The organism is Corynebacterium humireducens NBRC 106098 = DSM 45392 (assembly GCF_000819445.1).
Taxonomy (GTDB): domain Bacteria; phylum Actinomycetota; class Actinomycetes; order Mycobacteriales; family Mycobacteriaceae; genus Corynebacterium; species Corynebacterium humireducens.
On record NZ_CP005286.1, the window covers coordinates 2148051 to 2204356 of the forward strand.

The 56306-nt window shown below is 68.2% G+C and carries 53 protein-coding genes, 3 tRNA genes, 2 rRNA genes and 1 pseudogene (2 of these 59 cut by a window edge); 21 read left to right on the plus strand and 38 right to left on the minus strand.

Annotated features, from left to right (window positions below; genetic code table 11):
- The 3 genes in view from B842_RS10595 to B842_RS10605 are tightly spaced (at most 48 nt apart) and all read right to left on the minus strand, a layout consistent with a single transcriptional unit that may run on beyond the window.
- Nucleotides 1-292: the start of a membrane protein gene (locus B842_RS10595; protein ID WP_040086594.1), read on the minus strand. Its footprint begins 371 nt before the window's first position; 292 of the gene's 663 nt are visible here — the first part of the coding sequence; it begins with the start codon at nucleotides 290-292; its stop codon lies beyond the left edge, outside the window.
- 41 nt (nucleotides 293-333) lie between these two features.
- A complete protein-coding gene (locus B842_RS10600; RefSeq protein ID WP_156119507.1) occupies nucleotides 334-975 on the minus strand; it encodes a hypothetical protein in 642 nt (213 codons plus the stop codon).
- A gap of 48 nt (nucleotides 976-1023) precedes the next feature.
- Complete coding sequence (locus B842_RS10605; RefSeq protein ID WP_040086596.1) at nucleotides 1024-2274, minus strand: glutaminase; 1251 nt, start codon at nucleotides 2272-2274, stop codon at nucleotides 1024-1026.
- A 66-nt stretch (nucleotides 2275-2340) separates the two neighbouring features.
- On the opposite strand from B842_RS10605, the pseudogene B842_RS13500 reads away from it, so the two are divergent.
- The 4 genes and pseudogenes from B842_RS13500 to B842_RS10620 form a co-directional block, all read left to right on the plus strand.
- Nucleotides 2341-2784, plus strand: a pseudogene (locus B842_RS13500) (gluconokinase); the annotation flags it as partial.
- A gap of 18 nt (nucleotides 2785-2802) precedes the next feature.
- The gene (locus B842_RS10610; protein WP_040087619.1) at nucleotides 2803-3366 is read left to right on the plus strand and encodes a nicotinamidase; all 564 of its coding nucleotides are present in this window, start codon (nucleotides 2803-2805) and stop codon (nucleotides 3364-3366) included.
- 4 nt (nucleotides 3367-3370) lie between these two features.
- Nucleotides 3371-3877, plus strand: a complete 507-nt coding sequence (locus tag B842_RS10615; protein WP_040086597.1) for a SixA phosphatase family protein — start codon at nucleotides 3371-3373, stop codon at nucleotides 3875-3877.
- 110 nt (nucleotides 3878-3987) lie between these two features.
- The gene (locus tag B842_RS10620) at nucleotides 3988-5112 is read left to right on the plus strand and encodes an HNH endonuclease signature motif containing protein (RefSeq protein WP_156119508.1); all 1125 of its coding nucleotides are present in this window, start codon (nucleotides 3988-3990) and stop codon (nucleotides 5110-5112) included.
- Here the strand turns inward: B842_RS10620 and B842_RS10625 are convergent.
- On the minus strand, nucleotides 5109-5702 hold the full coding sequence (locus tag B842_RS10625) for a DUF305 domain-containing protein (protein ID WP_040086598.1): 594 nt from the start codon (nucleotides 5700-5702) through the stop codon (nucleotides 5109-5111). The two genes, B842_RS10620 and B842_RS10625, sit on opposite strands and share 4 nt — an antisense overlap.
- A 42-nt stretch (nucleotides 5703-5744) precedes the next feature.
- Entirely contained in the window at nucleotides 5745-6023 is a 279-nt protein-coding gene (locus B842_RS10630) for a DUF3618 domain-containing protein (protein ID WP_040086599.1), read from the minus strand.
- 91 nt (nucleotides 6024-6114) lie between these two features.
- On the opposite strand from B842_RS10630, the gene bcp reads away from it, so the two are divergent.
- The 5 genes from bcp (at nucleotide 6115) to B842_RS13755 (ending at nucleotide 8248) form a co-directional block, all read left to right on the plus strand.
- Nucleotides 6115-6591, plus strand: coding sequence for a thioredoxin-dependent thiol peroxidase (gene bcp / locus B842_RS10635; protein WP_040086600.1), 477 nt, complete (start codon nucleotides 6115-6117; stop codon nucleotides 6589-6591).
- Nucleotides 6591-7238: a TetR/AcrR family transcriptional regulator gene (locus B842_RS10640; protein ID WP_040086602.1), complete on the plus strand. Its 648-nt coding sequence runs from the start codon at nucleotides 6591-6593 to the stop codon at nucleotides 7236-7238. Before bcp ends, B842_RS10640 begins: the two co-directional genes overlap by 1 nt.
- 76 nt (nucleotides 7239-7314) lie before the next feature.
- A complete protein-coding gene (locus B842_RS10645; protein WP_040086604.1) occupies nucleotides 7315-7752 on the plus strand; it encodes a hypothetical protein in 438 nt (145 codons plus the stop codon).
- A gap of 2 nt (nucleotides 7753-7754) precedes the next feature.
- Nucleotides 7755-8072, plus strand: a complete 318-nt coding sequence (locus B842_RS10650; protein ID WP_052438008.1) for a winged helix-turn-helix domain-containing protein — start codon at nucleotides 7755-7757, stop codon at nucleotides 8070-8072.
- Between the two features lie 32 nt (nucleotides 8073-8104).
- Entirely contained in the window at nucleotides 8105-8248 is a 144-nt protein-coding gene (locus B842_RS13755; RefSeq protein ID WP_156119509.1) for a hypothetical protein, read from the plus strand.
- Here the strand turns inward: B842_RS13755 and acpS are convergent.
- The 3 genes from acpS to B842_RS10665 all read right to left on the minus strand — a co-directional run bounded on the left by acpS (nucleotide 8221) and on the right by B842_RS10665 (nucleotide 18338).
- Nucleotides 8221-8637: a holo-ACP synthase AcpS gene (gene acpS / locus B842_RS10655; RefSeq protein WP_040087622.1), complete on the minus strand. Its 417-nt coding sequence runs from the start codon at nucleotides 8635-8637 to the stop codon at nucleotides 8221-8223. The two genes, B842_RS13755 and acpS, sit on opposite strands and share 28 nt — an antisense overlap.
- 77 nt (nucleotides 8638-8714) lie before the next feature.
- Nucleotides 8715-17801 (minus strand): type I polyketide synthase, encoded by a 9087-nt coding sequence (locus B842_RS10660; RefSeq protein ID WP_040086606.1) that lies wholly within the window; start codon nucleotides 17799-17801, stop codon nucleotides 8715-8717.
- Between the two features lie 452 nt (nucleotides 17802-18253).
- Nucleotides 18254-18338 (minus strand) — tRNA-Leu (locus B842_RS10665).
- Nucleotides 18339-18427: 89 nt separating this feature from the next.
- On the opposite strand from B842_RS10665, the gene B842_RS10670 reads away from it, so the two are divergent.
- Entirely contained in the window at nucleotides 18428-18859 is a 432-nt protein-coding gene (locus B842_RS10670) for a membrane protein (protein ID WP_040086608.1), read from the plus strand.
- A complete protein-coding gene (locus tag B842_RS10675) occupies nucleotides 18856-19209 on the plus strand; it encodes a DUF3817 domain-containing protein (RefSeq protein WP_040086610.1) in 354 nt (117 codons plus the stop codon). Before B842_RS10670 ends, B842_RS10675 begins: the two co-directional genes overlap by 4 nt.
- 54 nt (nucleotides 19210-19263) lie before the next feature.
- On the opposite strand, the gene purU is transcribed toward B842_RS10675, so the two are convergent.
- The 10 genes from purU to clpS all read right to left on the minus strand — a co-directional run bounded on the left by purU (nucleotide 19264) and on the right by clpS (nucleotide 26402).
- Nucleotides 19264-20181 (minus strand): formyltetrahydrofolate deformylase, encoded by a 918-nt coding sequence (gene purU, locus B842_RS10680; RefSeq protein ID WP_040086611.1) that lies wholly within the window; start codon nucleotides 20179-20181, stop codon nucleotides 19264-19266.
- 10 nt (nucleotides 20182-20191) lie between these two features.
- A complete protein-coding gene (gene rdgB / locus B842_RS10685) occupies nucleotides 20192-20836 on the minus strand; it encodes an RdgB/HAM1 family non-canonical purine NTP pyrophosphatase (RefSeq protein WP_040086613.1) in 645 nt (214 codons plus the stop codon).
- 1 nt (nucleotide 20837) lies between these two features.
- Nucleotides 20838-21569 (minus strand): ribonuclease PH, encoded by a 732-nt coding sequence (gene rph, locus B842_RS10690; RefSeq protein WP_040086614.1) that lies wholly within the window; start codon nucleotides 21567-21569, stop codon nucleotides 20838-20840.
- A gap of 24 nt (nucleotides 21570-21593) precedes the next feature.
- Nucleotides 21594-22361 carry an MBL fold metallo-hydrolase gene (locus tag B842_RS10695; RefSeq protein WP_040086616.1) on the minus strand — a complete coding sequence of 256 codons (768 nt, stop codon included), beginning with the start codon at nucleotides 22359-22361 and terminating at the stop codon, nucleotides 21594-21596.
- A gap of 82 nt (nucleotides 22362-22443) precedes the next feature.
- On the minus strand, nucleotides 22444-23268 hold the full coding sequence (gene murI / locus B842_RS10700; RefSeq protein ID WP_040086617.1) for a glutamate racemase: 825 nt from the start codon (nucleotides 23266-23268) through the stop codon (nucleotides 22444-22446).
- Nucleotide 23269: 1 nt separating this feature from the next.
- Nucleotides 23270-23752 (minus strand): MarR family winged helix-turn-helix transcriptional regulator, encoded by a 483-nt coding sequence (locus tag B842_RS10705; protein ID WP_040086619.1) that lies wholly within the window; start codon nucleotides 23750-23752, stop codon nucleotides 23270-23272.
- A 69-nt stretch (nucleotides 23753-23821) separates the two neighbouring features.
- Nucleotides 23822-24511, minus strand: a complete 690-nt coding sequence (locus B842_RS10710) for a rhomboid family intramembrane serine protease (protein ID WP_052437893.1) — start codon at nucleotides 24509-24511, stop codon at nucleotides 23822-23824.
- 15 nt (nucleotides 24512-24526) lie between these two features.
- Nucleotides 24527-25486: a P1 family peptidase gene (locus B842_RS10715; RefSeq protein ID WP_040086621.1), complete on the minus strand. Its 960-nt coding sequence runs from the start codon at nucleotides 25484-25486 to the stop codon at nucleotides 24527-24529.
- Nucleotides 25486-26061, minus strand: a complete 576-nt coding sequence (locus tag B842_RS10720; protein ID WP_040086622.1) for a DUF2017 domain-containing protein — start codon at nucleotides 26059-26061, stop codon at nucleotides 25486-25488. The genes B842_RS10715 and B842_RS10720 overlap by 1 nt, the downstream gene beginning before the upstream one ends.
- A gap of 8 nt (nucleotides 26062-26069) precedes the next feature.
- Nucleotides 26070-26402: an ATP-dependent Clp protease adapter ClpS gene (gene clpS / locus B842_RS10725; protein ID WP_174520256.1), complete on the minus strand. Its 333-nt coding sequence runs from the start codon at nucleotides 26400-26402 to the stop codon at nucleotides 26070-26072.
- Nucleotides 26403-26601: 199 nt separating this feature from the next.
- Here clpS and B842_RS10730 point away from each other — a divergent pair, with 199 nt between their 5' ends.
- The 3 genes from B842_RS10730 (at nucleotide 26602) to B842_RS10740 (ending at nucleotide 30564) form a co-directional block, all read left to right on the plus strand.
- Nucleotides 26602-27147 carry a CAP domain-containing protein gene (locus B842_RS10730; RefSeq protein WP_082028440.1) on the plus strand — a complete coding sequence of 182 codons (546 nt, stop codon included), beginning with the start codon at nucleotides 26602-26604 and terminating at the stop codon, nucleotides 27145-27147.
- A gap of 26 nt (nucleotides 27148-27173) precedes the next feature.
- Entirely contained in the window at nucleotides 27174-28523 is a 1350-nt protein-coding gene (locus B842_RS10735) for a nicotinate phosphoribosyltransferase (RefSeq protein ID WP_373277283.1), read from the plus strand.
- An 85-nt stretch (nucleotides 28524-28608) separates the two neighbouring features.
- Complete coding sequence (locus B842_RS10740; RefSeq protein ID WP_040086627.1) at nucleotides 28609-30564, plus strand: ATP-dependent DNA helicase; 1956 nt, start codon at nucleotides 28609-28611, stop codon at nucleotides 30562-30564.
- Here the strand turns inward: B842_RS10740 and B842_RS10745 are convergent.
- The 4 genes from B842_RS10745 to ctaD form a co-directional block, all read right to left on the minus strand.
- Nucleotides 30552-31310 (minus strand): hypothetical protein, encoded by a 759-nt coding sequence (locus B842_RS10745; RefSeq protein WP_040086629.1) that lies wholly within the window; start codon nucleotides 31308-31310, stop codon nucleotides 30552-30554. The genes B842_RS10740 and B842_RS10745 overlap by 13 nt on opposite strands.
- 39 nt (nucleotides 31311-31349) lie before the next feature.
- Nucleotides 31350-32117: an aminoacyl-tRNA hydrolase gene (locus tag B842_RS10750; RefSeq protein WP_040086630.1), complete on the minus strand. Its 768-nt coding sequence runs from the start codon at nucleotides 32115-32117 to the stop codon at nucleotides 31350-31352.
- Nucleotides 32117-33424 (minus strand): phosphoserine phosphatase SerB, encoded by a 1308-nt coding sequence (gene serB / locus B842_RS10755; RefSeq protein WP_052437894.1) that lies wholly within the window; start codon nucleotides 33422-33424, stop codon nucleotides 32117-32119. The genes B842_RS10750 and serB overlap by 1 nt, the downstream gene beginning before the upstream one ends.
- A 102-nt stretch (nucleotides 33425-33526) precedes the next feature.
- The gene (ctaD, locus tag B842_RS10760; RefSeq protein ID WP_040086631.1) at nucleotides 33527-35269 is read right to left on the minus strand and encodes an aa3-type cytochrome oxidase subunit I; all 1743 of its coding nucleotides are present in this window, start codon (nucleotides 35267-35269) and stop codon (nucleotides 33527-33529) included.
- Between the two features lie 576 nt (nucleotides 35270-35845).
- Here ctaD and B842_RS10765 point away from each other — a divergent pair.
- On the plus strand, nucleotides 35846-36565 hold the full coding sequence (locus B842_RS10765; protein ID WP_040086632.1) for a FadR/GntR family transcriptional regulator: 720 nt from the start codon (nucleotides 35846-35848) through the stop codon (nucleotides 36563-36565).
- An 86-nt stretch (nucleotides 36566-36651) separates the two neighbouring features.
- Here B842_RS10765 and nrdE read toward each other — a convergent pair whose 3' ends face one another.
- From nrdE to ykgO, 4 genes are all read right to left on the minus strand, one after another.
- Nucleotides 36652-38802 (minus strand): class 1b ribonucleoside-diphosphate reductase subunit alpha, encoded by a 2151-nt coding sequence (gene nrdE, locus B842_RS10770; RefSeq protein ID WP_040086633.1) that lies wholly within the window; start codon nucleotides 38800-38802, stop codon nucleotides 36652-36654.
- Nucleotides 38803-38839: 37 nt separating this feature from the next.
- On the minus strand, nucleotides 38840-39286 hold the full coding sequence (gene nrdI / locus B842_RS10775; protein ID WP_040086634.1) for a class Ib ribonucleoside-diphosphate reductase assembly flavoprotein NrdI: 447 nt from the start codon (nucleotides 39284-39286) through the stop codon (nucleotides 38840-38842).
- Nucleotides 39287-39399: 113 nt separating this feature from the next.
- Nucleotides 39400-39633: a glutaredoxin-like protein NrdH gene (gene nrdH / locus B842_RS10780; RefSeq protein WP_040086635.1), complete on the minus strand. Its 234-nt coding sequence runs from the start codon at nucleotides 39631-39633 to the stop codon at nucleotides 39400-39402.
- 448 nt (nucleotides 39634-40081) lie between these two features.
- Nucleotides 40082-40204 carry a type B 50S ribosomal protein L36 gene (gene ykgO / locus B842_RS10785; protein WP_005511141.1) on the minus strand — a complete coding sequence of 41 codons (123 nt, stop codon included), beginning with the start codon at nucleotides 40202-40204 and terminating at the stop codon, nucleotides 40082-40084.
- A 159-nt stretch (nucleotides 40205-40363) separates the two neighbouring features.
- Here ykgO and B842_RS10790 point away from each other — a divergent pair, with 159 nt between their 5' ends.
- Both B842_RS10790 and nadE read left to right on the plus strand, forming a co-directional pair.
- Nucleotides 40364-40888 (plus strand): CbrC family protein, encoded by a 525-nt coding sequence (locus B842_RS10790; RefSeq protein WP_040086638.1) that lies wholly within the window; start codon nucleotides 40364-40366, stop codon nucleotides 40886-40888.
- A gap of 29 nt (nucleotides 40889-40917) precedes the next feature.
- Nucleotides 40918-41754 carry an NAD(+) synthase gene (gene nadE / locus B842_RS10795; RefSeq protein WP_040086639.1) on the plus strand — a complete coding sequence of 279 codons (837 nt, stop codon included), beginning with the start codon at nucleotides 40918-40920 and terminating at the stop codon, nucleotides 41752-41754.
- Here nadE and B842_RS10800 read toward each other — a convergent pair.
- From B842_RS10800 to B842_RS10810, 3 genes are all read right to left on the minus strand, one after another.
- Nucleotides 41751-42509, minus strand: a complete 759-nt coding sequence (locus B842_RS10800) for a fructosamine kinase family protein (RefSeq protein WP_040086641.1) — start codon at nucleotides 42507-42509, stop codon at nucleotides 41751-41753. The two genes, nadE and B842_RS10800, sit on opposite strands and share 4 nt — an antisense overlap.
- Nucleotides 42510-42519: 10 nt before the next feature.
- Nucleotides 42520-42942: a pyridoxamine 5'-phosphate oxidase family protein gene (locus tag B842_RS10805; RefSeq protein WP_040086643.1), complete on the minus strand. Its 423-nt coding sequence runs from the start codon at nucleotides 42940-42942 to the stop codon at nucleotides 42520-42522.
- A gap of 148 nt (nucleotides 42943-43090) precedes the next feature.
- Nucleotides 43091-43163: transfer RNA gene (locus tag B842_RS10810), tRNA-Ala, on the minus strand.
- Nucleotides 43164-43399: 236 nt separating this feature from the next.
- On the opposite strand from B842_RS10810, the gene B842_RS10815 reads away from it, so the two are divergent.
- Entirely contained in the window at nucleotides 43400-44590 is a 1191-nt protein-coding gene (locus tag B842_RS10815) for an IS1249 family transposase (RefSeq protein ID WP_040084484.1), read from the plus strand.
- Between the two features lie 118 nt (nucleotides 44591-44708).
- Here the strand turns inward: B842_RS10815 and B842_RS10820 are convergent.
- The 4 genes from B842_RS10820 to pgm form a co-directional block, all read right to left on the minus strand.
- Nucleotides 44709-44781 (minus strand) — tRNA-Ala (locus B842_RS10820).
- 119 nt (nucleotides 44782-44900) lie between these two features.
- Nucleotides 44901-45632 carry a DsbA family protein gene (locus tag B842_RS10825; protein WP_040086644.1) on the minus strand — a complete coding sequence of 244 codons (732 nt, stop codon included), beginning with the start codon at nucleotides 45630-45632 and terminating at the stop codon, nucleotides 44901-44903.
- Between the two features lie 26 nt (nucleotides 45633-45658).
- Nucleotides 45659-46099 (minus strand): MauE/DoxX family redox-associated membrane protein, encoded by a 441-nt coding sequence (locus tag B842_RS10830; protein ID WP_040087627.1) that lies wholly within the window; start codon nucleotides 46097-46099, stop codon nucleotides 45659-45661.
- A gap of 178 nt (nucleotides 46100-46277) precedes the next feature.
- Nucleotides 46278-47936 carry a phosphoglucomutase (alpha-D-glucose-1,6-bisphosphate-dependent) gene (pgm, locus tag B842_RS10835; protein WP_040086646.1) on the minus strand — a complete coding sequence of 553 codons (1659 nt, stop codon included), beginning with the start codon at nucleotides 47934-47936 and terminating at the stop codon, nucleotides 46278-46280.
- A 160-nt stretch (nucleotides 47937-48096) separates the two neighbouring features.
- Here pgm and B842_RS10840 point away from each other — a divergent pair, with 160 nt between their 5' ends.
- The 3 genes from B842_RS10840 to B842_RS10850 are packed head-to-tail and all read left to right on the plus strand — an operon-like array spanning nucleotide 48097 to nucleotide 50151.
- Nucleotides 48097-49515, plus strand: coding sequence for an alanine/glycine:cation symporter family protein (locus B842_RS10840; protein ID WP_040086647.1), 1419 nt, complete (start codon nucleotides 48097-48099; stop codon nucleotides 49513-49515).
- A gap of 1 nt (nucleotide 49516) precedes the next feature.
- Nucleotides 49517-49822 (plus strand): fluoride efflux transporter family protein, encoded by a 306-nt coding sequence (locus tag B842_RS10845; protein ID WP_040086649.1) that lies wholly within the window; start codon nucleotides 49517-49519, stop codon nucleotides 49820-49822.
- On the plus strand, nucleotides 49819-50151 hold the full coding sequence (locus B842_RS10850) for a FluC/FEX family fluoride channel (RefSeq protein ID WP_040086651.1): 333 nt from the start codon (nucleotides 49819-49821) through the stop codon (nucleotides 50149-50151). Before B842_RS10845 ends, B842_RS10850 begins: the two co-directional genes overlap by 4 nt.
- Nucleotides 50152-50175: 24 nt before the next feature.
- Here B842_RS10850 and B842_RS10855 read toward each other — a convergent pair whose 3' ends face one another.
- The 5 genes from B842_RS10855 to B842_RS10880 all read right to left on the minus strand — a co-directional run.
- The gene (locus B842_RS10855) at nucleotides 50176-50763 is read right to left on the minus strand and encodes a hypothetical protein (RefSeq protein WP_156119510.1); all 588 of its coding nucleotides are present in this window, start codon (nucleotides 50761-50763) and stop codon (nucleotides 50176-50178) included.
- A 103-nt stretch (nucleotides 50764-50866) separates the two neighbouring features.
- Entirely contained in the window at nucleotides 50867-53413 is a 2547-nt protein-coding gene (locus B842_RS10865; protein ID WP_174520296.1) for an ABC transporter permease, read from the minus strand.
- Between the two features lie 26 nt (nucleotides 53414-53439).
- Complete coding sequence (locus B842_RS10870; protein ID WP_040086652.1) at nucleotides 53440-54213, minus strand: ABC transporter ATP-binding protein; 774 nt, start codon at nucleotides 54211-54213, stop codon at nucleotides 53440-53442.
- Nucleotides 54214-54460: 247 nt separating this feature from the next.
- Nucleotides 54461-54578 (minus strand): 5S ribosomal RNA (rrf, locus tag B842_RS10875).
- Between the two features lie 146 nt (nucleotides 54579-54724).
- Nucleotides 54725-56306 (minus strand): 23S ribosomal RNA (locus B842_RS10880) (it continues 1494 nt past the right edge of the window).

Below are 56306 nucleotides of genomic sequence, written 5' to 3' on the forward strand. Positions count from 1 at the left end.
CGTCGCCGGAGCTGCGGAGGGTGAGCAAGAAGGTGAGCACGCCGGTGGCGATGAGCAGGATGCCGAACACCGGGGACTCCAGGGCCCGTTGCACCAGGTCGCCCAGCCCGTCGAAGACCAGCATGGTGACGAGGGAGAGGACGAAGACGCCGAACCAGTCGCCGGCGACGAGGAGGGTGACGATGCGTCGGTAGGCGGCGTTGCGGGGCAGCATGACGCCGAGGGCGACGATGACGCCGATGAGGAGGGCGTTGAGGGAGTCCAGCAGCCCGAAGGACACGGCCTGGAACACTAGATTCTCACCTCGTGGTGGTTGTTGCGCATAGGACGACCCTACAGTCCGGTGGCGGTGCGGACCTTCTCCAGCTGTGCCTCGAAGGCCCGGTGCACGAGGTCCTCGCTGAGCTGGCGGCCGGCGGCCAGGACGCCGTTGTTGCCGACGAAGTCCTGGAGGATGACGGCGTCGAGGGTCCGGCCGTCGTCGCCGGTGGCGGTGACGTGCATGCCGGGACGGGCCCCCTGCACGGCGGTGACGTCGTAGGTGACGTGGTGGGCGTCGTCACGCACGGGCCGGTCGCAGTGGGTGACGATGTCCCCGTAGATGCGCGCGGCGTCGACGACGGTGTCGGTGGAGAAGAGGCCGATCTCGAGGCTGCCGGCGTCGGCGGTGAACAGTCGGCTGGAGGAGGCGTGCGGGAGGAAGCGGGCGTGCAGGCCGGCGCGGATCGCCTCGGCGCAGGGGCCCTCCGTCTGGATGTCGGGTATGACGGTGCTCAGGCTCATGGTCCCCTCCCCGGCCTCGACGGGCTCCCCGGCGACGGCCTGCGGGAGGCCGGTCTCGGCGGCGGTGAGGAGCAGGGCGGTGAGTTCCCCGGCCTCGAGGAGGCCGGAGGCGGGTTCGGTGGTGCATGCCGCGAGGAGGGTGCAGGCTGCAGCCGCCGTCAGCACCGCGGCGAGCCGGCCTCCTCGTAACATGAAAACCCCCTGAGAAAATTAGTCTCCCTCAGTATAGTCCTCACAGACTCAGAGAACGTCAACCGTGTCGACGAGGGTGCCGTCCGAGAACTCGAGGTTCGTCACCACTCCGTCGGGGTCGAAGATCGAGCACCGGAAACCGTCCTCCCGGAGCCGGCGCAGCCCCTCCTTCACCATGCGCCGTCCCATCCGGTTGAAGGAGGTGACGCGGGAGACGTCGAGCACCAGGCGGGTGCCGCCCAGGTTGTGGGCGGACAGTTCGTGGAGGATGTTCTCCGCGGCGGTGAAGTTGATGGTGCCCTGCAGGCGGATGACCGTGTCGTCGCCGTCGCGGGTGATCGACCGCACCCCGGGTACGGACTGCTGGTCGGCGGACATGAGGTGCAGCCCCATGTCGTGGGAGAGGAGCTCGAACATCCGCACGCCGCGCACGGAGTTGCCCTGCGAGTCCAGGCGGGGAGAGAAGGACGCGATCCCCAGCTGGCCGGGCAGCGTCCCGATGAGTCCGCCGGACACCCCGGACTTGGCGGGGATGCCCACGCCGGCCATCCAACGTCCGGCGCCGTCGTACATGCCGGCGGAGCTCATCACGGCGAGGGTGAGGCGGCAGGCCTCGGGGCTGAGGAGCCTCTCACCGGTGACGGGCTGGACGCCTCCGGTGGCCAGCGTCGCGGACATGACGGCGAGGTCGCGCGTGGTGACCAGGATCGAGCACTGGTCCGTGTAGCTGCGGACCGCGTCGTGGGCGCTGTCGCGGATGATGCCGTAGCTGCGGAGCATGTGCGCGATGGAGAGGTTGCGGTCGGCGCCGTCGAGTTCGGAGGCGGAGAGGCCACCGTCGATACGCAGTTCCCGTCCGGCGAGGCGGGAGAACAGGTCCCGGATCTTCTCGACGCGCTCCTCCACCGACGAGTCCACCCCGTTGATCAGCTGGTTCACCGCGATGGCCCCGGCGTTGATCATCGGGTTGACGGGCCGGTTGTCGTTGTCGTCGAGGGAGAGTTCGTTGAAGGCCTCGCCGGAGGGTTCCAGTCCGACGACCTCCATCACCGCGTCGGTCCCGAGTTCCTGCAGCGCCAGGGCGAAGACGAAGGGCTTGGAGATCGACTGGATCGTGAACTCCACGTCGGCATGCTCACCGGCGGAGTACACGTGCCCGCTGGTGGTGCACAGGGCGAGGGCGAGGCGATCGGGGTCGGCCCCGGCCAGCTCGGGGATGTAGTCGGCGACCTCACCGCCGTCCGAGTCGCGGACGTGGTCGAGGATCTCCGTGAGGTAGTCGGGGATCGGCATCTTCATGCTTCCCGACACTACCGACCGGGGCCGCTAGTGTCGGGAAGCATGAGGAGCAGGCACATCGTCGTCATGGGGGTCTCCGGCGCGGGCAAGAGCACCGTCGGGGAACTCCTCGCCGCCCGCCTGGGCGTGCCCTACCGGGACGGCGATGACCTGCACCTGCCCGGGAGCATCACGAAGATGTCCGCCGGCGTCCCGCTTCTCGACGCCGACCGCCTCCCCTGGCTCCACCGCGTCGGCGGGTGGCTGGCCGCCCGCCCCGACGGCGGGGTCATCGCCTGCTCCGCGCTGCGCCGTTCCTACCGGGACCTCATCCGCGAGGCCTGCCCCGACGCGGTGTTCGTCCACGTCCACGGCCCGCGGGAGCTCCTGGCCTCCCGCGTGAGGGGACGGGAGGGGCATTTCATGCCGTCGAGCCTGCTCGACTCGCAGCTCGCCCTCCTCGAGCCGCTCGCCCCGGACGAGGCGGGTACGGAGTTCGACGCCGCCCACTCCCCCACCGTGCTCGTCGAGCGGATCTATGCTGGGCTCATGAGCACCCCGAAGACTGCCCTCGTCATCGTCGACGTCCAGAACGACTTCTGCCCCGGCGGTTCCCTCGCCACCGACCGCGGCGACGAGGTCGCCCGCCTCATCGGTGAGTACCAGGACTCCCACGGCGACCGCTACGCGCACGTCGTGGCCACGCAGGACTGGCACATCGACCCGGGCGCGCACTTCTCCGACAACCCCGACTACGTCGACTCCTGGCCCGTCCACTGCGTCGCCGACTCGGAGGGCGCGGCCATGCACCGCGACGTCCGCACAGACGCCATCGAGGCCTACTTCCGCAAGGGCGCCTACACCGCCGCCTACTCGGGTTTCGAGGGCGACGCCGACGGCGTGAGCATGCGGGACTGGCTGCGGGAGAGGGGCGTCGAGAAGCTCGACATCGTGGGCATCGCCACCGACCACTGCGTGCGGGCGACCGCCCTGGACGCGCTGGAGGCCGACTTCGAGGTACGCGTGCTCACCGACATGTGCTCCCCCGTCGACGAGGCCCGCGGGGAGGCGGCGCTTCAGGAGCTGGTGAAGGCCGGTGCGCAGCTAAGCTGAGACCATGACCCACCGCCTCGTCATCATGCGCCACGCGAAATCGTCGTGGAAGGAACCGCTGCCGGACCACCAGCGCCCGTTGAACAAGCGCGGCCGCCGCGACGGCCGGGCCGCCGGCGAGTGGCTGGCCGCCCACGTCGGCACCGTCGACCGTGTCCTCAGCTCCACCTCCACCCGCACGCGCCTGACCTGGGAACGCGTCGAGGCCGGCGGCGGCAGCGCCGCGCAGGTCACCTTCCACGACGCGCTCTACGGCGGCAGCACCGAGGACTTCCTCCGCCTTCTGCACACGCTCCCCGAGAGCGTCGGCACCGCCCTCGTCCTGGCCCACTGGCCGGGCGTCGAGGAGGCCGTCCGCGAACTCGCTCCGCGTGACGACAACCCCGGCTGGACCGGCATCGACACCAAGTTCCCCACCAGCGCCATCGCGCTTCTCGACGTCCCCGGCACCTGGGCCGACCTCACCCCCGGGGGCGCGCGCCTGCTCGACTACGTGGTGCCGCGGGGTTAGTCAACTGGGGTTCGTTGTCGGTCGCGGTTTCTGTGGATAACCGGGGGTTGTCCACAGGCCTTGCGGTCGGCGTGTCGACGTGTGCCTGTCGGGCGTTTAGCGTGCGGGGCATGAACCTGATGACGGCGTTTGAGGCCCTGCGCGCCATGCCGGTGCTGGAGGCACTGACGGCCGGCACGGTGGATGCCGCTGCGCTGTCCGAGTTGGGGTTCAGGGATGCGGGTGCCTGGCAGAAACTCGCCGGGGTGTACTTCGGTCCCACCCGCCACCGGAAGCTACAGGCTGCGGCCCGGGACGCTGCGGTGGGGTTGTCCCTGGATGCTCTGGGGGTGGTGGAGAAGAACACCCGCCGCCTCCTGTCGGGTGCTGCCGTCACCCCCTGGGAGCTCCGCGTCGAGTTGTGCGCCCTGCGAGGCACGGTTGCCGAGATTGATCAGGCGGCCGCGGCCCGCGTGCGTGACTACAACCGGGGTGTGGAGGATGCGGAGAAGAAGGCCTACGGGGGCAGGTCCCTCAAGGGTGGGAAGAACACCGACGCCCGGGGCCTGCGCACTGCCACGTTCACCGGCCCGGAACACCTTATGGCCGCCTTCCTCGGGGACCTGCACACCAAAGCCCAGGAACTACGACGAGCCGATCCACGCTTGTCGTATGAGCAGGCGATGTTCGACGCCCTGCTGGCCGGCGGGGCCGGGGTGTCCGGTCCGGTCACCCCGGTCCCGCACGTGGTCATCGGGTTACCGGATTATGCGAAGCTGTTGCGGCAGGAGGGGGATGAGACGATCTTCGCCCTCACCGACGGCACCACCATTACCGGGGCGGAGTTGGTGGCCCGGGAGATGGCCACCGTGGGGGTGGTGGGCCTGTACGACCCGATCTCTGGTGGGGTGAACATGTACCGGGAGGAGCGTTTCGCCACCTGGAAGCAGCGGATGCTGCTGGCGGCGGAGACGATCCTGTGCCCGCACCCGGGGTGTACGACCCCGGCGAGTCAGTGCCAGGTACATCATCTGATCGCCTGGGAGCAGGGTGGGGAGACCAACATCGAGAACCTGTCGATGGCGTGCGCGGTGCACAACGCGCGCAATGACGATGATCCGAATGCCCCACCCCGGAATGGGCGCCTGGAGCGCCGGCCTGGTGGGGTGGTGCATCTGCCTCCGGATGGTGGGCCACCACGGGAGAACATCCACCCGATACGGAAACTCTCCGCCATGGCGTTGATCAACAACTAGGGAGTCGGCACCCCGCCGTACATCTTCTCCATCTCGGCCATCTCCGCGGTCTGGACCGTGATCATCTCCGCTGCCATCTCCCGCAGCGGAGCGTATCCGCCGTTGTCCACCTGGTCCTGGGTCATCGCGATGACCTCCTGGTGGTGGAAGTGCATGAGCTCGAGGAAGCGGGTGTGCAGCGCCTCCCCCTCGAGCGTCGTGAAGGACTCGTAGACACCCGGGCTGACCATGCCGTTGGCGATGTGCCGCGAGTGCAGCTCCATGTCCGCGTCGATCCCCCACTCGTCGGCCCAGGCGTTCATCTGCTCGTTCTCCCGCTGCTGGCCGTCGCGGATGCGCTGCGCCAGGTCACGCAGCGCCGGATCGTCGACGTCGGAGGCCAGCAGCACGTCGGACATGTCAATGGCCTGCTGGTGGTGCGGGACCATCATGCCGAGGAAGTGGACGTCGGTGTCGTTTGCCTCCGCCGGCATGGCGTCGGTGCGCTCGGAGAGCATCGTCTCCGTCGCGGCGGTCTCCGTCGGGGAGCAGCCCGCCAGGAGCACGGCGGCGGCGAGCAGCGGGGCAGCAAAAAAAGGCAGGGTGCGCATGGTCGAAGACCCTAGCGACACCCTGCCCGGAGACAAACTGATTTATGCGCGGCCTGCGAGGAGGCGCTGGATCTCCTTGAGGTCCTTGCTGCGCTTGCGGCTGCGCAGCACGCTGATGACCACCAGGCCGACGACGGCCGCACCGACTCCTGCGAGAATCTTCTGGATCTGCGGATCCTGCATCTTGGCCTTGGCCTCACGCTGGGCGTCGGCGGCGAGGTTCTGCGGCTTGGTGCGGGTGGCCAGCTCATCGAGGGTGCTGGCGAGCTGGCGACGGGTGCGCTCGATGTCTCGCTGGATATCGTTGATGTCTCGTGCCACGTGGTTCTCCCGGGGTCATAAATGAAGGTCGACTGTCGTACTCAGAGTAGTGTAACGCGATCCGTGGGGGTGGAGCGGTATGGTGTAGGACATGACTGTTTCCTCACGTCTTGCCGAAGGCGACACCGCTCCCGACTTCACCCTGCCCGACGACCGGGGCAACGAGGTCTCGTTGAAGGATTTCGCCGGCGAGCGCGTGCTCGTCTACTTCTACCCACGCGCCAACACCCCGGGCTGCACGACACAGGCCTGTGACTTCCGGGATGCCATCGAGGAGCTCAACGACCTCGACGTCAAGGTCATCGGCATCTCCCCCGACAAGCCGGAGAAGCTCGCCCAGTTCCGCGAGGATCATGGTCTGAACTTCACGCTGCTGTCGGACGTCGACAAGCAGGTCATGACCGAGTGGGGGGCGTTCGGCGAGAAGAAGAACTACGGGAAGATCGTCCAGGGAGTCATCCGTTCGACCCTGCTCGTCGAGCCAGACGGCACGATCGGCCTGGCCCGCTACAACGTGCGCGCGTCCGGCCACGTGGCCCGCATCCTGCGAGAGGTCGCCGCCGCCTGATGAGCGACGTGGAAACAGGGACGGACGACGGTCTGCTCGTCCCCCGCCGTCGGCCTGCGCAGGCCCGCAGCCGCGAGCGCTTCAACCGCATTCTCGCGGCCGCGCGCAGCGTGCTTGTCGACGTCGGCTTCGAGTCCTTCACCTTCGACGAGGTCGCCCGCCGGGCGGAGGTGCCCATCGGCACGCTCTACCAGTTCTTCGCGAACAAGTACGTGCTGATCTGCGAGCTCGACCGCGTCGACACGGCGGAGAACGTGTCGGAGCTGCAGAAGTTCTCCGGCCGGGTGCCCGCCCCGCAGTGGCCGGACATCCTCGACGAGTTCATCGACCACCTCGCCCGCCTGTGGCGGGAGGATCCTTCACGACGTGCCGTGTGGCACGCCGTCCAGTCCACCCCGGCGACGCGCGCCACGGCGGCCGCGACGGAGAAGCAGATGCTGGACATCATCTCCGACGTCGTGGCCCCGCTGTCCCCCGGGGCGACGCACGCGGAGCGTTACCGTCTGGCGGCGCTGCTGGTGCATACGGTGTCATCGCTGCTCAACTTCGCCATCCGTGACGCGGAGCATGAGGACCACTTCGAGACGATCGTCAACGAAATCAAGCGCATGCTCGTCGCCTACCTCTTCGCGGTGGCCACAAGTTAGTTCATGGAAACCACTTGCCAAAGTGGAAAGTAGTTTCTAGACTCCTGGGTAAGACGCCATCCACCCAGGAGCCATCATGAACCTCTCCCCCGCCAACGCCCGCGAACTCCTCGACCGCGCCGAGTCCACCACCCGCGGCGCAGCCCATTTCTCCTTCGCCTGGCTCTGCTACATCGCCCTCTGCTCCGGCGGCGCCGTCGCCGCAGTGGGCCTGGCCTACGCCAACGTCACCGGCGTCTCCCCCCTCCCCGCCTGGCTCGCCGCCGGGCTGTGGATCACCGTCGGAGTGGCCTTCATCGCCGGAGCCACCTCCCTGTCCCCGCCCACCCGCCGCGGATTCAACTCACGGTGGACACTCTTCATCATCCTGTGGGTGGCCCTGTGGTCGGTGGTCTCTTTCCTCAACAGCCACTTCACCCTCGGCCACGGCACCGCGCTGGCCGCCGGCTTCATGGTCCTGGCCGTGCTGGGACCACTGTGGGAGATCATCGCGCTGCGCAGGGTGGCGAAGTGACCGTGAGCCATCCCCGCACGCAACTCAACCCCGCGTTCCAGAATCCGCTGCGCTTCTCGCTCATGGCAACCCTCGCCGGCGTCACGGACATCACCTTCCGTCAGGCCCGCGATTACCTGCAGACCACCGACTCCACCCTGTCCAAGCATGCCTCCGCCCTCGAGGAGCTGGGGTTGGTGCAGGTGAAGAAGTCCTTCGTCGGCAAGCGGCCTCTGACCCGGCTGGCGCTGACGAAGGAGGGCGGGCAGGCGTGGCGGGAGCACCTCGCCGCGCTGCGCGCCATCGCCGAGGGACCGGGAGTTTTCCCCGCCGACGAGTGACCGGTGCCACATCAGTCGCGTAGAATAAGACCATGACCACTCCCAACACAGACCCCCGAGACCCCACACCCATCTCCGACCCGGACGCCCCGAAGCAGCGCGCCCAGGACGACCACAAGGTCGCCAAGAATCCACCCGCCGACGAGCGTTACCGGCCGGATGAGTCCGACGAGTAGACCAGACACGTGGCCACGGCGGTGTCGCCGTCGTGGCTGATGGACAGGCTCGTCGTCACCGGCCCCAGGCTGGCGGCGACGGCCTTCTCCACTTCCCCGTGCGTCACCACGGCCACCCTCCCCCACCGGTCGGGCTGCACCTCGATCTCCCGGAAGTCCACCAGGTCGGGGCTGAGCACCGGCGGACGCCCGTAGATGGCCTGTGACCACGCCTTGATGAACGCCTCCTTCGCCGCCCACCGGCCGGCGAGGTGCAGCGCGCGGTCCGGTCTCTGCGCCGCGACGCGCAGCTCGAGGACGGTGAACACCTCCTCGAAGCGGGAGCCCGGCCTGTCGAGCTGCTCGCGGAAGCCGGGCACGTGGACGATGTCGACGCCGATGTGGTGCATGCCCGCCATTGTGCCCCACGGCGTCGGAAAGCAGGAAGGCCCGCACTCCGGGGAGTGCGGGCCTTCAGCGTTGCGGGCTAGCCGATCTCGGCGCCGGTGCGCAGGACACCGTCGACGAGGCGGGCGTCGTGATCCAGGAGGATCGCGGCCTCACGCTGCTTCACGGCCTCACCGGTGCCACCGAGGTTGCGGTCGGTCGGGCGCTCGTAGAGAGCGGCACCGCCGTACATGGCCTCGGTGATGCGGCGCAGGCCGGCCTCCTCGCGGGCGGTGGACACGCGGACCCACTCGGCGGCGGCGTCCTGGCCACGCTCCTGACGGAGGGCCTCCAGGAACGCACCCGGGTGGACGACCGCGACCAGCGCGGACACGTGGCCGAAGCCGAGGGAGGTGACCAGGCCGGCCTTCGGGGCACGCTCGGCCAGGTTGAGCGGCTTCCGCAGCCACACCAGGTGCTGGTGGCGGGCCAGGACCGGGTCGACGGAGTCGAGCGACATGTTCGCCGGGACGATGCCGGAACGCAGGACCTGCGTCAGGCCGATCATCTGGAAGGCGGCGGCACCGCCCTTGGCGTGGCCGGTGAGCGTCTTCTGGGAGATGACGTACAGCGGGTTGCCGTCGCTGCGGCCCACGGAGGCGGCGATGCGCTCGTGCAGGTCCGACTCGTTCGGGTCGTTGGCGTTGGTGGAGGTGTCGTGCTTGGAGATGATGGCCACCTCGTCGGCGGAGACACCCACCGCGGCGAGCTGCGTCGCCAGGCGGGACTCGGCGCCACCGCGGGCCGCACCCAGGGCACCCAGGCCCGGGGCCGGGATGGAGGTGTGTGCACCGTCGGCGAAGGACTCGGCGAAGGCGACGACACCCAGGACCGGCAGGCCGAGGTCGGCGGCGACGGAGCCGCGGGCCAGCAGCACGGTGCCGCCACCCTCGGACTCGATGAAGCCGCCACGACGACGGTCGTTGGCGCGGGAGAAGTAGCGGTGCTCGATGCCCTTGTTCTCCATCTCGGTGGAGTCGGCGGTGGCCGCCATGTCACCGAAGCCGGTGATGCCCTCGATGGAGAGGTCGTCGAGGCCGCCGGCGACGACGAAGTCGGCCTTGCCGAGGGCGATCTTGTCGTAGCCCTCCTCCACGGAGACGGCGGCGGTGGCGCAGGCGGCGACCGGGTGGATCATCTGGCCGTAGCCACCGACGTAGGACTGCATGACGTGCGCGGCGACGACGTTCGGCAGGGCCTCCTGCAGGATGTCGTTCGCGCGCGGCTCGGCGAGCAGGCCGTCGATGTAGAGGGAGCGCATCGACTCGACGCCGCCCATGCCGGTGCCCTGGGTGGAGGACACGCGGGCCGGGTGGACCTCACGCAGCAGTTCCGCCGGGGTGAAGCCGGAGGAGAGGAACGCGTCGACGGTGCAGACGAGGTTCCACAGTGCGAGGCGGTCGAGGTTGTCGATCATGTCGGCGGGGATGCCGTACACGGACGGGTCGAAGCCCTCGGGGATCTGGCCGCCGACGAAGCGCGACATGGTGGTGCGGCGCGGGACGCGGACGGCGGAGCCGGCGTGGCGGACGACGGTCCACTCGCCGGACTCCTCGTCGTAGAACGCGGAGGTGTGGTCCGGCTCGGAGTCGACGAAGGTCTTGGCCTCCTCCTTGGAGGCGACGGAGAAGGACAGGTCCTTGTCCAGGTAGACGGTGGTCAGCTCCGGCGCCAGGTTGTCGACCATGAAGAAGTCGTCGTGGTAGCGGCGGACGCCGACCTTGCCCAGGACCTCGTCGTGGAAGCGGTCGTGGATGTCCTCCTCGGCGATCTCGTTCTCGTCGTTGTCGTACCAGGCGCCGTTGTCCCAGCGGATGAGGCCCATGGTCCAGGCGAGCTCGATGACGCCGGCGGCGGTGAGGTCGCCGGTGAGCTCGGCGTCGAAACGCGTGCGTGCGGAGCCGTAGGGGCCCAGCTCGCCGGCGCCGACGATGACGATCATGTCCTCGAGCTTCTGGGTCACGCCGGTGAAGTCCGGCGCGGTCCACTCGAAGCGGCGGTACGGGGTCGGCAGGGCGGTGAGGGTGCGCGGCTCCTCGACGTCCTGCTTGTCGACGCCCGCCGCCTCCGCCTCCGCGGCGGCCTCGGCGGCCAGCTGGGAGATGTTGACGTCGGACTCACCGAGACCACCCGTGTAGTCCACGGTGACCGGGGACTGGGCGGCGGCGGCGCGGACCTCGTCGGTGATCTGGGAGACGAGCAGCTCGGCCATCTCCTCGTTGGAGAAGGTGCGCACGCCCTTGGACTCGATGGTCTCGACGAGCGGGTCGTTGCCGCCCATGAGGCCGGTGCCGCGGACCCAGCCGATGAAGGCGTGGACGAGGCTGGTGCGGTCGCCCCAGACCGGCTCGGCGTGCCAGCGGGTGACCAGTGCGTCGAGGGAGGCCTTGGACTCGCCGTAGGCGCCGTCGCCGCCGAAGCGGCCACGGTTCGGGGAGCCCGGGAGGACGACGTGGAGTCGCTTGCCGACGTGCGTGTCGGCGCCGATCTCGGACAGGCCGGCGATGAGCCGCTCGACGGCCCACAGCAGCAGGCGCATCTGGGACTCGGCGGTCGGGCCGGCGTCGGCGAGGGAACCCATGACGCGCGGTGCGGCGAACGGGAAGAGCAGGGTCGGGATGAGGGCCTTCTTGAGGACCTTCTTCTGACCGTTGACCGTGGCGGTCTGCTCGTTGCCGATCCACTCGATGACGGCGTCGAGGTCCGCGTAGGAGCTCAGGTTCGCCGGGACGACCCACAGTGCGGCGGTGCCGCGGGCGGTGGTGGCGTACAGGTTCTTGTAGTACGTCAGGCGCGAGTGCGACAGGTTCGAGGTGGTGACCACGACGGTGGCGCCACCCTGCAGCAGCTCGGCGACGACGCCGGCGGCGATGGAGTTCGGGGACGCACCGGTGACGACGGCGACGTCGCTGCTGAACTGCAGCGCGTCGGTGTCGCGGGCCTGGGCGGCCAGCTCGGTGAGGCCGAGGTACTCCGCCTGCTTGGCGACGTTCTCGCCCGCGCCCGTCACGTCCACGTCGGCGGCGTCGAGCTCGCCGAGGGACACGCGGGTGAGGTCCTCGCGGGCGGAGGCCCAGCGGTCGTCGAGAAGCACGGCCTTGTCGGCGCTGAAGCTCGGGGCGACCTGGCGCGGCCAGTCGGAGCCCAGCTCGCGGGAGACCAGGTCGAACAGGGCGGCGTACTCGTCGCCCTCGTCCTCGAGGTTCTCGGACTCGATCTCGGAGATTCCCAGCTGGGACAGGATGGTGCGGGCGGTCTCCGCCAGGACACCTTCCCTGCCGGTGACCTGCTCGGCGAACTCGCCGAGTGCGGCGGAGTCGACGACGCCACCGGCGCCACCACCCGCGGACGGCAGGCCCACGGCGACGCCGCGGCGGGCGGCGACGGCCTGGACGGCGGCGTCGATGAGCGCGTCGAGGTCACCCGCGTTGGACGGGGAGGCCGGGGACAGGGTGGCCAGGTCGCCACCACGCAGGGAGGCACCCTCGCGGGCACCGATGACCACCTCGGCGACGACGTGGTCGGCCCAGCCCTGACCCAGCTGCCAGGTGCCGGTGACGCGCTCGGAGATGTAGTTCGGCTTCTTGCCGGACGGGCCGGTGATGCGGCGCAGGGCGTCGGCGGCGGCGTCACCGAGGACCGGGCCGAAGGCCTTGTAACCCTTGGCCATCTTGGTGACGGTCTGCTTCAGGGCGGACAGCTCGGCGTCGGCGGCACCGTCGATGGCGCCGAGGCCGAACTCCACGCCGAGGTCCAGCAGCAGCTGGTTACGGCGGGACGAGACGCCCTCGACGAGGGTCTCGATGGAGTCGGTGGCACCCATCTGGTCCGGGCGGACCTTGGTCCAGATGGCGATGAGCATCTCGGTGGCGTCGGACGGGGTGAACTCGATGTCGTCCGGGGTGCCGGCACCTGCGGCGGGCGCCGGGGCGGGGGCCGCCGTGACGGGGACGGTGTCCCCGGTCGGGGCGTTGGCGACGACCGGGGCCGGGCCCGCGGTGGACTTCTTCGCCGGTGCGGCCTCCTCGGCCTCCGGGACGACGTCCGCGGCGACCTCGCGCACGATCTCGTCGGTGGCGAACACGACCGGGCGGTCACGCTCGACGTTGAGCACCTCGATCGGGGTGCCGGCGTACTGCGGCAGGCGCAGGGTCTGGCCCATCATGTTGGCCAGGGTCGGGGCGGAACCGACGCCGACCTCGACGAAGCGGTCGACGCCCAGGTCACGCAGGATGAGGTCCTGCGTCTCGATCCAGCGGACCGGGGAGGCGAACTGCCAGGCCAGGAGCTCGATGAGCAGGGTGCGGCCCAGCTTCTGCGGGTCGGCGGCGGCGGCGTCGAAGTCGGCGAGGATCTCGTCGATGTACGGGGAGGAGACGACCTCGGTGATGGACTCCACGAAGTCGCGGGTCAGCTCGAACGGGCGGGCCACGAGGTTCGGGATGTACCGGTCGACCAGGATGTCCAGGTTGATGGTCTCCGGGATGAGCGAGTCGAGGTGCTCGCGGAAGTCGCCCACGCCGTCACGCAGGTGGCTGGAGTGGAACGGGACGTCGATACCCGGGATCATGATGAACGCGCGCTGGCCCGGTGCCTTCTCCTCGGCGTCCGCCTTGAGGGCGGCGAGGCCGGCACGGGTACCGGCGACGGCGTACTGGACGCCGGCGATGTTGTAGTTCACGATCTCCAGGAACTCGCCGGTCTTCTCCGACATCTCCTGGACGTAGCCGAAGACGTTGTCGGCGGTCAGCCGCATCTTGTTCGGACGCAGGGCGGCGAGGCCGTAGTTGGAGTTGCCCTCCGCGTCGCGCTCGACCAGGCGGTGCATGGTGAGGCCGCGGCGGTAGACGATCTCCACGACGGACTCCAGCGAGAGGACGCCGGAGTAGGCGGCCAGGGCGTTGTACTCACCGACGGAGTGGCCGGCGAAGTAGGCGCGCTGGTTGAGGGCGTCGGCCTCGCGCATCTCGGCGATCTGGGCGCAGCCCAGGGTGGCCATGGCGACCTGGGTGAACTGGGTGAGGAAGAGCACGCCGTCCGGGTGGTGGAAGCGCTCCCCACCGACGACGACCTCGGTCGGGTTGTTCTTGACGATCTCCAGGACGGAGAAGCCCAGCTTGCCACGGGTGTGGCGGTCGGCGCGGTCCCAGACCTCACGCGCGGCGGCGGAGGAGGCACGGGAGTCCATGCCCATGCCCTGGGACTGGATGCCCTGGCCCGGGAAGCCGTAGAACGTGGTCGGGGCGGCCATGACGGCGGTCGCGGTGAGGACCATGTTGCCGCCGACGGTGGCGGTGACGGAACGGACCTCGCCGTGGCCCGGACGGTTGTCCACGCCGGAGCGCTCGACGGTGAACTCGATGACCTCGCCCGGCAGGACCGGGGCGAGCATCGTGGCGGTGTACTCCACGACGCGGCCCGGGGTGGTGGACGCGCTGTCGTCGGAGTAGCCCGCACCGGCGACGAGCTCGCCGATGGCGGAGGTCCACATGCCGTGGACGATGACGCCCGGCAGGCCGGCGAGGCCGGCGGCGGTGTCGGACACGTGGATCGGGTTGCGGTCGCCGGAGACGACGGCGAAGGGGTGCATGGACTCCGGCGCCACGACGCGCGCGTAGGCGCGGAAGGAACGCGGAGTGTCCACGACGGAGGGCAGCACCGAGGTGTTGGTGCGGGCGGTCATCTTGCCGTTGCGGCCGCGGATGGCGAAGCGCTCGGAGAGCTTGGCCAGCGGCTCGCCGTCGGCGGAGATCTGCGCGCGGACGACGACGAGGCGACCCATGTCGGTGTCGGAAACCTCGTCGGCGGTGGCGGTGATCTGCAGGTCGACGGCACCGTCGGTGAGCTCCGGCAGCTCGTCGAGCATGGTCAGGTGGTGCTCGAGGTGGACCAGCGACAGCATGCCCTCGACCACGGAGGCGGAGTCGGTGCCGGGGACGACCGCGGAGCGGACGGCGGCGAAGACGGCGGGCCAGGCGCGGCCGACGAGGACGTCGGGGGCGGTGCCCTGGGTGACCAGGTCGGACGGCAGGTAGCCGGCGGTGACGTTGTTGTAGTCGGCCAGGTGGCCGGCGTCGAGGGTCGTCGTCCAGGAGGCGACGCCGTCGGCGGCGACCGGGGCGAGCTCGCCACCGGCGGCGACGCGGGTGAGCTCGGCCATGGCGGCCTCGGCGTCCTCCACGGTGACCTGCGGGTTGGCGGACAGCGGGGCGTCGGCCGGGACGGTGAAGCGGATGGTCAGGTCCGTGGTGGTGCCGGCGGCGGTGGAGCCGGCCAGCGGGACGGTGAGCACGGCGTGCTCGGCGTCCTCGGCGACGAGGCGGGCGCCGGTGGCGGCGTGGGCGGCGGACTGGCGGTCCTCGGCGAGGGTCCACTGGTCGGTGTCGCCGAGGCGCTCGATGTAGGAGGGCTGCTGGCGGCCGGCCCAGTAGGTGCCCGGCGCGGTGAGGACGCGCTCGACGACGGAGTCGGTGACCTCGACGGCGGTCTCGCCGGCGTCGAGAAGCGCGTCGATGGAGGCCTGGTTGAAGCGGCCCAGCAGCTCGGCGACCGGCTCGTTGGCGCGGGTGATGCCCGCGACGGCGGCGGTGCCCGGGATGATGCAGACCTGGTCGGCGTCGTAACGCTCGTCGTGGGCCTGCCACAGGGAGTCGGAGCGCCACCAGCGGCGGACGTCACCGTCGATGACGGGGACGAAGTTGGCCGGCTTGCCCGGGTTGAGCAGCAGCTTGTTGAACCAGGCGCGGTCCGCCGGGTGCAGCAGGTCGCGCTCGGCGAAGGGGTAGAGCTCGACGAGCTTCTCGACGGCCGCCGTCGGGTTGTCCGCGTCGACGTCGATCTGGGCCTCGAACTGGCCGTGGTCGGTGTCGGTGAGGCGGGCCTCGGCGCGGCCGACCATGTCGGCGAAGCGGTTGAACCAGGACACGTCGGTCCACTCGCCCTGGTAGGGGCCGGAGACCTCGAGGTAGCGGTTGAGCCACTCGGCGTAGGTCATGGTCTCGACGTCGCCGAAGTAGGGCTTACAGGTCTTGTTGATGGCCTCGATGATCTCCTCACGACGGGCGACCGCGGCCTCGTCGTCACCGGCGACCTCGTCGAGGAGGCGGCCGGCCTTGGCGAAGGAGTTCTCGATCTCGTAGAGGTCGGCACCCAGCTGGGAGCGGCCGGAGGCGACGCCACCGGCCTCGCGGCCGGCGCCGGCCCACTCGTCGGTGCCGGGGGCGTCGACGAGCGCCTGCTTGACGGACTCGGAGGCGGTGGACTCGAGGGTCGCCATGGCGGCGGTGCCGATGAGGATGCCGTCGGTCGGCATGGCCGGCAGGTCGTACTTCTGCGCCCAGGTGCCGGTGATGTACTCGGCGGCGCGCTCCGGGGTGCCGATGCCGCCACCGACGATGAGGATGACGTTGTCGCGGTCGCGGATCTCGGCGTAGGTGGCGATGAGGAGCTCGTCGAGGTCCTCCCAGGAGTGGTGGCCACCGGCCTTGCCGCCCTCGACCTGGATGATGATCGGGATGCCGTCGACGTCGTCGGCGATCTTCAGCACGGCGCGGATGTGCTTGGCGGCACCCGGCTTGAACACGATCCACGGGAAGTTGGCGTCACGCAGCTCGCGGACGAGGGCGACGGCCTCGTCGTGGGGCGGCATGCCGGCGGTGATGATGACGCCGTCGATCGGGGCACCGTTGGCGCGGGCGCGCGGGACGAGGCGCTTGCCCTCGATCTGCATGCGCCACAGGTACGGGTTGAGGAACATGGAGTTGAACTGGGCGTTGACGCCCGGCAGCAGCATGTCCTGCAGCTGCTCGAGGTGCTCGTGGAGCACGTCCTCGGTGACCTGGCCGCCACCGGCGAGCTCGGCCCAGTGGCCGGCGTTCGCCGCGGCGGCGACGATCTTCGGGTCGACGGTGGTGGGGGTCATGCCCGGCAGGGTCATCGGGGTGTAGCCGGTGACCTCGGTGAACTTCGTGACCAGGCGGACCTGGCCGTTGCGCTTCTCCAGGCGGGGGGCGAACTCGGACCAGTCACGCGGCAGCTCGGGGGCGAGGCCGGCGTCGAAGAGCTCGGCCTGGCCCTCGGTGTCGGAGACGGTGAGGACGCCGACGCCGCGGCCGGCGACGACGCGACGGGTCAGCGGGGTCATGCCGGCCTCGGGGCCGACCTCGAGGAGCCAGCGGGTGCCGGCGTTGACGGCGGCGTCCAGCTCGGCCGGGAAGTCGACCGGGGTGGTGAGCACGAGCTCGGCGGCGACGCGCGCGATGGCGGTGTCCAGGCCGGCCTTCTCCGCCCAGGCGACGGTCTGCTCGACGGCGGCCTCCATGGCCGGGTGGTGGAACGCGGTCTGGATCGGCAGCGGGTTGAAGCGCGGGTTGAAGGGCTCGCCGCCGCGCTCCTTGTTCTCGATGGCCTTGGCGTCGCGGGCGGCGAACTTGCCCAGCAGCTCCTGCACGGCGAGGAGGTCCTGCGGGCGGCCGACCATGACGTAGGTGTCGCGGGTGTTGCGCAGACCGATGACGGGGCGGATCTCCTCCGGCACGTCGGCGGTGGCGTGGTCGATGGCCTGCTGCAGCTGCTCACGGGTCACGCCGATGACGGACACCATCGGGGAGTTCTCGCCCTGCTGGATGAGGCCGGTGATGCGGGCGGTGCGGGTCATGGCGGCGCCGATGAGCTGCGCGATGGCGAGCAGGTCATCGGACTCGGCCTGTCCGTCGAGAAGCAGGGTGGCGAGCTTGCCCTGGGAGTGACCGACGGAGGCGACGGCCTTGTCCAGCTCGAGGCCCTGGCGGTCGAGGGACTCCAGGACGGCGAGCTGGGCGGTGAATACACCGGGGACGCTGACGGCGGCCTGCGCGGTGTCGAAGGTCGGGTTCTCCTCGCTGCGTGCCCAGGCGACGGGGTCGAAGCCGTGGGGACGGGTGCCGGCGAGCTCGTCGGCGACAGGCGCGAGCCTGGCCGCAGCGCCGTCGACAAGGGAGGTGACGGCGTTGCCGACACCGGCGGCGACGGCCGCGCGGAGGGTCTTCAACCAGTCGAATCCCTGGCCGGAGAAGGCCAGGGCAAACGGCTCGCGGTCGAAGCGGTTGATCAGTCGATCCGTCCCGAAGGAGGTGCTGTATTCGGTCACGTGGACTTCGCTCCTGTGTTTCCTACTTTGTGCATGACGAAACTCGGGACACACTGGTGCCCACAAGTTTTGATAGCCAAATATGCCATAAAAACCTGAGGAAAGCGTCATCTTTATGAGGGGTGTCGCGACACGCCGCACCTATGACCGGCTACGGTGCAGTAAGTTCCGGTTGCGTCGGTTCGCGGGCAAAACCACCTGTGGGCTGTGCACTTTTTGCTTTTCGACACCCCACCGGCCACCCGTCCGCCCTGCCATTATGTGATCATCGACACTGCCTGGCAGCGGGGGGATGATTATCACATATCCGTCCCCCGGGGGTCGGAATCGGGGAAGAACCTCCCGCCGGCGTCCGTTTCGTGTGACGCCGGAGCCCCGGACGAGTCCTCTCGAACTTGGGTGTCACACGGAATGGACAGGGGCCTCCCACCACAACCGGCGGGAGGCCCCTATGGTGCGCCCGGTGGGACTTGAACCCACACATCCGAAGACACTGGAACCTAAATCCAGCGCGTCTGCCAATTCCGCCACGAGCGCATGCGGGAATCATGATACCCGTTGACCCCTCACCACCCGAAACGCCCCGAACTCCACCTTTCGGACGATGCCGGGTATCGTGGTGTTCCGTGAGCGACAACAGCAGGCAGAAGAGAGAGCGGAAGAAAGTACGCGTCTCGCACGTCATCTTCCTCATCATCGCCGTCGCCTGCACCATCGCTCTGGCCTGGTGGCAGTGGACGCGGTTCCAGTCCGGAACGGGCACGTTCCAGAATCTCGGCTACGCGTTCCAGTGGCCCCTGTTCGGCGTGTTCTTCGTCTACGCGTACCGCAAGTTCCTCGCCTACGAGAACGAGATGATCGACGCGGAGAACGCCTCGGACGACCCGGACTTCCGTTACGAGGCCGCCGACGTGAGGAAGGACCGGGTCACCGCCATCGACGAGACCTTCCTGCCGTCCCGCCCCACCATCGACATCGACACCTTCAACGAGCTCAACAGGCCGACACGGAGGCGTCGTGAAGCAGACACCGACCACACTGGAGACAGCCACCCATGACCACCACCCAGACGATCCATCCTGAGCGCCAGAAGCGCGTCGACACCGCACTGAAGATCTTCTCGGTCACCGCCTGGATCACGGGTTTGTTCCTCATCTTCCTCGTGGTGCGCATGATCATGCAGTACATCCTCAAGGTGGAGATCCCGGACTGGGCCACGATCGTCGCCATCGCCCACGGCTGGGCCTACATGGGCTACGTCCTGGCGGTGCTCAACCTCGGGCTCAAGGCCCGCTGGAAGCCGGTCGTGTGGTTCACCACCGCGCTCGCCGGCGTCGTGCCGTTCCTCTCCTTCTTCGTGGAGGCGAACCGCCGCCGCGAGGTCAAGGAGCGCTTCCAGCTCGCCTGACCCCAGACACAGGAACGGGGCCCCTGCAGGTGCAGGGGCCCCGTTCCTTTTCCGTCAGTCGAAGACGACGGTGCGGTTGCCGTAGACGAGGACCCGGTCCTCGAGGTGGTAGCGCAGGCCGCGGGCCAGGACCGACTTCTCGGCGTCACGGCCGAGGCGCTGCATCTCCTCCGGGGTGTCCTTGTGGGTGACGCGGATGACGTCCTGCTCGATGATCGGGCCGTCGTCGAGGTCGGAGGTGGCGAAGTGGCACGTCGCGCCGATGAGCTTCACGCCCCGCTTGTGCGCCTGGTGGTACGGGCGGGCGCCCATGAAGGACGGCAGGAAGCTGTGGTGGATGTTGAGCACGCGGCCGGCCCACATCTCGCAGAAGTCCGGCGGCAGGATCTGCATGAAGCGGGCCATGACGATGGCGTCCGGTTCGTAGGAGTTGACGATCTCGCCGAGCTCCTCGAAGGCCCTCCGCTTGCCGACGGCGTCCTTCGGGAACGGCACGTGGTAGAACGGCACCCCGTGGTTGTCCGCGATGTAGGAGAGGTTGTCGTGGTTGCCGACGACCGCCACGACCTCCATCGGGTAGTCGTTCTCCGCCACCCGGCCGAGCAGGTCGTGCAGGCAGTGGCCCTCCCGGGAGACGAGGATGACGACCTTCTTCAGGTCCGCCGTGTCCCACAGGCGCCACTGCGCCTTCGGGCCGAACTCCTCCGCCACGGGGCGGAACTTCTCGCGCAGCTCGGCGATGCTCATGTCGACGGAGTCCGCGCGGACCGCCTGCCGGGTGAAGAACCAGTTGTTCTCCGGGTCCGTGAAGTAGGCGGCCTCGGTGATCCAACCACCCTGCTCAGCCAGGAACGTCGACAGCTTCGCGACGATACCGGTCGAGTCGGGGCAACCGAGGGTGAGGACGTACTGCCGCTCCGCCGTCGGTCCACTCGGGCGGTTGCGGGGATCATCGATGTTCTGCGGGGTCATTCGTCGAATATTAGTCCACCGTGCCGGGTCCTTCAGCGGACGGGTCGGAGGTCAGGCCACGGATGACCTCGACCAGCTGGGCCAGGGCCTTCCCGCGGTGGGACAGGGCGTTCTTCTCCTCCGGGGTCAGCTGCGCCGAGGAGCGCCCGGCGGCGACGGCGTCGGCGGGCAGGAACAGCGGGTCGTACCCGAAACCGTTCTCCCCCACCGGCTCCCGCAGGAGGGTGCCCTCCCAGCGGCCCTCGGCGACGTGCTCCGCGCCGTCCGGGGTGACCAGCGCGCACACGGACACGAAGGCGCAGGCGCGTCGCCCGTCGGGGACGTGCGCCATCTGCCCGAGGAGCAGGGCGTTGTTGGCGTCATCGTCGCCGTGTCGGCCTGCCCAGCGTGCGGAGAGCACGCCCGGCATCCCGTTGAGCTCCTCCACCGCGAGGCCGGAGTCGTCGGCGATGCACACCAGGCCGGTCTCCCGGGCCCCCGCCCGCGCCTTGATGAGGGCGTTGTCGGCGAAGGTGCGGCCGTCCTCGACGGGCTCCTCGTAGGCCGGGGCCTGGCTGAGCGGGATGACCTCCACGCCCTGCACGTCGGCGGCGCGGAGGATGCGCTCGAGTTCGGCGAGCTTCTTGGCGTTGTTCGACGCGACGAGCAGCTGCATGTCAGATCCCCAGGGCGCTGCGCTGGGCGGCGATGAGCTCGCGGCAGCCCTTCTCCGCGGAGTCGAGCATGGCGTCGAGCTGCTCACGGCTGAAGTCGCCGTGCTCGCCGGTGCCCTGGATCTCGACGAAGTTGCCGGCCTCCGTCATCACGACGTTGAGGTCGACCTCGGCGCGGGCGTCCTCCTCGTAGGGCAGGTCGAGACAGACGTGGCCGTCGACCAGGCCGACGGAGACGGCGGCGACCGGCGGGAGCAGCGGCTCGCCGGGGACGACGCCCTCGGACTTGAGCACGGCGATGGCGTCGGCGAGCGCCACGTAGGCGCCGGTGATGGAGGCGGTGCGGGTGCCGCCGTCGGCCTGCAGGACGTCGCAGTCGATGTTGATGGTGTTCTCGCCGAGCTGGGAGAGGTCGACGGCGGCGCGCAGCGCGCGGCCCACCAGGCGGGAGATCTCGTGGGTGCGGCCCTTGACCTTGCCGCGCATGGACTCACGCGGCATGCGGTCGTGGGTGGCGGCCGGGAGCATGGAGTACTCGGCGGTCAGCCAGCCCTCGCCGGAGTCCTTCTTGAAGCGGGGGACGCCGTGCTCGACGCTGGCGGTGCACATGACCCGGGTGTTGCCGTACTCGATGAGGACGGAGCCGGCCGGGTTGGAGGTGAAGCCGCGGGTGATGCGGACGGTGCGGAGCTGGTCGAGGTCGCGGCCGTCGGCACGCTGGAAGTCAGAAGTCATGTCCCCCAGGCTACCTCCGGGGTGTCAGAACTCGATGACCTGGCCCGGGCGGCCGACCTCGATGGGGCCGTCGTACTCCGCGCGCGCCGCGGCGAGGGTCGCCTCCTCGTCGCCCCACGGCGGGATGTGCACGATGATGAGGCGTTTGGCGCCGGCCAGACGGGCAGCCCGCCCGGCCTCCGCTCCGGTGAGGTGCATGTCCGGCGGGAAGTCCCCCTCCCCGGCGCACCAGGTGGCCTCGCAGAGGAAGACGTCGGCGTCACGGGCGCACTCGACGAGCTGGTCGGTCCATCCGGTGTCGCCCGAGTAGGCGATCGTCTTGCGCGAGGTGTGCTCGGTGATGCGCAGGCAGTAGGCCTCGACCGGGTGGACGGCCTCGAAGGGGACGACGCTGAGGCGGTCGATGATGTGGGCCTCGCCAGCCCGCCAGGGGGCGAAGGCGAAGGTGTCGGACATGTCGTCCACCTCGCCGGGGCTGTCGGCGGACAGGGGGCCCAGGTGGGAGAGCGTCCCGGAGGGGCCGAAGCAGAGGTTGCGTCCCTTGGCCGGGGAGTGCGGATGGTAGCGGCGCCACACCATCAGCGAGGGGAAGTCGAGGCAGTGGTCCGCGTGCAGGTGGGAGAACACCACGTGGGCGTCGCACGGGTCGTGGAACCTCTGGAGGCTGCCGAGCACGCCGGGTCCGATGTCCACGAGCAGGGCCGGGGAGTTGTCGACGGTCACCAGGTAGCCCGAGGCCGGGTTGGTGGGCGCGCCGACGCTGCCGGAACTTCCGAGGATCGTCAACTTCATGTCGCTACTGTGCCACGTCAGAGCGGTTTTCTCGAACGCAACGCACAGAACGTCATCAGATTGTGAGGGGAATTCCCAGGTCCTACAGGCCGGTCACCTGGTGGACCTGACCGACGCCGGGCCCGAGGAAACGCTCCGAGAGCGCCGCGAACTTCGCCGGGTCACCCGTCGACTCGAAGAGGCGGACCGGCTGCCGGTCGGCGTCCCCCACCGGGTCGGCGAGCAGGTTCTCCCGGGTGAGCACGCGCAGCACGTCCTTCGCCGTCTCCTCCGCGGAGGAGACCAGCGTGACGTGGTCGCCGATCGCCAGCTGGATGACGCCCGACAGCAGCGGGTAGTGGGTGCACCCCAGCACGAGCGTATCGACGCCCGCCGCCTGCAGCGGCTCCACGTAGGCCTCGGCGACGCCGAGGATCTGGCGTCCCGAGGTGATGCCGCGCTCGACGAAGTCGACGAAGCTGGGACAGGCCTGGGCGTGTGCCTCCACGCCGGGGTTGATGGCGAACAGGTCCTGGTAGGCGCCCGAGTTGATGGTGCCGACCGTGCCGATCACGCCCACCCTGCCGTTGCGCGTCGTGGCCAGGGCGCGGCGCACCGCGGGCTGGATGACCTCGACCACGGGGACGTCGTAACGCTCGCGGGCGTCGTGGAGGAAGGCGGCGGAGGCGGTGTTGCAGGCGATGACGAGCATCTTGCAGCCGCGTTCGACGAGGTCGTCGGCGATCCGGGTCGCGTGGGCGCGGACCTCGGCGATGGGCAGCGGTCCGTAGGGGCCGTGCGCGGTGTCACCGATGTAGATGATCGACTCGTGCGGCAGCTGGTCCATGATCGTGCGGGCGACCGTCAGGCCGCCGACGCCGGAGTCGAAGATGCCGATGGGGGCTTCGGGAGTGCTCACGCCGACCATGCTAGCGCTGGGGACGACGCTCCCCGCTGTCCATGGCCGCGACGATCTTGCTCATGGCATCCGAGAAGTGACGCTGCTCTTCCGGCTCGAGGTTGTCGAAGATGAGGCGACGAACCTCGGAGACGTGGCCGGGGGCCGCCTGCTCGAAGAGTGCCAGGCCGTCGGTGGTGAGCTCCGCGAGGGTGGAACGGCCGTCGCCGGGATCCGGCAGACGGCGCACGAGGTCCTGCTTCTCCAGGCGGGTGATCACGCGGGACAGGTGGGAGAGGGTCATGTCGGAGGCCGCGGCCAGCTCACTCATGCGGAGAGTGTGCTGGGGGGCCTTCCACAGCTGCATCAGTGTGAAGTAGTCGTAGTGGCTGATGCCGGCGTCCCTCTTCAGCTGCGCCTCCAGCCGGGAGGGCAGCCACACATGAAAGGACCACACATTCATCCAGGTCTCTGATTCCTGATCAGACAACCATTCCACGTCATTGCTGTTCATAGAAACTAATGCTACTAGGAACTTTCCGAACTATCACCATCGAACCTGTGTGACTCCTAAATAATCATCTCAGTTCCCACCCGAGACCGGGGGTAAACCGCCCCCGGACGAGCGCCGTTCCAGCCTCCGGAGACGCCTCCGCTCCCGCAGCGCGGGTGGGTCATCGGACGTGATGAACACTCCCGCCGCCACACCGCCGACGGCGCCGAAGAGATGGGCCTGCCAGGACACCCCGGGCACTCCCGGCAGGATGCCCCACACCAGTCCCGAGTACAGAATTCCCAGGCCAACACCCACCATGATCTGCATGACGCTGCGGTTGAACAGGCCCCTGACCAACAGATACCCGAGCCAGCCGTACACCAGGCCGGAGGCCCCGATGTGGTTCGTGCCCACCCCTCCCAGCAGCCAGACGCCGGCCCCTCCGAGGAGCACCACGATGGCCGTGACCTCCCACCAGACCCGCGCCCGCGACATACCTATGAGAAAGCTGAAGACAGCACCGGGAATCGTATTCGATATGAGGTGTTCCACGTTGGCGTGCAGCAACGGGGAGGTCAAAATATGCCACAGGGATGATACGTCCAGCGGGTGGATGCCGAAGTACAGCAGCTGCCGGCCGAAGACCAGGACGTTGACGATGTGCACCGCCCAGATGACGAGCACGTAACCGGCGGCGAACAGGAATCCGGAACGGAGCGAGGAACCTCCGCGGGAGGCGGGCGGCGGGGCGGTGGGGTACGGGACTGGCTGGTACATTGCCCACCACTCTAATCAGTCGCGGAGGATCTCCGCCCAGCATGCGACGCCGTGGCCGGGGACGGCGGACACGACGGCGTCGACAAGCGCCTGCTGCACCACATCCGCCGCCGCGGCCGACAGGGCGTGCAGCGTCTCCACGTCCACCCCGGACGCCTCCGCCGCGGTACCGACCGCGAACAGCGTGTCCCCGTCCAGCGGGGAGTGCGCCGGCCGCACGGCCCGCGCGATGCCGTCGTGCCCGACCATCGCCAGCCGGGTGACCTGGGCGGTGGTGACCGGCGCGTCAGTGGCGACCACCCCGATCGTCGTGTTCAACCGCGCCGCCGGATGCTCCAGCGCCCCGAACCTCTCCGTGTCCACCGCCGGCCGCCCGGGGTCACCCCACAGGAGACCAGTCTCCGGGTCGATGACCGACCCCACCGGGTTGGCCACCACCAGGGCGGACACCGTGTACTCCCCCACCGGCGCCGACGCCTGACCGACGCCCCCACGCAGGACCCCGGCCGTCGCCCCGCACCCGGCACCGACGCTGCCCCGCGCCGTGGCCCCCGCCGGATCCCCGGCGAGCGCCGCCGCCACCGCCGCCGCGCCATCTGCGGCGGTCGGCCGGTGGTCGGCGTCCCCGACGAACAGGTCGAAGATCACCGCGGCCGGCACGATGGGCACACGCGGACCGGGCCGCCCCTCCCCGAGGACCGGGAAACCCCGCCCGGCGCGCTCCAGCTCACGCATCGCCCCGTCGGCGGCGGCCAGCCCGAAGGCCGACCCGCCGGCAAGCACGATCGCATGGACACGCTCCACGGTGTTGTGGGGCTCCAGCAGGTCCGTCTCCCGGGTACCGGGACCGCCGCCGCGGACGTCGACGCCGGCCACCATGCCCGCCGGGGACTCCGCGACGACGGCCGTGACGCCGGTGTCCCCCAGGGAGGCGTGCCCGACGAGGAGTCCGGGGACGTCGACAAGCGCGGACATCAGTCCATCATCGCCGTGAGCAGGCTGTCCTGGTTGTAGCCGAGCCACTCGATGAGCGCGGTGGTCTCCTCGTCGGCGGGGGCCGGCGCCTGCCCCTCAAAACCCTCAACCGCGTCTCCCCCGGCCGCGCCCACGCTGGCCGCCAGGTAGAGCCGCAGATCGTTGAGGCCCGCGATGAAGGCCCTGGCCTCCTCCTCGCTCAACGTGATGTTCACTCCCCCGTCGGGCCCGACCTTCTCCGCCAGGACCTGCAGGTTCTGCAGCTTCGCACGGCAGATGTCGTTCTCGTGGAGGCTGCGGAGCAGGGAGTTGTCGCCCTCGTACTCCTCGTCGCCCTCCCGCTCGAAGTCGGGGAGCAGCCGGGCCATGGCGGGGTCCTGCGGCGCCTCCTTGTGGCCGGAGGGGATGCCGGTGAGCTCGGCCAGCTCATCCTTCGGGGCCGACTGGGCACGCTGGATGATGGCCTCACTCACGGTCGCCACCAGGTTGCCCAGCACCTCCCGCTCCAGGGGCTCAAGCACCGTCTGATACCGCGCCGCCCGCATGAGTCCCTTCTTCCGCCGCCATGCCTGCATCCTGTCTCCTATCCGGCCTGCTGCATCGTGGCCCACAGGCCCGCGGTGTGCAGCTTCTTGACGTCACCCTCGACCTTGTCCTTCTCACCTGTCGAGACGACGGCCTTGCCCTCGGTGTGGACCTGCATCATCAGCTCGGTGGCGCGCTTGCGTCCGTAGCCGAGGACGGTCTGGAAGACATAGGTCACGTAGCTCATGAGGTTGACCGGATCATCCCATACGATGCACATCCACGGCAGATTCTCCGAGGTGGCGACGTCGACCTCGATCGCCTCGTCGAGCTCCGGGGTCGCCATCGGGGACCCCATTCCGGGCGCACTCATCAGTACTGGACCTGTCATGTGACTCAGCCTACTCAACGCACCCGGAGGTTGGCAGAGCCACCGTGCCTGTCGTTCCGCCACCCCCTCCCCGACGCCGGAACCGGCCCGGTCGGTCAGGTGGTGTATCCCCCCGCGGGCGGGTACGTTCTTTCTCAGTACTTCCGACTACACTGTTTCCCTTTCAACCACGCCTATTCTTCCGAGGACCCCCACCGCCATGTTCCCGTTGTCGTCAGCCCCCTGGACGTCCCCGCAGGGGATGAAGGACCTGCTGTCGAACGCGGGCGTCCTCCTCACCGTGGGCAGCCTCATCATGTCGCTGCTGCTGGCCTTCACGCCCGGTGGCCCGGCGTCGGATGATCCGGGGGACGCGGGCGAGGACATCGGCTACGTCGTCCCGGACGCGGAGACGCAGGCGAAGCTCACCACGATCCACGACGAACTCGTCTTTGCGGTGAACGCCCTGCGGATGAAGGAACACGTCCCGCCGCTGGCGCTCGACTCCCACATGGAGCGCACCGCCCAGCGCCACGCCCAGAAGGTCGCGGTCCTGGGGACGCACGTCGACTCCCCGAACAACGTCACCCTGCTGCAGCACAGCCTGCCGCTGGAGGAGGCCTCCGGCCACGCCTTCATGGAGGCCTGGCTGCACTCCGCGCCGCACACCGCGGTGCTCATCGACGCCCGCTACTCCTTCCACGGCACCGGCGTCGCCGTGGGTCACGGCCGCGTGTGGGTGACGCTGCAACTCTCCGCCAGGTGAGCACCGACCGATATACAGTGGGCGGTGTGAACGAGACCACACCCACCACCCAGGCCGCCTCGCTGCCGCCGAACCGCTCGACGTCGCTGCTGACGGACATGTACGAGCTCACCATGCTGCAGGCCGCGCTGCGCGACGGCACGGCACACCGCAGCTGCACCTTCGAGGTCTTCGCTCGCCGGCTGCCCAATGAGCGTCGTTACGGCGTCGTCGCGGGCACCGCCCGCGTGCTGCGTGCGATACGGGACTTCGTCTTCACGGAGGACCAGCTCACGCACCTGAGCTTCCTCGACGACCGGACCCGCGAGTTCCTCCGGGACTACCGCTTCACCGGGCAGATCGACGGCTACCGGGAGGGCGAGCTCTACTTCCCGTACTCCCCGCTGCTCACCGTCCGCGGCACCTTCGCCGAGTGCGTGATCCTCGAGACGGTCATCCTGTCGATCATGAACGCGGACTCCGCGATTGCCTCGGCCGCCGCCCGCATGGTCACGGCCGCCGACGGCCGCCCCATCATCGAGATGGGTTCACGCCGCACCCACGAGTACGCGGCGGTCACCGCCTCCCGGGCGGCCTACCTGGCCGGTTTCACCGCCACCTCGAACCTGGAGGCCTCCCACCGCTACGGCATCCCCGCCTCCGGCACCGCCGCGCACGCGTGGACGCTGCTGCACATCAACGAGGACGGCACCCCGAACGAGGAGCTGGCCTTCCGCTCCCAGGTCGAGGCCCTCGGCCCGGACACGACGCTGCTGGTGGACACCTACGACATCACCAAGGGCGTCGAGACGGCCGTCCGGGTCGCCGGCCCCGAGCTCGGGGGCGTCCGCATCGACTCCGGTGACCTCGGCGCCGTCACCCGGCGCGTCCGCCGGCAGCTCGACGAGCTCGGCGCACACAACACCCGGATCGTCGTGTCCTCGGACCTCGACGAGTTCGCCATCGCCGGTCTGCGCGGCGACCCGGTCGACGTCTACGGTGTCGGCACCTCGGTGGTCACGGGTTCAGGTGCCCCGACCGCCAGCATGGTGTACAAGCTGGTCGAGGTGGACGGGCACCCCGTCGCGAAGCGTTCGCGCGGCAAGGGCATGACGGGCGGCGGCAAGCAGGCGGTGCGTACCTACCGTTCCTCCGGCGTCGCCGTCGAGGAGCTGGTCTCCCCCTTCGGTGCGGAGGCGCCGGACACCGGGCGCCTCACCTCCCGTCAGCTCACGGTCCCGCTCATGCGAGACGGCGTGGCGGTGGAGGGCCTGCCGACCCTCCACGAGTCCCGCGCGCACCTCGCGGAGCAGCTGCTGACGCTGCCGTGGGAGGGCCTGGCGCTGTCGCGCGACGAGCCGTCGATCAGCACCCGTTTCGTGGGCTTCCCCGGGTAGCGGGAACCTCTCCCCCGGCGTGGCCGGCCCCCGGCGTTAGACTCGGGGGCCGGCCCCTCATCTTCTTCCCGCCAGGAGGCACCGCGTGTCCCACTCCACCACCACGCTTCTCGACGCCGCCGTCGACGCCCTCGGCGGCACCCGCCGCGACGGCCAGGTCGCCATGGCGGAGGCCGTCACCCGTGCGCTGGAGACGGAACGGCACCTGGCGGTGCAGGCCGGCACGGGCACCGGCAAGTCGCTGGCCTACCTGGTCCCGGCGATCCGGCACGCGCAGGCCACGGGTTCCTCGGTCATCGTCTCCACGGCGACCATCGCCCTGCAGCGGCAGCTGGTCGAGAGGGATCTGCCGCGTCTGGCGGACGCCCTGGAGAAGGTCATGGAGCGGCGCCCCACCTTCGCGATCCTCAAGGGTCGCTCCAACTACGTCTGCCTCAACCGCATCGGGGCGGACGAGGACCCGGAGGAGGCGCTTCTCGACGAGGCCGAGGTCTCCTGGCTGGGCCGGCACGTCGCCCGCGTCCACGAGTGGGCGCAGGAGACGGAGAGCGGCGACCGCGACGACCTCGAGCCCGGCGTGCCGGACCTGGCGTGGCGGCAGGTCTCCGTCACCGCCCGTGAGTGCCTCGGGGCGACGCGCTGCCCGCACGGCGAGGAGTGCTTCGCGGAGGCGGCGCGTCGGAAAGCACATGAGGTCGACATCGTGGTGACCAACCACGCGCTGCTGGCCATCGACGCCCTCGCCGACATCGACATCCTCCCCGAGCACGACGTGGTCATCATCGACGAGGCCCACGAACTCGACGGCCGCATCACCTCCGTCGCCACCAACCAACTGTCACGCACCGCCCTGACACTGGCCGCCAAGCGCGCCGGGAAGCTGGGTGCCGACGGCCGCGACGACAAGGTGGTGGAACTCACCGACGACTGGCTGGCGGCCGCCGCGCTGCTGCCCGCCGGCCGGTGGAGCGACATCGACGACGCCGCCCGCGGCCCGCTCGCCGGCCTCCGCGACGGCCTGTGGTCCCTCCGCGACGCCGTCGCCCGCGCCCCCGAGGGCGAGGCCGCGCACGATCCGGAGAAGAACGCCGAACGGCAGAACCTCACCAACCACCTGCAGGAACTTCACGACGCCATCGTGCGGATCCTCACCGTGTTCGACGAGGAGGACGCGGCGTCGCAACGCGACGTCGTGTGGCTGGACCGCGACGACCGCCGCGGCGACGTCCTCATGGTCGCCCCGCTGTCGGTGGCCGGGCTGCTCCACGAAAGGCTCTTCGGCGAGCAGACCGTCGTGCTCACCTCCGCGACGCTCACCATCGGCGGGCGTTTCGACGCGATGGCCGCCTCCTGGGGACTGCCCCGCGGCACGTGGGACAGCCTCGACGCCGGCACCCCCTTCGACCCGCGCCGCTCCGGCATCCTCTACACGGCCCGCCACCTGCCGGACCCCGGCCGCGACGGCCTCGCCGCCGAGACCCTCGACGAGATCCACGACCTCATCATGGCCGCCGGCGGCCGCACCCTGGGACTCTTCTCCTCCCGTCGCGCCGCGGAACAGGCCGCCGAGGCGATGCGTGCCCGCCTGCCCTTCGACGTCTACTGCCAGGGCGACGACACGACCGGCGCGCTGGTGGAGAAGTTCGCCCGCAACGAGAACGCCTGCCTCTTCGGCACGCTCACCCTGTGGCAGGGCGTCGACGTTCCGGGCAGCGCCTGCTCCCTGGTCCTCATCGACCGGGTCCCCTTCCCCCGCCCCGACGACCCGCTGCTGCAGGCCCGCAAGGAGGCCGCGGAGGCCGAGGGACGCAACGGCTTCATGGAGGTCGCCGCCACGCACGCGGCCCTGCTCATGGCCCAGGGCGCGGGCCGCCTGCTGCGCTCGGTCAACGACCGCGGCGTCGTCGCCGTCCTGGACAACCGCCTGGTGACCAAGCGCTACGGCTCCTTCCTCCGCGCCTCGATGCCCGCCTTCTGGGAGACGACCGACCCGCAGGTGGTCCGCGGTGCGCTCGAGCGTCTGGTGGCTCAGGACCGGTGAAGGAGCCGGTCGCCGCTGCCCTGGAGTGCGGCGTGCGCCATCATGCAGGCGTTCAGCGGCGCGGTGATCAGCACCCCGACCACCGTCAGGCTGCCCACCGCATTGAGCAGCAGGGAGAACAGCACCAGCAGGAGTGAGTGCCCGGGGTTGGCCCGGACGATGTCCACGGACCCCCGGAAGATCCCGTTCAGACCGCTCTCCGGGCGGCTGAACGCCAGGTAGGGCACGAACATCAGCAGCACCGCGGCCACCAGGCCGGGGATGACCAGCAGCAGCATGCCGACGAAGGTGACCAGCCCCATCAGCACGTAGGCCACGAAGGGGACACCCAGCTCCCGCAGGCGGAAGAAGTCACTGAGGTCCACCGGCTCCCCCTGCACCTGGCGGACAGCGTTGCGGTAGACGTTGAGGGTCCACACCATGCCCAGGACGAAGACGATGAGCCAGACGAGGACCAGAGCGGCGACCGTCGCCGGCGACAGGGCCACGGCCTGCTCCTCCCCCGCGTACTCACGCAGGGCGACCGGCGCGACCAGCACCACCGTGAGGATGACGGTGACGGCCAGGACGATGAGCATGGCCAGGACCCACGGCAGGACGTTGCTGAACAGCGCCTTCGTCCCCTGGGTGAGGCTCTCGACGGCGTCGAGGGGGCGCGGCTCACCGGGCGGGACCGGCCGGGGCAGGTCTGCGGGATAACCGGGATAGCCGGGGTTGGCGGCGTAGGGATCTTCGGGGCGGGTCATGGTCGATCCTTTCGAGGATGTGTCCTGGATCCCAGTGTCTCACGGACGGGCCCCGCGGAGGTGGGCTTCGTCGCCGGGGAGCGCCAGCACGGTGAGGGCGTCGGGGGCGACCTCCGTGTAACCGGCGTCCCGCACCGTCACCACCCCCGGGGTGCCGAGGTACGCCGCGAACTCCGCATGCGGCACCTCCCGCACGTTCAGCGGAAAACCGCGGGCCGCCCATGCGCGGACCCACCCCAGGTCCTGGGCCGCGGCCAGCAGCATGCTCGCGTGCCCGACCTGGGCCGCCGCCTTGCCGGTGGTCATCTGCAGGTCCCGGTCCACGAGGATCAGCGGGGTGCCGGGCTCCACGGGGCCCGGTTCCTCCGGGGGCAGCTCCGTCCCCTGGATCTGCAGCTTCCGCACCGGCGGCGGGACCGCCGACACCGCCGAGGGCACGAACGCCCGTGCCTGGGCGCCCCGCACGTCGACGGTGACGCCCGGCACCTCCTGCACCTCCCGCCACGCCTTGTTGCGGGCCCGGCGGGTCACCTTGCGGATGAGGTGGTCGTACCAGCCCTCCAGCCCCGCCCGCCAGGACGGGTCCCCCGCGACCCTGTCGGAGAGGCAGACGGCGACAACCGCCCGCGCCGCGGCCTCGAGGAGGTCGGTACGGCGGGGCGGTTGTGTCTTCGGCACGTGCAGGGCGATCTGCATCGCCTGCACGGTCTCCTGCTGCTCCGGGTTCTCGGAGCGGTCGTGCCGGTTGTCGCTCACCCGCGCGCTCAGGAGGGCGTGCGCGAGGGCGAGCGGATCGGTCTCCTCCACTACCGTGCGGAGACCTCGAGCGGGACCCGGCGGAAGGTGCCGTCCTCCAGGTCGGACTCGTCGATCTCCTCGCGCGGGACGCCCAGGATGTGGAGCACCTCGTCGAGGAAGGGGTGGTTGACGGAGGTGTCGGCGATCTCGCGCAGCGCCGGCTTGGCGTTGAACGCGATGCCCAGGCCCGCCGCGGAGAGCATGTCGATGTCGTTGGCACCGTCACCCACGGCCACGGTCTGGTACATCTGCAGGCCGGAGTCCTCGGCGAACTCGCGCAGCAGCTCCGCCTTGCGGGCACGGTCGACGATGTCACCGGTCACGCGGCCGGTGAGCTTGCCGTCGACGATCTCCAGGGTGTTCGCGCGGACGTAGTCGAGCTGGAGGTCCTCGGCCAGGTCCTCGAGGACCTGGATGAAGCCACCGGAGACGACGGCCGTGCGGTAGCCCATCTTCTTCAGGGTGCGGATGGTCGTGCGGGCGCCCGGGGTCAGGACGATGTCGCGGGCGACCTCGTCGATGACGGAGGCGTCGAGACCCTCGAGGGTGGCGACGCGCTCACGGAGGGACTCCTCGAAGTCGAGCTCGCCGCGCATGGCCCGCTCGGTGACCTCGGCGACCTCGGCCTCCTTGCCGGCGTGGGCCGCCAGCATCTCGATGACCTCACCGGTGATGAGGGTGGAGTCGCAGTCGAAGATGACCAGACGCTTGGAGCGGCGCAGCAGGCCGGCACGCTCGATGGCGATGTCGACGCCCAGCTCGGTGGTCAGCTCCGCCAGTGCCTTACGCATGGCCTTGCCGCCGCCCGGCTCCGGGTTGGCGATCGTGATCATGATCTCCAGGCCGGTGATCGGGTAGTCCGCGATGCCGCGGATACGGTCGATGTTCGCGCCGTAGTTGGCCAGCGTCTGACCGATGGCCGACACGTCGGTGGCGGTCACCGGGTTGCCCAGGACGACGGCCACGTGCGTGGACCGCGGGCTGGAGTGCTGGCCCTCCGGGACCATCTCGACGGTGGCGAGCTGCCCGTGGCCCTTGAGGGTCTCGGTCAGGCCCTCGCGGAGACGGTCGACGCGCTCCGGGTCGACGCCCACGTAGGCGGCGAGGGAGAGGTATCCACGGAACTGGGACTGCTCGACGTCGAGAAGCTGGACGTCGTGAGCGGACAGGACGCGGAAGAAGGCGGCCGTCACGCCCGGCCGGTCACGGCCGGTGAGGGTGATGACTGCGGACTCCAGTCCGGGCTGGAGCGCCACCTGCAGCTGCTGCTGTGCTTCGGTGTCGGCGGTATCGGGGTTCTGAGCTTGATCTGCCACGGGATCATTCTTTCATGGGAGGGGGTTTCGAACATGCCGCAACCCCCGGTAGAGGGATCTACCGGGGGTCGTGTCAGTCGGAGGGGTCTATGTCAAACCCTTTTAGCGGACCTCGGCCGGAGCCGGAGTCTGGGTGATCTCCGCGCGCTCGTCGTGGGCACCGGTGTGTGCCTCGCGACGCATGCGCTCAACCATGTGCGGGTAGTGCAGCTCGAACGCCGGGCGCTCGGAGCGGATACGCGGCAGGGAGACGAAGTTGTGACGCGGCGGCGGGCAGGAGGTCGCCCACTCGAGGGAGTTGCCGTAGCCCCACGGATCGTCGACGGTGACGACCTCGCCGTAACGCCAGGACTTGAAGACGTTCCAGACGAACGGGATGACGGAGGCGCCCAGCAGGAAGGAGAACACGGTGGAGATCTGGTTCAGCAGGGTGAAGCCGTCAGAGTCAAGGTAGTCGGCGTAACGACGCGGCATACCCATGTTGCCGACCCAGTGCTGGACCAGGAAGGTGCCCTGGAAGCCGATGAAGGTGATCCAGAAGTGGATCTTGCCCAGACGCTCGTCCAGCATGCGGCCCGTCATCTTCGGGAACCAGAAGTAGACGCCGGCGAAGGAGGCGAACACGACGGTACCGAACAGGGTGTAGTGGAAGTGCGCGATCAGGAAGTAGCCGTCAGCCAGGTGGAAGTCCAGCGGCGGGGAGGCCAGCATGATGCCGGTCAGGCCACCGAAGAGGAAGGTGGCGACGAAGCCGACCGCGAAGATCATCGGGGTCTCCCAGGTGATGTGACCCTTCCACATGGTGCCGACCCAGTTGAAGAACTTGACGCCGGTCGGGACCGAGATCAGGAACGTCATGAAGGAGAAGAACGGCAGCAGGACGGCACCGGTGACGAACATGTGGTGTGCCCACACGGCCATGGACAGGGCGCCGATGGCGAGGGTCGCGAAGATCAGGCCGATGTAGCCGAACATCGGCTTACGGGAGAAGACCGGGATGACCTCGGAGATGACACCGAAGAACGGCAGTGCGAGGACGTAGACCTCGGGGTGGCCGAAGAACCAGAACAGGTGCTGCCACAGGATGGCGCCACCGTTGGCGGTGTCGTAGATGTGCGCGCCGAGCTTGCGGTCGTACAGGACGCCGAGGGCGGCGGCGAGCAGCAGCGGGAAGATCATCAGGGCGATGACGGAGGTGACGAAGATGTTCCAGGTGAAGATCGGGAGACGGAACATGGTCATGCCCGGCGCACGCATCGTCAGGATGGTGGTGAGCATGTTGATGGCGGAGACGACGGTACCGATACCGGTCGCACCGACACCGATGATCCAGAGGTCAGCGCCGACACCCGGGGTGTGGACTGCATCGGACAGCGGGGAGTACATGGTCCAACCGAAGTCGGCCGCACCGCCCGGGGTAAGGAAGCCGGACAGCATCGCGACACCACCGACGGTGGTGATCCAGAAGCCGAAGGCGTTCAGACGGGGGAAGGCCACATCCGGCGCGCCGATCTGCAGCGGCAGGGCGTAGTTGGCGAAGCCCCAGACAATCGGCGTACCGAACAGCAGCAGCATCACGGTGCCGTGCATGGTGAACAGCTGGTTGAACTGCTCGTTCGACAGGAACTGCAGACCCGGTGCGAAGAGCTCCGCACGGATCAGCAGGGCCATAAGGCCGCCGAGGAAGAAGAAGCTGAAGGACATGATGATGTAGTAGATGCCCAGCTGCTTGTGGTCGGTGGTGATCAGCATATCCCAGGCACGAGACCCCTTACGGTCAAGACCTGTCGGCTGAGGACGAGTCGGCTCGATGTAATCATCAAGCCTTGGCGCCACTGCGGTCATAGTTCCTCCTGACTACGAGACAGCCCGCACTACACGGACTGCCAAGCTTTTACTGCGTCTCATCTTAAAGGACGCGTAAGAGATTATTCCAGCCCAATAGGAGCTGGAGACGTAAGCCAGTGTAACCCCACCGGCCCTACAAACCGCAAGGATAACGGCAATTCGGGGCGAATCCACCCGAGATCGGCGACCACCCCCGACATTTGTGACTCAGGCCACGGTTGCGAACTGGGACATTAACATTCCCCGGGACTCCCGGGAACTCCCCACTACCCCCGGCCGGGCTCAAACTTTCGTATAGTCCCCCGTGTCGGGAACTAATCCGCCGTGACGTTCGTCCACCGGCGCCGGCACCCCTCCCGCCCGCCGGACGATTCCTTATATATAGGGATGTGTTGCACCCGGGGCTTCTGCCCCGTCCCACCACGCCTGATCACCCCCGAATCGGAAGGTTGCCCCGGCCGGCGCCGTGGGTTGAATCCCCCGATTTATGGGAATTACCTGTGATACCGGCCCGGTGAGCGTTTAGAATGACTAATAGCTAAGTTGTTCCCGCAACCGAAGGGTTCCCCAGCCATGACAGAGACACAGCGCACCCCGGCCGCACCGCTGCTGGACAATGTCCTGGACGAGCTCGGGCGCGACATCATCTCCGGGACTCTGCCGGAGGGCCGGACCTTCACCCTGCAGGATCTGTCCAACCGTTTCGACATCTCACGCACCGTCGCCCGTGAGGCCATGCGCGCCCTCGAGCAGCTCGGTCTGGTGTCCTCGTCCCGCCGCGTCGGCATCACCGTCCGCCCGCGGGCGTCGTGGGCCGTCTTCGACCAGTCGATCATCGACTGGCGTCTCGCCTGCGCCACCGAGCGCCGTTCACAGCTGCGCTCCCTCAACCAGCTGCGCACCGGCATCGAGCCGCAGGCGGCCCGCCTCGCGGCCCGCAACGCGAGCCTCGCGCAGCGGGAGGAGCTGGTGGGCCTGGCCGCGCGTCTGCGGGAGATGGGCACCTCGGGTGGCGGAGCCTCCCAGGAGTTCCTCGACGCCGACAGCCGTTTCCACAACCTGCTGCTCGAGGCGTCGGGCAACGAGATGTTCGCCGCCCTCGCCCCCTCCCTGCTCAGTGTCCTCCACGGCCGCACCCGGTACGGGATGCAGCCGGCGGACCCGGCCCCCGCGGCCCTGACCGCCCACGAGCAGCTGGCCCGGGCCGTCGCCGACGGCGACGAGGCCGCGGCGGAGGAGCAGTCCCGCCAGCTGCTCACCGAGGTCGCGCAGATGTTCGTCGACGACTACTGAGCCGCTTGCCGACGCCCCCGGGCGTCGGCACCGCAGACGCCGAAGGCACGGACCCTCCCGAGGGTCCGTGCCTTTTTGTCATTCGCCTAGAGCATGCAGGAGACGCAGCCCTCGATCTCGGTGCCGGTGAGGGCGACCTGACGCAGGCGGATGTAGTACAGGGTCTTGATGCCCTTGCGCCATGCGTAGATCTGCGCGCGGTTGATGTCGCGCGTGGTGGCGGTGTCCTTGAAGAACAGGGTCAGGGACAGGCCCTGGTCGACGTACTTCGTGGCGATGGCGTACGTGTCGATGATCTTCTCGTAGCCGATCTCGTACGAGTCCTGGAAGTAGTCCAGGTTCTCGTTGTTCATGTGCGGGGCCGGGTAGTAGACGCGGCCGATCTTGCCTTCCTTGCGGATCTCGATCTTCGACGCGATCGGGTGGATCGAGGAGGTCGAGTTGTTGATGTAGGAGATCGACCCGGTCGGCGGGACGGCCTGCAGGTTGCGGTTGAACAGGCCGTGCTCCATGACCTCGGCCTTGAGGTCGGCCCAGTCCTCGGCGGTGGGGACATGCGCGGTGGAATTCTCGAACAGCCCCTTGACCTTCTCGGTCTTGGGCGCGAAGTCCGCCGGGTCGAAGCCGTCGAAGTAGCTGCCGTCGGCGTACTTGGACTTCTCGAAGCCGACGAACTTCTCGCCGCGCTCCTTGGCCAGCTTGTTGGAGGCCCGCAGTGCCTGGTACAGGACGGCCGCGAAATAGGCGTTGGTGAAGTCGAGGCCCTCCTCGGAGCCGTAGTAGATGTGCTCACGGCCGAGGTAACCGTGGAGGTTCATCTGGCCCAGGCCGATGGCGTGGGAGGCCCGGTTGCCCTCGCGGATGGACGGGACGGAGTCGATGCTGGTGAACTCCGCGACGGAGGTGAGGCCACGGATGGCGGTCTCGACGGTCTTGGCGAAATCCGGGGAGTCCATCGCCAGGGCGACGTTCATGGAGCCCAGGTTGCAGGAGATGTCCTCGCCGATGGTCTCGTAGGAGAGGTCCTCGTGGTAGGTCGACGGGGTGTTGACCTGCAGGATCTCGGAGCACAGGTTGGACATGTTGATGCGGCCGTCGATCGGGTTCGCGGCGTTGACCGTGTCCTCGAACATGATGTACGGGTAGCCGGACTCGAACTGGATCTCCGCCAGGGTCTGGAAGAAGTGGCGGGCGTTGATCTTGGTCTTGCGGATCCGCGGGTCCTCGACCATCTCGTCGTAGAGCTCGGAGACGGAGATGTCGCCGAAGGGCTTGCCGTAGATGCGCTCCACGTCGTACGGGGAGAACAGGTACATGTCGTCGTTGCGACGTGCCAGCTCGAAGGTGATGTCCGGGATGACCACGCCGAGGGAGAGGGTCTTGATGCGGATCTTCTCGTCGGCGTTCTCGCGCTTGGTGTCGAGGAAGCGCATGATGTCCGGGTGGTGTGCGTTGAGGTACACCGCGCCGGCGCCCTGGCGGGCACCGAGCTGGTTGGCGTAGGAGAAGGAGTCCTCGAGGAGCTTCATCACGGGGATGACGCCGGAGGACTGGTTCTCGATGTGCTTGATCGGTGCGCCGGCCTCACGCAGGTTCGACAGGAGCAGGGCGACGCCGCCGCCGCGCTTGGACAGCTGCAGGGCGGAGTTGATGGCGCGGCCGATGGACTCCATGTTGTCCTCGATGCGCAGGAGGAAGCAGGAGACGAGCTCGCCACGCTGGGCCTTGCCCGCGTTGAGGAAGGTCGGGGTGGCCGGCTGGAAGCGGCCGGTGAGGATCTCGTCGACGAGGTTCTCGGCGAGCTCGCGGTTGCCGTCGGCCAGGAACAGCGCGGTCATGGTGACGCGGTCCTCGAAGCGCTCGAGGTAGCGGCGACCGTCGAAGGTCTTCAGCGTGTAGGAGGTGTAGTACTTGTACGCGCCGAGGAACGTCGGAAAGCGGAACTTGTAGGAGTACGCGCGCTGGAACAGCGACTTGATGAACTCGTAGTCGTACGCCTCGAGAACCTCCGGCTCGTAGTACTTGTTGTCCACGAGGTACTTCAGCTTCTCGTCCAGGTCGTGGAAGTACACGGTGTTCTGGTTGACGTGCTGCAGGAAGTACTGGTTGGCCGCTTCCCGGTCCTTGTCGAACTGGATCTGACCGTTCTCGTCGTAGAGATTCAGCAGCGCGTTGAGAGCGTGGTAGTCGAGCTGCTCCTCCTGGGAGGTCGTGAGCTCGGAGGTCTTCGTGGTCAAAGCTTCTTCAGGCCTTTCTTGAGGGTCGACAGGGGTGTCAGCACGTGGCGGTCTGCGGCAGCGGCGTCAGTCCGAGCGCCTCCGCGTTGGTGAGGAGCCCCTCCCGCAGGATACGCACATCCTCGGAGTTGCCCATCAGCTCGAAGCGGTACACGTACGGGACGTTGCACTTCTTCGCGATGATCTCGCCGGCGAGACCGAAGTCGCTGCCGAAGTTGGAGTTGCCTCCGGCGACGACCGCGCGGATGAGGCTGCGGTTGCGTTCGTCGTTGAGGAATCGGATCACCTGCACCGGGACGGGGCGGGAGTTCTGGTGGGTGAGGGACGCCCCTCCCCCGTAGGTCGGGCAGACGAGCACGTAGGGCTCGTCGACGACGAGGGGTTCCTCGTTGCGGTGGAGCGGGATGCGCACGTTGGGCAGATCCAGCTTCTCGACGAAGCGGCGCGTGTTCTCCGTCACGGATGAGAAGTACACGACGAGCATCTTCGATTCACTTCCCTTCCAGGAAAAAAGCCGCCCAGTGTCTCGTGGGCGGCGGGGCGGGCGGGGGCACACGGTCGGGCCCGACTCCCGGCGGGCCGATCCGGGGCCGGGACCTAGGCGACGACGGCAGCGAGGCTGCTGATGCGCTCCGGGCGGAAGCCGGACCAGTGCTCGCCGTTGGCCTCGACGACCGGGGCCTGGAGGTAACCGAGGGCGAGGACGTAGTCACGGGCCTCGTCGTCGAGGCTGATGTCCACGGTCTCGTAGGAGAGGCCGGCGCGGTCGAGAGCCTTCTCGGTGGCCTTGCACTGGACGCAGGCGGGCTTGGTGTAGAGGGTGATGGACATGGGAGTGGACCTCATTCTCTCGGTTGCTGTCTCGACTTCAGGGCGCTGGACGGGGTGTCTTCCCGGTCCGGCGGCGGTACCAACGACACTATACTTTGTGGTCAATACCTGCAACTAGCACTACATATAGTAGTTACACCGATGATATTCCCAGCACACCCACCAAACCCGGCCCACATGTTGACCCACCCTCACGAGTTGAACCACACCCGTGAAACCACAACCATGTGATTTTCCCGGTTCTTTCCCCGCCCGTTACCTGATTGTTACCTTCCCCGGCAGCCGACCCTGACCGTTCCGTGTGACACCGGAGCCCCGGCCGGGCCGCCCAGGACCCCAGCGTCACACCACGTGGTCAGCGCCTCCCACCGGCAGAAGCGCAAAAAGAGAACCGCCCACCGTCGCTGTCCGGGGACAACGGGGTGGACGGTTACTCAGCAGCTGACGCTTAGCCCTGGCGAGCCTTGAAGCGCGGCTCCTTCTTGTTGATCACGTAGACCTTGCCGCGGCGACGCACAACCTGGGCGCCCGGCTTGTTCTTCAGCGACCGAAGCGACTTGCGGACCTTCATCGGGCGCTCCTTTCTGTATGCGCGATTTCAGTTAAGACTGCGACTTTTCCAACATGGCCATACAGCCATGACACGAGGGAACATGTTACCCCATTCCGCGGGCAACCTCCAAAACGCTCCCCGAGCGGCACTCATCGCGCAGCACTAGGGTCACTGTCCATGTCCCCCGAACGTGCCCTCCCCTCCTTCCGCCTCCATCCCGACCCCGTGGCCACCGGCGCAATCGAGCCCGACGCAGACGCCGTCTGCGAGTGCTGCGGGGAACAGACCGGCTGGAACCATACGGCCCCCGTGTACCGGGTCGGTGAGTCGCCGGAATTCCTGTGCCCGTGGTGCATCGCCTCGGGCCGTGCGGCCCGGGAGTTGGAGGTGTCCTTCGCCACCTACACGGTCACGAATGAACCCATCCCCCCGGAAAGCCTCGACGAGCTCTCTTACCGTACGCCCTGTTTCTCGTCGTGGCAGGACCCGATGTGGATGACCCACTGCGGGGACGCCGCCGCCTTTCTCGGGGAGGTGGGCTGGGACACCCTGCAGTCGCTGCCGGACGCGCAGCAGTCGCTCCTCGACTACGGCCTGCCCGCCGAGGAACTGCCCCACCTGGTCAAGTACGGTTGGATCGCGGCCTTACTTTTCCGCTGTCTCACCTGTGGCACGCACGTGGCCTACTACGACATGGGTTAGCACTCACCCACGCAGCTAGGATCGGAGGCATGTCCCAGCCTGCAGCCCCGCTCCAGAAGCACATCATCGACACCCTGCGCACGCGCCCGCGTATCGACGTCCCCGCCGAGATCGCCGCCCGCGTCGAGTTCCTCGCCGACTATCTGCGCACCACCGGCCTGAAGGGCTACGTGCTGGGTATCTCCGGCGGGCAGGACTCCACGCTCGCGGGGCGTCTGGCCCAGCTGGCCGTCGAGAAGCTCCGTGCCGAGGGCCGGCAGGCCGAGTTCTGGGCTGTGCGCCTCCCCCACGGCGTGCAGTTCGACGAGGACGACGCCCAGATGGCGCTCGACTTCATCCGCCCCGACCACCGGGTGACGGTCAACATCGCCGGCGCGACCGGCCAGATGAACACCGCCGTCGCCACGGCGCTGGGCCAGGAGGAACTGGACGACTTCAACGAGGGCAACGTCAAGGCCCGCCAGCGCATGATCGCCCAGTACGCGATCGCCGGGGAGAAGGCCGCCCTGGTCATCGGGACAGACCACGCGGCGGAGAACGTCACCGGCTTCTTCACCAAGTTCGGCGACGGCGCCGCCGACATCATGCCCCTCACCGGACTGAACAAGCGTCAGGGCGCGCAGATGCTCGAGCACCTGGGTGCCCCGCCGGCGACGTGGGAGAAGGTCCCCACCGCCGACCTCGAGGACGACCGTCCCGCCCTCCCCGACGAGGAGGCCCTCGGCGTGTCCTACGAGCACATCGACGACTACCTCGAGGGCCGCGAGGTCCCGGCGGAGGCACGGGAGCGCATCGAGCACCTGTGGCGCATCGGCGCCCACAAGCGGCACCTGCCGCCGGGGCCGCACGACACCTGGTGGCGTTAGGCCAGCAGCTCCAGCGTGTCGCGTGCCGCCTGCACCAGCGGCCGCGCGTAACCGCGCCCGTGGGTGAGGGCGTGCACCGCCAGGGGGTGGAGCTGGTGCAGCGGGAAATGGTCGCGGAAGTCCGCCGGCAGCGCCGTGACCTCCCGGTAGCCGCGCCACACATCGTCGGGGAACGGCACGCCGAACAGTGACAGCATCGCCAGGTCGGTCAGCGGGTGCCCGCCGTGGGCGGCCGGGTCGATGAACACGGGGCCCTCCTCCGTGAAGAGCAGGTTGCCGGCCCACAGGTCGCCGTGGATGCGGGCGGGCGCCACGTCCCACCGCTTACCGACGACCGCCGCGCACGCCTCCTCCACCACCGCCAGGCCGGCGGCGTCGAGGTTGCCCGCCTCATGCGCCCGACGGGCGAAGGGCAGGACGCGCTGCCCGACGTAGAACGCGCCCCAGTCGTCCGTGGGCGTGCACTCCTGCTCCTGGGTGCCGATGTAGTTCGGCCCCTCCCAGCCGGTCGGCGGGGCCCCGAACGCCTCCGCCCCGGCCCGGTGGATCAGGGCCAGTTCACGGCCCGCCTGCCGGGCCACCTCCTGGGTGGGGCCCACCTCGCGCACGAGACGGGTCTGCAGGGTGTTCGCGTCGGGGTCCAGGGAGACGACCTCGGCGACCGCGTCGGAGGCCTCCCGGAGCCACCGCAGCCCCGCGGCCTCCGCCTCAGCGGATCGGGGCTCACGGGGCTGCTTGGTGAAAACGTCAGTCATGCAGGAGAGTCTAGTAACGCTCCGGCTCCTCGCCGACCTCGAACTCGCGGCCGGAGATGTCGGTGGCGGTGATGCGCACCCAGTTGTACTTGAGGGTCGGGGCCCACGGCTTCAGGCCCAGGGTCTCCGCGTGGGCGACCTCCTCCGGCTTCTCCAGCACCTCGGCGGTGCCCTTGACGATGACGGACCACGCGGTCTCGCCCTCGAGGCCGTCGGCCTCGAAGAGGACGTCGTGGTTGAGGGCGAGGGTGAACAGCTTGGCGCCCTCGGCGGTGCGGAAGTAGATCGCCTCGCCGTCGACGACGAAGTTGACGGGGAAGATCTCGATGTCGTCCTTGCGGCGCATCACCACGCGGCCGGGCTGCACGTCGGCGAGGTAGGCCAGGGACTGCTCGGTGCTCAGGGTGCGGAATACTTCATCGTTGAAGGACATGCTGGTGAAACTCCTCGTTCGGTTGGACGCTGATGTGTATCTCCACACTACGTCGGATACCCCGGTGACGAGCGGTGTGCCTCCGGCGATCTCCGTCACCACCCCACCAACGGGAAGAGGCCCACCCGAAGGTGAGCCTCTCATGAAGTGGAGCTAAGGGGACTCGAACCCCTGACCCCCACACTGCCAGTGTGGTGCGCTACCAGCTGCGCCATAGCCCCGTTGGAACTTGTTTCACTGTACACGGAGCAGTCGCACACAACCAAATCGTGCCTTTTTCGTGCCCCTTCACACCGGCCGGGGCCGGGTTAAGCACTAAAAAGTGTGTCCGTGACTCTGCGTAGCCCCAGCACAGTGCCACTAAACCGGGGTTTAATAGCTCCCGAACAGCTATTTCCCGCACGTTAACCCACCCCGGTGCCGCCTTCTGCTAGGCCCGCTCGATTGGCTGTAAGCGGTGACCACAAACCGACCCCGCTGCCCCGTATGCAGCCACACCACCAAGAAAAACGGCACCACCAGCAAAGGCACCACCCGCTGGCGCTGCACCGACTGCGGACACTCCTTTGTCCGCACCACCCAGCACGACCACCCCCACGCCGCCACCATGCGGACCTTCATCACCTGGGTCACCGGCACACAATCCCTGACGGCCCTGGCCGAACACCACGGCCGCCACCGCAACACCCTCAGCCGTCGGATGTCCTGGTGCTGGTGGATCATCCCACCCTCAGCAGTCGACCCGCACCGCATCCACGACCAGATCTTCCTCGATGCCACCTTCCTGGCCAGCGGCTGCCTGCTCATCGCCGCCAGCCGCACCCACATCATCAACTGGACCTGGGCACGCACAGAAACCACCGCCGCCTACCGGGAACTGATCAGCCCGATCCCCGCACCATTGATGGCTGTCATCGATGGTGGCCAAGGCGCCGCCTCCGCGATCACCTCCACATGGCCGACCACAATCATCCAACGGTGTCTGGTCCACGCCCAACGAGTTGTCCGCCGCCACACCACCAGCCGGCCACGCACCGACGCAGGGAAAACCATCTACCGTCTGGCCCTGCAGCTGACCCGGATCACCACCCTGGACCAGGCCGCCGAATGGACCGCGCACCTCCAGCAGTTCGGTGCCGTCTACCAGGACTGGCTCAACCAGAAGACCACCGTCCAGGACCCGGTGACCCGTCAGTACAAGCAGGTGTTCACCCATCCACGGGTCCGTGCCGCCTATCATTCGCTGCTGTCGTTGTACCGGCGGAAACTGCTGTTCAACTACCTCCAACCACCTGCCGGGGCCGTGGACCCGGACAGGTTCGCCCCGACCACCAACGTCCTGGAGGGCGGGTTCAACGCACCGGTCAAAGAGCTCGCCCGTCGCCACCGCGGACTGTCGCGTCCCCATCAACGCACCGTCATTGACTGGTGGCTGTACCTGAAGACACAAACTCCTGACGATCCAGTAGCGATCGCCAGGAGTCAGTCCTGGGGCCAAGTCGCACTTTCCACGGCGCAGGACTTGGTCAACCACGAAAACACCCGCCCCGACATAAACGGAATCGGTGCCCCTGCAGGCTACGACACTGCGATTGATTCCAGCTACCAGCACTCCATGGGCATCCAGCAAGGATGGATAGGCCGCTGACCCGCCTCGTCTGGCCCAGACGACACGCCCGGGCCAGACACACTTTTTGGTGCTTAACCCCCGGGGCCTGCCACGCGGAACGAAAAGAGGCCCACCCGAAGGTGAGCCTCTCATGAAGTGGAGCTAAGGGGACTCGAACCCCTGACCCCCACACTGCCAGTGTGGTGCGCTACCAGCTGCGCCATAGCCCCGTTGGAACGTGTATCAATGTACACCGCATTGCACTGACGCTCCAAATCGCCTGGTCAGAAGCTTATCGACGACACCGTGCACACCATCCACGTGGTCGTCGACAAGCATCCTTAAGGGCTTAGCCCAGGACGACGTCCAGCCACTGGTTGATGTCCGGGGAGTTGACGTCCTTGCCGTCCTGGATGACGCGCGGCGAGGAGACGGAACCGGTCTCGGCGTTGAGCTTCTCGGCGTTCACGGCGGCCAGGGCGTCGGCGGCCTCGACGTTCTCACCGGAGCGGATCTTCTCGACGACCGCGTCGGAGGCACCCAGCTGCTTCGCGGCGTCGGCGAAGTCGTCGTTGGACCACTTGTTGTAGATGTCGGCCTGCTCCTCCATGAGGGCGGCACGGTAGTTCCAGTAGACGTCGGTCTCACCGGACTCGGCGACGGCCAGGACGGCTGCGGCGGCGCGGGTGGAGTGGCCGTCGACGTTGCCACGGTCCAGGAAGTTCAGGGTACGGACGTTGACCACCAGGTCGCCGGCCTCGATGGCGGCCTGCATCTGGGCGTCGGTGTTCTCCGCCAGCTGACCACAGTAGGAGCAGGAGAAGTCCTCGTAGAGGTCGACCTCGGGGGCGTCGGCCCGGGCGTTGTCGGCCCGGAGGGTCACGGCGTTGTCGGAGAAGTCCGAGGTGAAGGCGACGTCGACCCGCTCACGGTCGGCGAGGTGCTCGGTCTTCTTGCCCTGGCCGGACATGACGATGTAGCCGATCACGACGGCCGCGATGGCGATGACGGCCACGACGGCCCAGATGAAACCGCTGCCGCCCTTGGCGTTCGGGTTGGAGACCTTGGTGGACTTGCTCACTTGTTGATCCTTAGGTTGTCGGGGTGTCAGGGGTAGAGGGCGAACCTCTGGAAGGGACGGTAGACGGTCCACAGCGTCAGTGCCAGGAACGCCAGGTCACGCAGGATGGTGACGAAGTAGTCCATGGCCAGCTGATCCACGTTCGGCTCGATGTTGAAGCAGCCGCAGTCGATGCTGAGCCCACGGAGCCACGCCTGGGCGACGCCGATGATGAACAGCACCATCACCCACGCGGCCACCTTGCTCGCCGGCCGCAGGAAGATGCCCAGCAGCAGCAGGACACCGCCGGCGATCTCCAGCGGGCCGATGAGCCGCGCCAGGACGTCCGACCAGTACGGCGTGAAGATCTCGTACGCCGCGATCGCCTGCGTCATGTTGAGGTGGTCGTTGAGCTTGGGGATGCCGGCGGAGATCCAGATGTACGCCATGAAGAAGCGCGCGAACGCGCTGACCGCGTCGAGGATCAGCCGCCCCTTCCGGGACCCTGCCGCTGAATCAGCGACGTCGGCCGCGCCGTCCGGGACCTCCCGGGCAACGGCCGACGTCGTATCTGCATGTTTGGTGGTGGACACAGCCACATACTTTAGTCCACCACACATCTCCCGGCCCACATGAATTCTGCAGGTGGGCCAAGATCACAGGCTGCTACTGGCCGAGCACCTGGCTCACCACAGCCTGCGCCTCCTGCTGCACCTGGCGCAGGTGCTCCTCACCCTTGAAGGACTCGGCGTAGATCTTGTACTTGTCCTCGGTGCCGGAGGGGCGGGCCGCGAACCAGGCGTTCTCGGTGGTCACCTTGAGGCCGCCAATGGCCGCGTCGTTGCCCGGCGCGTTGGTGAGCTTCGCGGTGATCGGCTCGCCGGCCAGCTCGGTCGCGGTGACCTGCTCCGGGGACAGCGCCTTGAGGATGGCCTTCTGCTCACGGTTGGCGTCGGCGTCGGTGCGGGCGTAGGCCGGGGCACCGTACTCGGCGGCGAGCTCGGCGTAACGCTGGGACGGGGTCTTCCCGGTGACCGCGGTGATCTCGGCCGCCAGCAGGTCGAGGATGAGGCCGTCCTTGTCGGTGGACCACACCTGGCCGTTGCGGCGCAGGAAGGAGGCGCCGGCGGACTCCTCGCCGCCGAAGCCGACGGAACCGTCGATGAGGCCCGGGACGAACCACTTGAAGCCCACCGGCACCTCGACCAGGCGGCGGCCCAGGGACGCGACGACGCGGTCGATCATGGAGGAGGAGACCAGGGTCTTGCCGACGGCGGTGTCCGCGCCCCACTCCGGGCGGTTGGCGAAGAGGTACTCGATGGCCACCGCGAGGTAGTGGTTCGGGTTCATGAGGCCGTGGTCCGGGGTGACGATGCCGTGGCGGTCGGCGTCGGCGTCGTTGCCGGTGGCGATGTCGTAGCGGTCCCGGTTGGCGATCAGCGAGGCCATGGCGTCCGGGGAGGAGCAGTCCATGCGGATCTTGCCGTCGGTGTCCAGGGTCATGAAACGCCAGGTCGCGTCGACCTCGGGGTTGACCACGGTGAGGTTGATCTTGTGGGTGTCGACGATGGCGCCCCAGTAGTCCACGGAGGCGCCACCCATCGGGTCGGCGCCGATGGACAGGCCGGAGTCCCGGATGGCGGCCATGTCGACGACGTTCGGCAGGTCGTTGACGTAGGAGTCCAGGAAGTTGTACTTCCCGGCTCGCTCGTCCAGCACGCCGGAGACCGGGTTGCGCTGCACGCCCTCGAGGCCGGCGCGCAGGTAGCCGTTGGCGCGGTCGGCGATCCAGTCGGTGGCGTCGGTGTCGGCGGGGCCGCCGGACGGCGGGTTGTACTTGAAGCCGCCGTCACGCGGCGGGTTGTGGGACGGGGTGATGACGATGCCGTCCGCCCGCTTCGGGTCGGTGCCGGTCACGCCGCCCGTCAGGCCGGCGTTGTGCGCGAGGATCGCGTGGGAGATCGCCGGGGTGGGGGTGTAACGCCCGCGGTCGTCGACAAGCACGTCGACGCCGTTGGCGATGAGCACCTCGAGCGCGGACACCATGGCCGGCTCGGACAGGGCGTGCGGGTCACGGCCGACGAAGACGGGGCCGCCGATGTTGTTCTCCCGGCGGTAGTCGACGATGGCCTGCGTGGTGGCCCAGATGTGCTGCTCGTTGAAGGCGTTGTCGAGGGAGGAGCCACGGTGACCGGAGGTGCCGAAAGCGACTTGCTGGTCCGGGTTGTCGACGTCGACCTCGCGGGTGTAGTAGGCGGTCACCAACTCCGCGATGTCGATGAGGTCCTCGGGACGTGCCGGCTGGCCTGCGCGCTCGTGTGCCATGTCTCTCCTTGCAATCCTGTTCCTGGGCATCGGTGACATCCATTGTCGTCGCGTCACAGGGACCCTGCACGGGTGCCGACGGAAGATGTCCCTTCCCACCCCCGGCAGGGGGCACCACCCCGGTGTGGCCGGCGCCACAGGCTGGTAGTACCTTGTTCCCATGGAATCGCTGCAGAACGCACTCGACACCGCCGGAGGGGTGGTGTGGGGGCCGTTCGTCCTCATCCCGCTGCTGCTGGGCACGGGCCTCTACCTCACCGTCCGTCTGGGCGGCATCCAGTTCCGGACTCTCGGACGCGCCCTCCGGCACGGTCTCCTCGACCACGCCGACACCTCCGGCAAGGGTGACATCACCAACTACCAGGCGCTGACCACGGCGCTGGCCGCCACCGTCGGCGTGGGCAACATCGTCGGCGTCGCCACGGCCCTGTCGGTCGGTGGCCCGGGTGCCCTGTTCTGGATCTGGGTCACCGGCCTGGTGGGCATGGCCTCGAAGTACGCGGAGGCGTTCCTCGGCGTGCGTTTCCGCACCACGGACGCGAAGGGTGAGCAGTCGGGCGGCCCGCAGTACTACCTCAAGCGCGGCATCCCCGGTCCGGTGGGACAGGTCCTGGCCTTCCTGTTCGCCCTGTTCGCGGTGATCGCGTCGTTCGGCATCGGCAACCTGACGCAGGCCAACGCGGTGGCCTCCAACATGGAGGGCACCTTCGGCGTCTCCCCCGTCGTCTCCGGCGCGCTGATGCTGGTCTTCCTCGGTCTGGTGCTGGTCGGCGGCATCCGCGCCATCGGCCGGGTGACCGCAGCGTTCGTGCCGATGATGATCCTCCTCTACGTCACCGCCGGCCTCGTCGTCCTCGCCCTCAACATCGACCAGATCCCGGCGGCCCTGGCCCTCATCGTCACCGACGCGTTCACCGGCACCGCCGCCACGGGTGGTTTCGTCGGCGCCGGCATCATGCTGGCCATCCAGTTCGGTGTCGCCCGCGGCATCTTCTCCAACGAGTCCGGCATGGGTTCGGCGGCCATCGCCGCAGCCGCCGCGAAGACCTCCCACCCGGTGCGCCAGGGCCTGGTGTCCATGACGCAGACGTTCATCGACACCCTCATCGTGGTCACCATCACCGGCCTGGTCATCATCACCGCCGGGGTGTGGGACACCGGCCGCGAGACCGCCGGCACCATGACCGCCGCCGCCTACTCCACCGCCCTGCCCGGCGAGTGGGGCGGCACCATCGTGTCCCTGTCGATCATCTTCTTCGCCTTCTCCACGCTCATCGGCTGGTCCTACTACGGCGAGCGTTCCCTCGAGTCGCTCGTCGGCCGCGCAGGCACTGTTCCCTACCGCCTGCTGTTCACCCTCACGGCCTTCGTCGGCGCGACGGTGGAACTGGAGCTCGTGTGGTCCTTCTCCGACCTCGCGAACGGCCTCATGGCACTGCCGAACCTCATCGGACTGCTCATCCTCTCCGGTCTCGTGGCCCGCGAGACCAGGTCCTACCTCAAGTTCGACCCGCACCTGCGGGCCTCCCCGGAGGAGGTCGCCGCCTTCATGCGCGCCCAGGGCTCCGAGTGGCGCTGACATGCTCCGCGACGCCACCTCGGTGGGCCTCGGCGCCGCCCTCGGTGCCCTGGCCCGTCTCGCCCTCGAGGGGCCGCTGACGCTCCTCGGGGTGAACGTCATCGGGTGCCTCCTCATGGGGTGGCTGCGACCGGGGGCGTTCTGGGGGCGCGGCGTCCTGGGTGGTTTCACGAGCTTCTCGACGTTCGCCCACCTCACCGCCACCACCACTCCCCTGGCGGCGGCCGCGTATCTCCTGGCGACGCTCGGTGGTTGCGTGGCCGCCTGGCTCCTCGGTGACCGGCTGGCCCGGAGGAGGACCCGATGAGCCTCACCGCGGTGCTGGCCGTCGGAGTCGGCGGATTCTGCGGAGGCGTGGCTCGCTGGGCCCTGGGGGTGTGGCCCGGTGGCCTGCGCGGCACCTTCGCCGCCAACCTGCTCGCCGTCATCGTGCTCGGCGCGGCCCTCGGCGCCGGCGGGGTGACTTCGCTCGCGTGGGGCACCGGCTTCGCGGGAGCCCTGTCGACGTGGTCGACACTCGCCCGCGAGATCGGCGGGCTGCTCCGGGCCCGCCGCTTCCGACTCGTGGCCGGATACACGACAGCCACGCTCACCGCCGGGGTGGCGGTGGCGTGGCTGATGGCGGGGCTGTTCTGATGGACAAGACGTCCTCCTAGGACCTCACCAGGGGAAATAGCCGATCTCGTCCGGGGTGCAGATGGGCAGGCGGGAGATGAAGGCCTCCGGAGCCCCCTTCCCACGCAGTTCCTGACCGTTGTAGCACCCCTGGAGCATTCCGGTCCTGGTGGTTCCCGCCATGGGCAGACGATTCCAGCGGGAACCGTCGAACTCGAAGGCCAGACGCCAGTCTGTCTGGGCCTGGTACACCCACGCGAAGCGACCGTCGCAGTAGTGGACACGGGTCCGCGGCGATCCTGCCCATCCCCACCGTGCATCATTGAACGCCTGCGGGGAGCAGTCACCCGTCCGGGGAGCAGGTGCCGGGGTGTGCTGGCCCGGGCCGGGGATCAGTCCCGGAAGAGGGTTCGGCAGCAGTCCCTGCTGCACCGCCCAGACCGCGCCGCCACCGACGACGGCCGAGGAGACGGCGAGAGCCACCGCCCCTTCGGTGGAACTCCCGGACTCCTGCCCGGAGCCTGCGAAGATTCCGGTCGTGGTGGACGTGGTCTCCTCTGCGCCTGCGGAAACGGGGAGAACTCCGCCCGCGGCAATCAACGTGGCGGCCAACGCCACAAGTGTTCGTTTCATGTACTCAGAATAGAACCTGAACAGCGTCCACCAGGCGGATACACGTCAGCCACGCTCACCGCCGGGGTGGCGGTGGCGTGGCTGTTGGCGGGGCTGTTCTGAGCTAGTCCGAGATCGCGTCCAGCGGCGGGGTCTTGGCCGCGCGGTTCGCTGGCCAGATCGCGGCGAACACGCCCACGACACCGGAACCGGCGAGCATCCACAGCAGCTGGCCCCACGGCACGGAGAGGGAGTCGAGACCCTGGTCGCGGAGCACCTCGAGGAAGGCCCAGCCCAGGCCGAGGCCGACGAGGATGCCCATGACGGCGCCGAAGACGGCGATCTGCACGGCCTCCAGGGTGATCATGGTGCGGACCTGGCGGCGCTGGGAGCCCACGGCGCGGAGCATGCCGATCTCCTGGCGACGCTCGATGACGCCGAGGGTCAGGGTGTTGACGATGCCGAGCACCGCGATGATCACGGCCAGCGCGAGGAGCGCGTAGAGGATGTTGAGCATCATGTCGATGGCCTGGCCGGCCTGGCCGGCCATCTCCTCGGTGCTCATCACCTGAACGACGATGAGCCCCTGGATGGCCTCCTCGAGGTTGCTACGCAGCTGGTCCTCGCTGACGGAGCCGTCGGAGTTGACGCCGACCATGTTGACGACGAGCGCGCCCGGGGGCAGCATCCCGTCGACGGATTCCTGCGAGATGACCATGTTCTGGATCATGTTGTTCGGTTCGAAGAGGCCGACGACCTCGATCTCGCGGGTCTCAGGCGACAGGCCCGGGGCGGTGAGCTCGAGGGTGTCGCCGAGTTCCCAGCCCTGCTGGGCGGCGAATTCGGTGGTGGCCAACACGCCCGGGGTGCCGGCGAGGTCGGAGGTGCCCTCGGTGACCTCGGTGAGCGCCATCTCGGAGACGTCGCCGTCGATGACCATGGTCATGGAGTGCGGGCCCATGGCCTGCGACGCCGCCCCGTCGACGTAGACGGGGGCCGTGGACATGGTCAGGACCCGGTCGACGCCCTCGACGTCGCGGACGGCGTCGGGGGTGCCGGCGGGCGTCGGGAAGCCGGAGTTGGTAGGCCCGGAGAGGACGAAGTCGGCGGAGACGTTGTTCTCGACGACGTCGGAGATGGAGGCCTTCATGGTGTCGCCGAGCATGCCGATGGCGGTCACCAGGGCGACGCCGAGGGTGAGCGCGAAGGCGGTGGCGGCGGTGCGGCGCGGGTTGCGGCGCGAGTTGGTGGCGGCCAGGCGGCCGATGGCACCGAAGGGGGCGCCGACGATGCGGCCGAGGGTGGGCACGATCGGCAGGGACATGGCGGGGCCGGCGAAGAAGAAGCCGACGATGACGCCGAAGGCGCCGATGCCGACGAGCACCGCCCGCGTCGTGGTGGAGGACCCGTCGAGCAGGGCGCCGGCCAGGGCGGCACCGGCACCGACCGCCATGAGCAGCGCGCCGATCACCGTGCGGATCATCAGCGGCTGGTCGGTGGAGCCCTCGCTGGAACGCATGGCCTCGACCGGCTTCACCTCGCCGGCACGCCGCGCGGGGATCCACGCGGACACGATCGTCACCAGGGTGCCCAGGAGGACGGGGACGAGCATGGCGGACGTCGACAGGCCGAGGCCCGAGTCCGGCAGGTCGAGGCCCTGGGACGCCATGACCCCCTTGATACCGGCGACGAGGCCGATGCCGACGAGCACGCCGAGCGCGGAACCGATGACGCCGACGATGAACGCCTCGAACACCACGGAACGGGTGATCTGCTGACGGGCGGCACCGAGGGCGCGCAGCAGCGCGAACTCCCTGGTGCGCTGCGCCACGATCATGGAGAACGTGTTCGCGATGAGGAAGGTGCCGACCAGCAGCGCCACCAGACCGAAGGCGATGAGGAAGTAGTTGACGAACGACAGCGCCTGCGACATCGCCTCCGTGATCTTCTCCGCGAGCGCGTCACCGGTCTCCACCTCGATGCCCTCGTACGTGTCGGAGAGGTGCGCGACGAGCTCCTCGTCGCTCGTGCCCTCCGCCGCGGAGACGATGAGCGACTCGGTGGTGCCCTCCAGCGTGTAGCGCTCGAGGTAGGCGTCCTCCGGCATGTACGCCGTGAGGGAGTTCCGCGCGTCGAGCTCCTGGTCGTAGATGCCGGTGACGGTCATCTCGTGGCGATCCTGCGGATCCACGACGAGCAGCCGGTCGCCGACGGAGATGCCGAAGTTCTCGGCCCCCAGCCGGTTGAGGGCGATCTCGTCGGCCCGGGTCGGCTCCTCACCGTCCACGATCGTGTGCTGCGCCCCCACGACGTGGTCCGGCGCGTACCAGATCGACAGGGTGGAGGTGCCGCCGCCGACCTGGAAGGGCTCCTCCTGCTCGTTGGCCATCACGACGCTTTGCGACGCCGTGACGTTCACGTCATTGACCTTCGCGTCGGAGGCGATGTCCGCACGCAGCGACGCCGAGATACCCGGCTGGTCCTCCCCGGAGGTCACGACGGCGTCGACACCGTCGTAGGCGCTGCTCACCGCAGACTTAAAGGTGCTGTCCAGCGAGTTGGTGAACATGAAGGCGCCGGAGATGAATGCCGTGCCCAGCACGACCGCCAACACCGTCAAGGCGAGACGCAGCTTGTGCGCCGCGATGTTGCGCAGGCTGACCTTGCGCATGGTCGTATTCTTCGCCACCGTCACCCCTAGCGCTCGACGCCGGCCATGGCGGCGAGGATCTCGTCCATGGACGGATCGATGAGCTCGTTGACCAGCCGGCCGTCCGCCAGGAACACGACGCGGTCCGCGTAGGAGGCGGCACGGGCGTCATGCGTCACGATGACGACGGTCTGGCCGTCCTTGTCGACGGCCGTGCGCAGGATGTCGAGGACCTCGGCGGCGGAGTTGGAGTCGAGGTTGCCGGTCGGCTCGTCGCCGAAGATGATCTCCGGGCGGGACACGAGGGCGCGGGCACAGGCCACGCGCTGCTGCTGTCCACCGGACAGCTCCGCCGGACGGTGGGTCAGACGCTGCGACAGCCCCAGGCGGTCGGTGATCTCCTTGAACCAGGCCTGGTCCACCTTGCGGCCGGCGATGTCGGACGGGAGGGTGATGTTCTCCGCGGCCGTCAGCGTGGGCACCAGGTTGAAGGACTGGAAGATGAAACCCAGCCGGTCACGCCGCAGGGCCGTCATCTCCTTGTCGCGCAGCTGCGACAGGTCCGTGTCACCGATGAGCGCCGATCCCGAGGACGCCGAGTCCAGGCCCGCCATGCAGTGCATCAGCGTGGACTTGCCCGACCCCGACGGCCCCATGATCGCCGTGAACTGGTTCTTCGCGAACGCGACGTTCACGTGGTCGAGGGCCGTCACCGCCGTCTCCCCCTCGCCGTACTGCTTGTGCAGGTTGACGGCGCGGGCCGCGTACTCGACGCCCTGGTCGACGTTCTCCCCGGTCACCTGGGACCCGTTGTCTGTCATGATGAGTAGTCTTCTCCTGAATTCTTCTGCTCCGAGGAACAAAGCTAACCGTATAGAGCCTACCGAGTGCTCCCCGGACGTTCGGGACCAGTAGCCGGTGAAACAACGTAGAGACACCTGAGAGGCGCCCCGAGGCTGCCGGCCGGCGGGCGGCGGAAACGACAAAAAGGGTGGGTGGCCCCGGGCTGGAACTGTTGTTCCTGTCCCGGGGCCACCCACCCTCATATTCAGTTGTTCAATTTTTTAGCGTCGGCGGCAACCTACTCTCCCACACCCTCCCGAGTGCAGTACCATCAGCGCGGGCAGGCTTAGCTTCCGGGTTCGGAATGGGACCGGGCGTTTCCCTGCCGCTATCAACCACCGACACACCCACAGGACAACCACCACCACACAGGTGGGGGTCCCGGTGACGGGCGTGTTGTGTCAGACACTGCATAGTGGACGCGAGCACGATACTTCATGCTTGTTGTTTGTTACGTTGCGTTGCACACACCCCCAAGAGGGGGATTGTTTGTGTGTTTTTGTCGGTCAATTAGTACCGGTCACCTCCACACCTTACAGTGCTACCAGATCCGGCCTATCAACCCCATCATCTATGGGGAACCTCAAAAGAAACCTCATCTCGAAACAGGCTTCCCGCTTAGATGCTTTCAGCGGTTATCCCTTCCGTACGTAGCCAACCAGCCCTGCTCCTGGCGGAACAACTGGCACACCAGAGGTACGTCCGTCCCGGTCCTCTCGTACTAGGGACAGCCTTCCACAAGTTTCAACGCGCGCGGCGGATAGAGACCGAACTGTCTCACGACGTTCTAAACCCAGCTCGCGTACCGCTTTAATGGGCGAACAGCCCAACCCTTGGGACCTACTCCAGCCCCAGGATGCGACGAGCCGACATCGAGGTGCCAAACCATCCCGTCGATATGGACTCTTGGGGAAGATCAGCCTGTTATCCCCGGGGTACCTTTTATCCGTTGAGCGACACCACATCCACAAGTTGGTGCCGGATCACTAGTCCCGACTTTCGTCCCTGCTCGAGCTGTCACTCTCACAGTCAAGCTCCCTTGTGCACTTACACTCACCACCTGATTGCCAACCAGGCTGAGGGAACCTTTGGGCGCCTCCGTTACATTTTAGGAGGCAACCGCCCCAGTTAAACTACCCACCAGGCACTGTCCCCAACCCAGATCATGGGCCAAGGTTCAGGTGTCCAATCCGATCAGAGTGGTATTTCAACAACGACTCCCACACAACTGGCGTCATGTGATCCAAGTCTCCCACCTATCCTACACAAACCGAACCGAACACCAATACCAAGCTATAGTGAAGGTCCCGGGGTCTTTTCGTCCTGCCGCGCGTAACGAGCATCTTTACTCGTACTGCAATTTCACCGGGCCTGTGGTTGAGACAGCAGGGAAGTCGTTACGCCATTCGTGCAGGTCGGAACTTACCCGACAAGGAATTTCGCTACCTTAGGATGGTTATAGTTACCACCGCCGTTTACTGGGGCTTAAATTCTCCGCTTCGCAACCCGAAGGTCGCTAACAGGTCCTCTTAACCTTCCAGCACCGGGCAGGCGTCAGTCCGTATACCTCAACTTCATCGTTTTCGCACGGACCTGTGTTTTTAATAAACAGTCGCTTCCCTCTATTCTCTGCGACCACCACCAGCTCCACATGCAAGATGCTTCACCAGTGACGGCCCCCCTTCTCCCGAAGTTACGGGGGCATTTTGCCGAGTTCCTTAACCACAGTTCACCCGAACGCCTTAGTATTCTCTACCTGACTACCTGTGTCGGTTTGGGGTACGGGCCATGTATGTACATCGCTAGAGGCTTTTCTCGACAGCACGGGATCACCGACATCACCCACAACGGGCTACGCATCACGTCTCACACATCATGAGGGGCGGATTTGCCTGTCCCCTCGTGCTACACGCTTACACCACAATCCAATAAGTGGCACGGCTACCCCACTGCGTCACCCCATCACTTGGCTACTACCAGATTAGGCCCCACGCACGCGCCAACTAACAGCATCAAAGATGCTGCCAGAAGGTTTGTGGGTGGTTAGTATCACTGATTCACCACGGGCGCA

Excerpts from the sequence above, each read along its gene's own strand:
- purU (WP_040086611.1), bottom strand. The coding sequence starts at position 20,181 with ATGACCCCGCAGAACATCGATGATCCCCGCAACCGCCCGAGTGGACCG.
- B842_RS10720 (WP_040086622.1), bottom strand. The coding sequence starts at position 26,061 with ATGCAGGCATGGCGGCGGAAGAAGGGACTCATGCGGGCGGCGCGGTAT.
- murI (WP_040086617.1), bottom strand. The coding sequence starts at position 23,268 with ATGGTCGGCGTGAGCACTCCCGAAGCCCCCATCGGCATCTTCGACTCC.
- rdgB (WP_040086613.1), bottom strand. The coding sequence starts at position 20,836 with ATGCAGCTGCTCGTCGCGTCGAACAACGCCAAGAAGCTCGCCGAACTC.
- B842_RS10675 (WP_040086610.1), top strand. The coding sequence starts at position 18,856 with ATGACCACCACCCAGACGATCCATCCTGAGCGCCAGAAGCGCGTCGAC.
- rph (WP_040086614.1), bottom strand. The coding sequence starts at position 21,569 with ATGACTTCTGACTTCCAGCGTGCCGACGGCCGCGACCTCGACCAGCTC.
- B842_RS10790 (WP_040086638.1), top strand. The coding sequence starts at position 40,364 with ATGTCCCCCGAACGTGCCCTCCCCTCCTTCCGCCTCCATCCCGACCCC.
- nrdH (WP_040086635.1), bottom strand. The coding sequence starts at position 39,633 with ATGTCCATCACCCTCTACACCAAGCCCGCCTGCGTCCAGTGCAAGGCC.
- acpS (WP_040087622.1), bottom strand. The coding sequence starts at position 8,637 with ATGCACCACATCGGCGTCGACATCGTCCACGTGCCCGGCTTCCGCGAG.
- B842_RS10625 (WP_040086598.1), bottom strand. The coding sequence starts at position 5,702 with ATGCGCACCCTGCCTTTTTTTGCTGCCCCGCTGCTCGCCGCCGCCGTG.
- B842_RS10800 (WP_040086641.1), bottom strand. The coding sequence starts at position 42,509 with ATGACTGACGTTTTCACCAAGCAGCCCCGTGAGCCCCGATCCGCTGAG.
- clpS (WP_174520256.1), bottom strand. The coding sequence starts at position 26,402 with ATGACAGGTCCAGTACTGATGAGTGCGCCCGGAATGGGGTCCCCGATG.
- B842_RS10705 (WP_040086619.1), bottom strand. The coding sequence starts at position 23,752 with ATGAACAGCAATGACGTGGAATGGTTGTCTGATCAGGAATCAGAGACC.
- pgm (WP_040086646.1), bottom strand. The coding sequence starts at position 47,936 with ATGGCACACGAGCGCGCAGGCCAGCCGGCACGTCCCGAGGACCTCATC.
- B842_RS10840 (WP_040086647.1), top strand. The coding sequence starts at position 48,097 with ATGGAATCGCTGCAGAACGCACTCGACACCGCCGGAGGGGTGGTGTGG.
- B842_RS10845 (WP_040086649.1), top strand. The coding sequence starts at position 49,517 with ATGCTCCGCGACGCCACCTCGGTGGGCCTCGGCGCCGCCCTCGGTGCC.
- B842_RS10640 (WP_040086602.1), top strand. The coding sequence starts at position 6,591 with ATGAGCGACGTGGAAACAGGGACGGACGACGGTCTGCTCGTCCCCCGC.
- B842_RS10805 (WP_040086643.1), bottom strand. The coding sequence starts at position 42,942 with ATGTCCTTCAACGATGAAGTATTCCGCACCCTGAGCACCGAGCAGTCC.
- ykgO (WP_005511141.1), bottom strand. The coding sequence starts at position 40,204 with ATGAAGGTCCGCAAGTCGCTTCGGTCGCTGAAGAACAAGCCGGGCGCC.
- B842_RS10745 (WP_040086629.1), bottom strand. The coding sequence starts at position 31,310 with ATGACCCGCCCCGAAGATCCCTACGCCGCCAACCCCGGCTATCCCGGT.
- B842_RS10610 (WP_040087619.1), top strand. The coding sequence starts at position 2,803 with ATGAGCACCCCGAAGACTGCCCTCGTCATCGTCGACGTCCAGAACGAC.
- B842_RS10730 (WP_082028440.1), top strand. The coding sequence starts at position 26,602 with ATGTTCCCGTTGTCGTCAGCCCCCTGGACGTCCCCGCAGGGGATGAAG.
- B842_RS10855 (WP_156119510.1), bottom strand. The coding sequence starts at position 50,763 with ATGAAACGAACACTTGTGGCGTTGGCCGCCACGTTGATTGCCGCGGGC.
- B842_RS10710 (WP_052437893.1), bottom strand. The coding sequence starts at position 24,511 with ATGTACCAGCCAGTCCCGTACCCCACCGCCCCGCCGCCCGCCTCCCGC.
- B842_RS10715 (WP_040086621.1), bottom strand. The coding sequence starts at position 25,486 with ATGTCCGCGCTTGTCGACGTCCCCGGACTCCTCGTCGGGCACGCCTCC.
- bcp (WP_040086600.1), top strand. The coding sequence starts at position 6,115 with ATGACTGTTTCCTCACGTCTTGCCGAAGGCGACACCGCTCCCGACTTC.
- B842_RS10600 (WP_156119507.1), bottom strand. The coding sequence starts at position 975 with ATGTTACGAGGAGGCCGGCTCGCCGCGGTGCTGACGGCGGCTGCAGCC.
- ctaD (WP_040086631.1), bottom strand. The coding sequence starts at position 35,269 with ATGACCGCAGTGGCGCCAAGGCTTGATGATTACATCGAGCCGACTCGT.
- B842_RS13755 (WP_156119509.1), top strand. The coding sequence starts at position 8,105 with ATGACCACTCCCAACACAGACCCCCGAGACCCCACACCCATCTCCGAC.
- B842_RS10620 (WP_156119508.1), top strand. The coding sequence starts at position 3,988 with ATGAACCTGATGACGGCGTTTGAGGCCCTGCGCGCCATGCCGGTGCTG.
- B842_RS10645 (WP_040086604.1), top strand. The coding sequence starts at position 7,315 with ATGAACCTCTCCCCCGCCAACGCCCGCGAACTCCTCGACCGCGCCGAG.
- B842_RS10605 (WP_040086596.1), bottom strand. The coding sequence starts at position 2,274 with ATGAAGATGCCGATCCCCGACTACCTCACGGAGATCCTCGACCACGTC.
- B842_RS10850 (WP_040086651.1), top strand. The coding sequence starts at position 49,819 with ATGAGCCTCACCGCGGTGCTGGCCGTCGGAGTCGGCGGATTCTGCGGA.
- nadE (WP_040086639.1), top strand. The coding sequence starts at position 40,918 with ATGTCCCAGCCTGCAGCCCCGCTCCAGAAGCACATCATCGACACCCTG.
- B842_RS10870 (WP_040086652.1), bottom strand. The coding sequence starts at position 54,213 with ATGACAGACAACGGGTCCCAGGTGACCGGGGAGAACGTCGACCAGGGC.
- B842_RS10765 (WP_040086632.1), top strand. The coding sequence starts at position 35,846 with ATGACAGAGACACAGCGCACCCCGGCCGCACCGCTGCTGGACAATGTC.
- B842_RS10865 (WP_174520296.1), bottom strand. The coding sequence starts at position 53,413 with ATGCGCAAGGTCAGCCTGCGCAACATCGCGGCGCACAAGCTGCGTCTC.
- nrdI (WP_040086634.1), bottom strand. The coding sequence starts at position 39,286 with ATGCTCGTCGTGTACTTCTCATCCGTGACGGAGAACACGCGCCGCTTC.
- B842_RS10695 (WP_040086616.1), bottom strand. The coding sequence starts at position 22,361 with ATGAAGTTGACGATCCTCGGAAGTTCCGGCAGCGTCGGCGCGCCCACC.
- B842_RS10615 (WP_040086597.1), top strand. The coding sequence starts at position 3,371 with ATGACCCACCGCCTCGTCATCATGCGCCACGCGAAATCGTCGTGGAAG.